The 40596-nt window shown below is 68.7% G+C and carries 37 protein-coding genes and 8 pseudogenes; 23 read left to right on the top strand and 22 right to left on the bottom strand.

The features are described from left to right. On the bottom strand, positions 1-948 hold a 948-nt coding region (locus ACFU6I_RS32705; protein WP_384373185.1), incomplete at its 3' end, for an ABC transporter substrate-binding protein. A gap of 113 nt (positions 949-1061) precedes the next feature. Here ACFU6I_RS32705 and ACFU6I_RS32700 point away from each other — a divergent pair. Together ACFU6I_RS32700 and ACFU6I_RS32695 are read left to right on the top strand one after the other, a co-directional pair. Then, positions 1062-2285, top strand: a complete 1224-nt coding sequence (locus tag ACFU6I_RS32700) for an ROK family protein (protein ID WP_384373183.1) — start codon at positions 1062-1064, stop codon at positions 2283-2285. A 33-nt stretch (positions 2286-2318) separates the two neighbouring features. Continuing rightward, positions 2319-4472 (top strand): alpha-galactosidase, encoded by a 2154-nt coding sequence (locus tag ACFU6I_RS32695; RefSeq protein WP_384373181.1) that lies wholly within the window; start codon positions 2319-2321, stop codon positions 4470-4472. A gap of 813 nt (positions 4473-5285) precedes the next feature. On the opposite strand, the gene ACFU6I_RS32690 is transcribed toward ACFU6I_RS32695, so the two are convergent. The 4 genes from ACFU6I_RS32690 to ACFU6I_RS32675 all read right to left on the bottom strand — a co-directional run bounded on the left by ACFU6I_RS32690 (position 5286) and on the right by ACFU6I_RS32675 (position 11954). Next, positions 5286-8114: a DUF1349 domain-containing protein gene (locus ACFU6I_RS32690; protein WP_384373179.1), complete on the bottom strand. Its 2829-nt coding sequence runs from the start codon at positions 8112-8114 to the stop codon at positions 5286-5288. 68 nt (positions 8115-8182) lie between these two features. Beyond that, positions 8183-9214 carry an ABC transporter permease gene (locus tag ACFU6I_RS32685; protein WP_384050576.1) on the bottom strand — a complete coding sequence of 344 codons (1032 nt, stop codon included), beginning with the start codon at positions 9212-9214 and terminating at the stop codon, positions 8183-8185. Next, positions 9211-10806, bottom strand: a complete 1596-nt coding sequence (locus ACFU6I_RS32680) for a sugar ABC transporter ATP-binding protein (protein ID WP_384373177.1) — start codon at positions 10804-10806, stop codon at positions 9211-9213. Before ACFU6I_RS32680 ends, ACFU6I_RS32685 begins: the two co-directional genes overlap by 4 nt. A gap of 104 nt (positions 10807-10910) precedes the next feature. Continuing rightward, positions 10911-11954, bottom strand: a complete 1044-nt coding sequence (locus ACFU6I_RS32675; protein WP_384373175.1) for a substrate-binding domain-containing protein — start codon at positions 11952-11954, stop codon at positions 10911-10913. 397 nt (positions 11955-12351) lie between these two features. On the opposite strand from ACFU6I_RS32675, the gene ACFU6I_RS32670 reads away from it, so the two are divergent. From ACFU6I_RS32670 to ACFU6I_RS32640, 7 genes are all read left to right on the top strand, one after another. Further along, entirely contained in the window at positions 12352-13119 is a 768-nt protein-coding gene (locus ACFU6I_RS32670; protein ID WP_384373173.1) for an SDR family NAD(P)-dependent oxidoreductase, read from the top strand. Positions 13120-13185: 66 nt separating this feature from the next. Next, entirely contained in the window at positions 13186-13902 is a 717-nt protein-coding gene (locus ACFU6I_RS32665; protein WP_384373171.1) for a FadR/GntR family transcriptional regulator, read from the top strand. Continuing rightward, positions 13899-15044 (top strand): galactonate dehydratase, encoded by a 1146-nt coding sequence (gene dgoD, locus ACFU6I_RS32660; protein WP_384373169.1) that lies wholly within the window; start codon positions 13899-13901, stop codon positions 15042-15044. Before ACFU6I_RS32665 ends, dgoD begins: the two co-directional genes overlap by 4 nt. Beyond that, positions 15038-15931, top strand: coding sequence for a hypothetical protein (locus ACFU6I_RS32655; RefSeq protein WP_384373167.1), 894 nt, complete (start codon positions 15038-15040; stop codon positions 15929-15931). The genes dgoD and ACFU6I_RS32655 overlap by 7 nt, the downstream gene beginning before the upstream one ends. Continuing rightward, positions 15931-16557, top strand: coding sequence for a bifunctional 4-hydroxy-2-oxoglutarate aldolase/2-dehydro-3-deoxy-phosphogluconate aldolase (locus tag ACFU6I_RS32650; RefSeq protein WP_384373165.1), 627 nt, complete (start codon positions 15931-15933; stop codon positions 16555-16557). The genes ACFU6I_RS32655 and ACFU6I_RS32650 overlap by 1 nt, the downstream gene beginning before the upstream one ends. Next, positions 16554-17519 (top strand): sugar kinase, encoded by a 966-nt coding sequence (locus tag ACFU6I_RS32645; protein ID WP_384373163.1) that lies wholly within the window; start codon positions 16554-16556, stop codon positions 17517-17519. The genes ACFU6I_RS32650 and ACFU6I_RS32645 overlap by 4 nt, the downstream gene beginning before the upstream one ends. A gap of 24 nt (positions 17520-17543) precedes the next feature. Further along, positions 17544-18416 carry an SMP-30/gluconolactonase/LRE family protein gene (locus tag ACFU6I_RS32640; RefSeq protein WP_384373161.1) on the top strand — a complete coding sequence of 291 codons (873 nt, stop codon included), beginning with the start codon at positions 17544-17546 and terminating at the stop codon, positions 18414-18416. A gap of 80 nt (positions 18417-18496) precedes the next feature. On the opposite strand, the pseudogene ACFU6I_RS32635 reads toward ACFU6I_RS32640, so the two are convergent. Then, positions 18497-18721 (bottom strand): annotated as a pseudogene (locus tag ACFU6I_RS32635) (XRE family transcriptional regulator); the annotation flags it as partial. Positions 18722-19254: 533 nt separating this feature from the next. Between ACFU6I_RS32635 and ACFU6I_RS32630 the strand changes: the two are divergent. Beyond that, the gene (locus ACFU6I_RS32630; protein WP_384373159.1) at positions 19255-19647 is read left to right on the top strand and encodes a hypothetical protein; all 393 of its coding nucleotides are present in this window, start codon (positions 19255-19257) and stop codon (positions 19645-19647) included. 298 nt (positions 19648-19945) lie between these two features. On the opposite strand, the gene ACFU6I_RS32625 is transcribed toward ACFU6I_RS32630, so the two are convergent. The 3 genes from ACFU6I_RS32625 to ACFU6I_RS32615 all read right to left on the bottom strand — a co-directional run bounded on the left by ACFU6I_RS32625 (position 19946) and on the right by ACFU6I_RS32615 (position 21839). Next, on the bottom strand, positions 19946-20341 hold the full coding sequence (locus tag ACFU6I_RS32625; RefSeq protein ID WP_327241265.1) for a peptidoglycan-binding domain-containing protein: 396 nt from the start codon (positions 20339-20341) through the stop codon (positions 19946-19948). A 321-nt stretch (positions 20342-20662) separates the two neighbouring features. Then, the gene (locus ACFU6I_RS32620) at positions 20663-21022 is read right to left on the bottom strand and encodes a nuclear transport factor 2 family protein (RefSeq protein WP_384373157.1); all 360 of its coding nucleotides are present in this window, start codon (positions 21020-21022) and stop codon (positions 20663-20665) included. Positions 21023-21044: 22 nt separating this feature from the next. Beyond that, positions 21045-21839: an SDR family oxidoreductase gene (locus ACFU6I_RS32615; protein ID WP_384373155.1), complete on the bottom strand. Its 795-nt coding sequence runs from the start codon at positions 21837-21839 to the stop codon at positions 21045-21047. A gap of 108 nt (positions 21840-21947) precedes the next feature. On the opposite strand from ACFU6I_RS32615, the gene ACFU6I_RS32610 reads away from it, so the two are divergent. Next, positions 21948-22469 (top strand): winged helix-turn-helix transcriptional regulator, encoded by a 522-nt coding sequence (locus ACFU6I_RS32610; protein WP_384373153.1) that lies wholly within the window; start codon positions 21948-21950, stop codon positions 22467-22469. A 62-nt stretch (positions 22470-22531) separates the two neighbouring features. Continuing rightward, positions 22532-23644, top strand: a complete 1113-nt coding sequence (locus ACFU6I_RS32605) for a DNA alkylation repair protein (protein ID WP_384373151.1) — start codon at positions 22532-22534, stop codon at positions 23642-23644. Between the two features lie 155 nt (positions 23645-23799). Here the strand turns inward: ACFU6I_RS32605 and ACFU6I_RS32600 are convergent, their stop codons facing one another. Then, positions 23800-24789, bottom strand: coding sequence for a helix-turn-helix transcriptional regulator (locus ACFU6I_RS32600; protein WP_384373149.1), 990 nt, complete (start codon positions 24787-24789; stop codon positions 23800-23802). A gap of 92 nt (positions 24790-24881) precedes the next feature. Here ACFU6I_RS32600 and ACFU6I_RS32595 point away from each other — a divergent pair, with 92 nt between their 5' ends. Further along, positions 24882-25280: a VOC family protein gene (locus ACFU6I_RS32595; RefSeq protein ID WP_384373147.1), complete on the top strand. Its 399-nt coding sequence runs from the start codon at positions 24882-24884 to the stop codon at positions 25278-25280. 454 nt (positions 25281-25734) lie between these two features. Here ACFU6I_RS32595 and ACFU6I_RS32590 read toward each other — a convergent pair. Continuing rightward, positions 25735-26097: pseudogene (locus ACFU6I_RS32590) on the bottom strand (TetR/AcrR family transcriptional regulator); the annotation flags it as partial. Positions 26098-26202: 105 nt separating this feature from the next. Here ACFU6I_RS32590 and ACFU6I_RS32585 point away from each other — a divergent pair. Both ACFU6I_RS32585 and ACFU6I_RS32580 read left to right on the top strand, forming a co-directional pair. Next, positions 26203-27312, top strand: coding sequence for a PP2C family protein-serine/threonine phosphatase (locus tag ACFU6I_RS32585; protein ID WP_384373145.1), 1110 nt, complete (start codon positions 26203-26205; stop codon positions 27310-27312). 72 nt (positions 27313-27384) lie between these two features. Further along, a pseudogene (locus tag ACFU6I_RS32580) lies at positions 27385-27465 on the top strand (MarR family transcriptional regulator); the annotation flags it as partial. Positions 27466-27712: 247 nt separating this feature from the next. Here the strand turns inward: ACFU6I_RS32580 and ACFU6I_RS32575 are convergent. From ACFU6I_RS32575 to ACFU6I_RS32550, 6 genes and pseudogenes are all read right to left on the bottom strand, one after another. Further along, positions 27713-27835: pseudogene (locus ACFU6I_RS32575) on the bottom strand (IS5/IS1182 family transposase); the annotation flags it as partial. Positions 27836-28044: 209 nt separating this feature from the next. Next, positions 28045-28512, bottom strand: a complete 468-nt coding sequence (locus ACFU6I_RS32570; protein WP_382623522.1) for a DUF4260 domain-containing protein — start codon at positions 28510-28512, stop codon at positions 28045-28047. Further along, complete coding sequence (locus tag ACFU6I_RS32565) at positions 28466-28708, bottom strand: hypothetical protein (RefSeq protein WP_384373192.1); 243 nt, start codon at positions 28706-28708, stop codon at positions 28466-28468. The genes ACFU6I_RS32570 and ACFU6I_RS32565 overlap by 47 nt, the downstream gene beginning before the upstream one ends. A 272-nt stretch (positions 28709-28980) precedes the next feature. Continuing rightward, positions 28981-29052: pseudogene (locus ACFU6I_RS32560) on the bottom strand (hypothetical protein); the annotation flags it as partial. Positions 29053-29068: 16 nt separating this feature from the next. After that, positions 29069-29602, bottom strand: a complete 534-nt coding sequence (locus tag ACFU6I_RS32555) for a TetR/AcrR family transcriptional regulator (protein ID WP_384373190.1) — start codon at positions 29600-29602, stop codon at positions 29069-29071. Between the two features lie 22 nt (positions 29603-29624). Next, a complete protein-coding gene (locus ACFU6I_RS32550; RefSeq protein ID WP_384373143.1) occupies positions 29625-30461 on the bottom strand; it encodes an alpha/beta fold hydrolase in 837 nt (278 codons plus the stop codon). A gap of 886 nt (positions 30462-31347) precedes the next feature. Between ACFU6I_RS32550 and ACFU6I_RS32545 the strand changes: the two are divergent. Continuing rightward, a pseudogene (locus ACFU6I_RS32545) lies at positions 31348-31605 on the top strand (response regulator transcription factor); the annotation flags it as partial. Positions 31606-31771: 166 nt separating this feature from the next. Further along, positions 31772-32296, top strand: coding sequence for an integrase core domain-containing protein (locus ACFU6I_RS32540; protein ID WP_384373141.1), 525 nt, complete (start codon positions 31772-31774; stop codon positions 32294-32296). Between the two features lie 316 nt (positions 32297-32612). On the opposite strand, the gene ACFU6I_RS32535 is transcribed toward ACFU6I_RS32540, so the two are convergent. After that, complete coding sequence (locus ACFU6I_RS32535; RefSeq protein ID WP_384373139.1) at positions 32613-33698, bottom strand: DUF5937 family protein; 1086 nt, start codon at positions 33696-33698, stop codon at positions 32613-32615. A gap of 99 nt (positions 33699-33797) precedes the next feature. On the opposite strand from ACFU6I_RS32535, the gene ACFU6I_RS32530 reads away from it, so the two are divergent. Next, positions 33798-35039: an MFS transporter gene (locus ACFU6I_RS32530; RefSeq protein ID WP_384373137.1), complete on the top strand. Its 1242-nt coding sequence runs from the start codon at positions 33798-33800 to the stop codon at positions 35037-35039. On the opposite strand, the pseudogene ACFU6I_RS32525 reads toward ACFU6I_RS32530, so the two are convergent. From ACFU6I_RS32525 to ACFU6I_RS32515, 3 genes and pseudogenes are all read right to left on the bottom strand, one after another. Next, a pseudogene (locus ACFU6I_RS32525) lies at positions 35002-35929 on the bottom strand (site-specific integrase). The gene ACFU6I_RS32530 and the pseudogene ACFU6I_RS32525 sit on opposite strands and share 38 nt — an antisense overlap. Then, positions 35868-36128 (bottom strand): annotated as a pseudogene (locus tag ACFU6I_RS32520) (HNH endonuclease); the annotation flags it as partial. The pseudogenes ACFU6I_RS32520 and ACFU6I_RS32525, both read right to left, overlap by 62 nt. Before the next feature lie 44 nt (positions 36129-36172). Then, positions 36173-36484, bottom strand: a complete 312-nt coding sequence (locus ACFU6I_RS32515; protein WP_384373135.1) for an SUKH-4 family immunity protein — start codon at positions 36482-36484, stop codon at positions 36173-36175. 233 nt (positions 36485-36717) lie between these two features. Here ACFU6I_RS32515 and ACFU6I_RS32510 point away from each other — a divergent pair, with 233 nt between their 5' ends. The 4 genes from ACFU6I_RS32510 to ACFU6I_RS32495 all read left to right on the top strand — a co-directional run bounded on the left by ACFU6I_RS32510 (position 36718) and on the right by ACFU6I_RS32495 (position 39617). Beyond that, complete coding sequence (locus ACFU6I_RS32510; RefSeq protein WP_384373133.1) at positions 36718-36942, top strand: hypothetical protein; 225 nt, start codon at positions 36718-36720, stop codon at positions 36940-36942. Between the two features lie 97 nt (positions 36943-37039). Then, entirely contained in the window at positions 37040-37660 is a 621-nt protein-coding gene (locus tag ACFU6I_RS32505) for a hypothetical protein (protein WP_384373131.1), read from the top strand. 172 nt (positions 37661-37832) lie between these two features. Further along, a complete protein-coding gene (locus ACFU6I_RS32500) occupies positions 37833-38375 on the top strand; it encodes a hypothetical protein (protein WP_384373129.1) in 543 nt (180 codons plus the stop codon). A 261-nt stretch (positions 38376-38636) separates the two neighbouring features. Beyond that, the gene (locus tag ACFU6I_RS32495; protein ID WP_384373187.1) at positions 38637-39617 is read left to right on the top strand and encodes a phosphotransferase family protein; all 981 of its coding nucleotides are present in this window, start codon (positions 38637-38639) and stop codon (positions 39615-39617) included. Positions 39618-39704: 87 nt separating this feature from the next. Here the strand turns inward: ACFU6I_RS32495 and ACFU6I_RS32490 are convergent, their stop codons facing one another. Beyond that, entirely contained in the window at positions 39705-39941 is a 237-nt protein-coding gene (locus ACFU6I_RS32490) for a hypothetical protein (protein ID WP_384373127.1), read from the bottom strand. 161 nt (positions 39942-40102) lie between these two features. Between ACFU6I_RS32490 and ACFU6I_RS32485 the strand changes: the two genes are divergently transcribed. Then, on the top strand, positions 40103-40534 hold the full coding sequence (locus ACFU6I_RS32485; protein WP_384373125.1) for a suppressor of fused domain protein: 432 nt from the start codon (positions 40103-40105) through the stop codon (positions 40532-40534). Positions 40535-40596 lie beyond the last annotated feature (62 nt).

Raw genomic sequence — 40596 nt, 5'->3', positions numbered from 1 at the left:
GGCACTCACCGACAGCCCGCCGCCGGTGTACACAGGCAAGACGAACGAGCCGTCCTGCGTGGGCATGGGGAAGACGCCGATCTGCTTCTGCTGCGTCTTGTTCGGGGCTGCCGGGAACCATGAGCCCATCGGGTACATGGCGCCCTTGCCGGCGAGGAACGCCTCCTGCGCCTGTGCGTAGGTGGCCGACAGGTTGTCGACGTTCTCCTTGCTCGCCAGTTCCTTCATCTTGGTCGCCGCGTTGACGAACAGCGGGTCGCTGAAGTCGGTCTTCCCCGCGACCAGCTCGTCGAGCCACTTCGGATCCTTGGCGTAGACCTCGTCGGCCATCAGCTGGGCGAAGGTCCATCGGGGGCCGAGGCCGTCCGGTGCACCGCCGCCGATGACGAACGGCTTGACCCCCGCAGCCTTCAGCTTGCCGACCGCGGCGAGCAGGTCGTCCCACTTCTTCGGAGCAGTGGCGATGCCCGCCTTCTCGAAGGCCGCCTTCCGGTAGTAGATCTGCCAGGTCTGCGAGTTGGTGGGCAGCTGGTAGATCTTTCCGTTGAAGCTGTTCGCGGTCGGGTTGGCCCAGTCCGCCAGCTCCTCTTTGCCGAACTGAGCGAGTTTGCCGCCCTCTGCCAGTCCGGCAGGGTCGATCGCGACCATGATGTCGGGGATAGCGCCGGTCGAATCGAGCTGGCGCGCGTACTCATTGCGCTGCTCGGCACTCGGCGCCACGAGTTTCTTGATCTTCACCCCCGGCACCTTGGCGCTGGTCCTGGCGATGATGTCGTCCCAGTACGCGGCGGTGAGGTTGGGGGTCTCGAAGGTGAGCAGGCTCAACGTCACGCCACCGCCCGAACTGTTCCCGTCTCCGCCTTCGCTCCCGCCGCCGACGGCACAGCCGGTCAGTGCGACCAGGCCCAATGCCGTGCCCATCGCGACCCAGTTGGCCCGCTTGCTCATGAGGCCCTCCTTGCTGGTCGAACCCATCAGGGGATGTCGCTCGACCAGAATTTAGATAAGTAAGTTTCTTGTCAATATTGCCGTCGGGGCGCCAATGTAGATAGCGTGAGGCTGTGAGTCAAGACACACGCCAAACCCAGCACAGTGCGGCCCCCTCCGGCCGCGCGGGCGATGCCCACCTGCTGCGCAAGCTCAACCTCGCAGCCACGATGCGGGCGTTCGTCGATACCGCGTCGCTGACGGTCAGCGACGTGCGTTCGACCGTCGGAGTCTCCCGCCCTACCGCCGAGGAACTGGTGGCGACGCTGCTGACCGAGGGCTTCGTCCGCGAGGTGCTTGGTCGTCCGGACGGCGAGCGCTCCGCGGGACGGCCGGCCCGGCGCTACGAGGTCGTGGCCGAGAACTACGCCGTCGCCGGAGTGGACATCGGCGCCCACAAGGTGGCCGTGGCCATCTGCGACCTGCGCGGAAACGTCGTGGCAATGCGCAGACGCAGCGTCGACTCCGGCCTCGGACCGGCCGGGCGCATCGGGGCCGCGGCACGGCTGGCGGAGACGACCGTCCGGCAGACCGGGACGAGCTGGGAACAGATCCGTTCGGTGGCCTGCGGCATCACCGGCGTGACCGCCAACGGCTCGGAGGCCAATGACATCCGCACCCTTCCTGCGGGCCGGGACCTCGACGTCTACTCCCTCCCGGGCTTCGACAAGATCGACGTGGTGTCGGAGGTGTCGGGGCGCTTCAAGCGCGACGTGCTGATCTCGAACGACATCCACCTCGCGGCGGCGGCCGAGCAGTGGCGGGGTGCCGCCGCCGAGGCACGCGACCTCGTCTACATGCACGCCGGCCGCCGACTCGGGGCCGCGATCGTCATCAACGGGCAGATCCACAACGGACGCCGCGGTCTGGCAGCGTCCGTCGGTTCCATGAAGATCCTGGGGTGGGCCGACGCGATGGCGCAGCTCGACCGCGAGAGCCGCAAGCTCGCGGGCTCGTCCGCCGAGGAGTCCACCAGCGACGACGTCCGGGCGCTCTTCGAAGCCGCCGCGAACGGGAACCGCACTGCGGTGCGCACCGTCGACCGCGTCGCCGAGGCCCTCGCGCTGGGCGCATCCACCCTGGTCCACGCCGTCGACCCCGACCTAGTCGTGCTCGGCGGCGGTCTGTCCCGCGCGGGGGACGTGCTCGCCGGTCCGTTCGAGCGGCACCTGGCCGCAACCTCACTCGACTCGCCCGAGTTCCGCGTGTCTCTGCTCGGCGACGAGTCCGTCGCCCTCGGCGCCGCCCGGCTGGCCCTCGACGATCTCAAGGCGCGCCTGCTCACCGTGCAGGCCTGATCCGCCCCCTCTCACCGAACCAGGAGTCACCGAATGATTGAGCCCGGACGCGTCGCCGTTCCCGCTCCCATCGCCCCCGTGTCCCTCTCCGGCCTCAGCGGGACCGAGACCACGACGATGGTCCTGCTGCCACGAGCGGACGGCCTGCCCGACATCGGGTGGATGGGACTTCCCCTGGCAGCCGCGGACATCCGGTCCCTGACCATCCCGGCCTCGGTCGAGACCACGGCCTGGAACTCCTGGCTGACCGGCTCACCGGTCAGCGTGTTCCCGGAGCACGCGCGCGGCTACCTGGGACGGCCTGCGCTGCTCGGCCACCGGGTCGGCCCCGAAGGCCCCGGGAGCGACTGGTCCACCGCGTTCGGTCCCGGCTCGGTGGGGTGTGCCACCGGCTCGCTCGTGGTCCAGGCCACCGACGAGGCAGCGGGACTCGGACTGTGCTTCGAGGCCGAAGCCGTCCCGGGGGGAGGGCTCCGCCTCCGGCACCTGCTGACCAACGCCGGCACCGGTCCCTACGTGGTCGACGCGCTCGACGTGGTCATCCCTGTTCCGACCGGCGCGGGCGAGATCCTCGACTTCACCGGGCGATGGGCCCGCGAGCGGCAGCCCCAGCGCCGTGCTCTTGCGGACGGGCAATGGGTCCGGGAGCACCGCCGCGGCATGCGCAGCCTCGACGGCACCGGTCTGATCGTGGTCGGTACCCCTGGCTTCGGCTACGGCGACGGTGAGGTGCTCGGCGTCCACCTCGCCTGGAGCGGCAACCACCGGTATGCCGTCGAGCAGCTCAGCTCCGGCGTCGCCGTCGTCAGGGCCGGCGAGTTGCTGCACCCGGGCGAGTTGGTGCTCGCTGAAGGCGAAACGTACGCGACGCCCTGGGTGCACGTTACCGCGTCCGCGCGCGGGCTCGACGGCCTGGCCGACGCGACCCATCAGTACGTCCGAACACTCGCGGCCCATCCGCCCCAGCCCGTACCCGTCATGTTCAACCCGTGGGAGGCGGTCTACCTCGACCAAGACCTCGACACACTGATCGCGCTGGCCGACACCTCGGCCAAGCTGGGCGCCGAGCGTTTCGTGCTCGACGACGGGTGGTTCGCGGGCCGCACCTCCCTCGACGACGGCCTGGGCGACTGGACCCCGGACCCGGCGGTGTGGCCGGACGGGCTGGCACCGCTTGTGGACCGGGTACACGAACAGGGGATGGAGTTCGGGCTCTGGTGGGAGCCGGAGGCGGTCAACCCGAACTCCGCGGTCTACCGCGACCACCCCGACTGGATCCTGCGCACGGGCGACCGGTCGCCCGTGCTGGAACGCAACTGCTACCTGCTCGACCTCAGCCGGGAGGAGGTGCGGGCACACCTGGTCGACGCATTCGGCCGCCTTGCGGCGGCGCACCGGATCGACTTCGTCAAATGGGACCACAACCGCGACCAGATCGACGGCGGTGACTCGCGAGGCTCCGGCCGGCCCGCTTCACGGCTGCAGACCCTTGCCTTCCGCGAGCTCCTCGACGAGCTGGCTCGCCGCCATCCCGGCATCTCGTGGGAGAGCTGTGCCTCGGGAGGCGGCAGGATCGACCTGGACGTGCTCCAGCGGGTCCAGAGCACTTGGACCTCAGACGTCACCGATCCGCTGTCCCGCCAGCCGATCCAGCACTGGACCGCCCAGCTCGCCCCGCTGGAGTACCTGGGCGCTCATGTCGCCGCGCCGGTCTCCCACCAGACCGGCCGGACCAGCACTCTGGACCTCCGCGCGGCCACGGCCTTCTTCGGCCAGTTCGGCGTACAGTGGGACCTCACGAAAGTGGCGGCCCCCGAACTGGACCGCCTCGCGTGCTGGATCGGCCTCTACAAGCGGCACCGCACGCTCCTGCACACGGGGCGGCTGACGCGCGTCGAACTGCCCGACGGTCTGCTCGCGCATGGAGTGGTCGCCCGGGACCGCTCAGAGGCGCTCTTCTCCTACGCCCAGCTCGACGAGATCGTGCCCGTGCCACCACGGCTCCGCATCCCGGGACTCGACCCGGACCAGACCTACCGCGCCTCGCTCGTCACTCCAACCGACCCGTCGGTGACCTGGGATGTCACGGGCATCCAGGCCTCCGGCGCCGCGCTGGGAGCACTGGGGCTGCCGGGCCCTGCGCGGGCACCCCAGAGTGCGGCGCTTGTCCACCTGCGCGCCGTCTGATCCGGCGGAGCGGGCGGCGTGCGCGCCCACGTCCTCAAGGTCCATGACGAGGTTCTTGACCGCCTGGGTCACCCAGCCCGCAGCAGGGTGCGCGGTGGTGCCCAGGACGCCGATCCGCCGGCTGACGGGATCCCTGTCCAGCCAGTACTGTTCTCGCCTCACTGCGTGACTCCTCCTGCGCCGGGATTCCGCCCGCAGGACACCAACGACACCGATACCAACCGTCCTTGAGTCGCTGCACCATAGCGACGCCCTGCTGTTGGCCGGGACCCACGCCCCCGCCACCTGGAACCGCGACTGGTTCACCTAGGCTGTCCCGTAATCCCTGGTGGATCAGCGCGCGGCGTCGGATGCGGTGCATCGCAAGGCGGAGGACCGTCCTCATACTGGGCGTATTCGGGCGTTCCGACAACGCAGCGAGGTGCCGTAGCTGTCGTCGTGCGCCCGCCAGGGACTACGGGACAGCCCTTAGGGGTCCCTCGGTCTGTCTGGTCGACCGCGCGGACGCCCCTGCCCGACCGGAGCGAACGGCGAGAGCACAGGCACAGCGACACCGCCGTCGATGCAGCCAGGGCCTGCCGACCTCGGGCTCTCTGTGAAGCGCGGTCAACGCCTCAGGCTCGAACGCTTGGGCAGGCACGTTTGACGCTACTGGTGGGGAATTACGTGACGCTCCACAGGACCGCACGGACCGGGACCTGTTCGACTTCCACAGGGCGCCGTCGCACTGACCCGGCACGGACACCGGCGGCCTTCGGATCCGAAGGCCGCCGGTGCTTCATCGTTCGGCGTCGCGCGCGGGGAGGCGACGGGTCACCATTCCGAAGCGAACCGGACCTTGACGTCCCCGGCGGTGAATCCGCTGAAGAGGAACGGCGTGTCCGCGGCAGAGCTGCTCTCGGCCTCGGCCAGTACACCGAAGCGGGCATCGCCGAGCCAGGACGCGTCGAGCGGCCCGCCGACAGCGGTGAAGGTCGTGCCGTCGAGGGAGTACGAAGCGGTCACGCTCGTGCCGGTGCGCTGCAGTCGGAGCCAGACGTCCTCCTGAGCGGGATCGGGGATACGGACCGGCTCCGCCGGGGACCCGCTGTGTTCGGTCGAGATGGTGAGGGTCGGTGCGCCCTGGTTGTGCTTGCGCTGGAGGGCGATGTAGTCGTTGTCGCCGCGGTAAAGGATGAGCCCGGCCTCCATGTAACCGCGGGTGGTACGTCCGGTCATCTTCACCATCGTGGTGCCCGTGCCGTTACCGGCACCGGTGAGGAGGACATTGCGGGCGCTGTTCTGTCCGGCCCACAGGAATCCGTGGCCGGTGGGCGTCAGCGCCAAGGTGTCCGTCGGTCGCACGGCGCGGTGGTCGGGCTGGTCCCGCACGACCGACCAGTCGTCGGTGTTCAGGGTCAGGGGCTTGGCGCAGTCGGACGAGGATGGGTCCCCTCCGATGTGCAGGGTGACCGGAACGCCGGTGACGCTCCCGAGCTGGCTGGGCGCGCTCGGGGTGAGGGTGACCGCGCCGGCCGCCTTCGCGGTGACCTTCCCGCTCCCGTCGACAGTGGCGACCTCGGTGTCGCTGCTGGCCCAGGTCGTCGACGGGAGCAGCGGGAGGATGTGGTCGGCGCCCTGGACCACCTCGTCGCTCGTGACCTGCGCAGTGTCAGTGGCGTTCAGATCGGCGCGCAGATTGAGGCCGTTGTCGAAGTTGTTGCCGTTGATCGAGGCGCCGGACGAGCCCCGGTAGCTGAACAGCGGGGTGGAGTACGTCGAGGCGGTGGCGGTGGCACGCACCTCCGTGGTGGTGCCGGGCGCCGGGCAGGGGTTCTTCGCCTGGGCGGCGAAGGTGGACTCCCGGTCGAGTCGGGAGACGTCGTTGCGCGCGAAGGTGATGCCGCTGACGCTCTTGGCGTCGAGCAGCTTCACGTCGCCGGTCTGGAAGGTGTTGTCCTCCACGCGGATGTTGTGGTGCACCGGCGTGGCGGCATCGACGACCTGGTTGGTGGGCTCGACGAGGATCACCGGGCCGGCGGGCCTCCTGAAGGTGTTGTGGCTGATCAGGACGTCATTGACGGGTCCGGATTCGTACCACTGGTAAGCGTCGGAGGAGATGAAGATGCTGGACATCTGCATGCCGTCGAAGAGGTTGTCCTTGATCACGACCGGCTTGCGGCTGGTGACCAGGACACCTCGGGTGGGGATGTTGCGGAAGATGTTGCCGCTGATGTCGACCGTGGGGGTGTACGTGGTGTTCTCGACGACAAAGTTCCCGGCCGTCACCGTGTCGGGTATCGCCTTGTCGAACGTGACCGTCATGCTGGTCAGGGATTTGTCGTGGTCGGTGCCGGAAGGGCCGTCCACCGACACGACTTTCGCGGTCACACCCGGCACCGGCGCCATGGTGCGCTTGTCCACGATCTCGACCGAGTCACGGGGGTGGAACTGGGGAAAACCGGCTGTCTGCGGGTGCTTGTAGGCGAGGGTGAGCACCTTCTTGTCGGCGGGCCGCGAGGTGACCTCGACGTAGGTGCCGTGGATGTTGATCGCGTCGTCGTGCGCGCCGTCGAAGACGTTCCCGGTGACCTTCACCTGGCCCGAGATTCCGGACATCTGTACGAAGTCCGCGAATCCGGCCGTGCTGCGCCCGGAGGCCGGATCGGTGCGGAACTCGTTGCCGTCGAGGGTGATGTTCTTGCTGAGCTGCCCGAGGAAGCCGAAGCCGTGCAGGTAACGGGCCTTGAGACCGCGCACGGTAATGTTCTTCGACTCCCAGAACACGGCCGATGCCGTGTCCCGGGTGTCTTCACGCATCTGGTAGACGAGCCCGCGATCGCCCGGTGCGGTGGCGGTGGAGTACTCGATGCGCAGCTTCTGCCCGCCGAGGTCGCTCATCGCGGACACGTTGTTGAACAACGGATTGGCGCCGCGCCAGGTGCGCTGGGCCGCCGGGTCGTAAGTCTGGCTGTAGCGCATCTTGTCGACGCCCGACCAGTACGGCAGGCCGGTGGCCGGGCTCGTCTCGCCGAGCCAGGTGACATGGTTGTTGGCCACCGAGAAGCCGTTGGTCGGCGGGACGGACAGCACGCGGTACGCGTGCCCGTTCGACACGCCGGCCTCGGTGACCTTGGCATCGACCACCTTGGGCGCGGTGACATCGAAGCTGAAGTCGGTGACGGCCACATTCCGCGAACGGATCGCCACGAACGTGCTCATCAGCCCGTGAAACTGCAGATGCGAGCCGTCGCCGTCGATGGTGACGTCATGCATGTCCTCGATCAGAATGCCGATGCGCTTGTCACGGTAGGTCTGGTTGGCGCCCACGGTGTTGGAGAGATAGAGCTCCCGGGTCTCGGCCTGCTCCGGATACAGCTGGTAAGTGCCGTGCGGGAACAGGATCCGCGTCGGGCCACTCAGGGTCTTGGCGTGCCGCATCGCTTGGGCGACGGCCGCGGCGCTGTCCTGTTTGCCGGTCGGATCGGCGCCGAAGTCGGTGACGTCGATGACCGTCTCGGCGGCGCCGTCCGACGCGGCCGCCGCGATCGGGACAGGCGCGCAGAGCAAGAGCAGGAAGGCCGCTGCCAGTACGGCAGTGCGCGGGCGACGGTGCCCACCGCGCGGTACTCTGCCCGCCGCGGCCGTGGTGGTGTCTGTCATCGAGACCTCATCTCTGGGTAGGGGCGACTGACATGCGGGGTCAGTCGTGGAGTCCGGTGATGCGGTGGTCAGTGCGGCAGTCCGACGGGGCGCTCGCCGCTGCGGCGTTGCTGAATGACGACGGCGATGACCAGGAGCGCGCCCTGGGCGACGTTCTGCCAGAAGCTGTTGATGCCCTGGACGGTGAGTCCGTTCTCGAGGCAACCGAGGAGAGCCACGGCCAGGAGGGTGCCGCCGATGCCGCCCTTGCCGCCCTTCAGCGCGGCGCCACCGAGCGCGGCGGCGGTGATCGCCTTCAGTTCCAGGCCCTCGCTGCCCGAGGTGGGCTGACCGGACCCCGTGCGGGCGGTCAGGAGGATGCCCGCGATGGCGGCGACGATGCCGATGAGGGCGTAGACGGCGATCAGGTACTTGTTGATGTTGATGCCGGCAAGGCGGGCCGCGGTGTCGTTGCCGCCGATGGCATAGACGTTGCGCCCGATGTCGGTGTACTTGAGCAGGAGGTGCACGGCCGCGGCGACGACGACGAGGATCCAAACCATGACGGGCAGGCCGGCGATCTTGCCGCGGCCGAGGAAGATGAAGACGTCGTTGTTGAACACGTACCCCTGGGCCCTGCCGTCGGACAGAAGCTGGGCGAGACCCTTGTAGGCCGCGAGCCCGGCGAGTGTGGCGATGGTGGGGTTGACCCTGCCATAGACGATGACCAGACCGTTCAGGACCCCGATGAGGAGACCGACGCCGACCGCGGCAAGCATGCCGACGAAGGCGTTGGAACCGGCCGAGGTGAAGACCATGGCACTGACCACGGACGCCACGCCTGCCTGGGAACCGACGGAGATGTCCAGCCCGCCACAGATGATCACGACGGTCTGCACGATCGCCAGCAGGCCGGTGATGGTGGCGGCCTCGGCGATCACCTGCATGTTCGACCAGCTGAGGTAGTTGCTGTTGAGGATTCCGAACAGGATCAGCACGAAGGCCAGAGCACCGATGAGGCTGATGTTCTGGCCGCCGAGGCCGGCGAACCGCTTCGGCCCGGCGGGCCGCGGGTTCTCAGGGCTTCCCTTCAGCACTGTGGAAGTCGTCGTGGTCGTCATGAGGTTGCTCCAGAGGCGCCGGCGTCGACGATGTCGTCGGCCATGGCGAGGGCGAGGATGGATTCTTCGGTAGCGTCGTGATGGTCGAGTTCCCCGGTGATCCGGCCGCCCTGCATCACGACGACCCGGTCCGCGAGACCGAGGAGTTCGGGGAGTTCGGAGGAGATCACGAGGAGGGCGACGCCCTCGGCGGCGAGGTCGGCGATGATCTGGTAGATCTCGGCCTTGGCACCAACGTCGATGCCACGCGTCGGCTCGTCGAGGATCAGCACCTTGGGCTTGCGGGCCAGCCAGCGGGCCAGGACGACCTTCTGCTGGTTGCCGCCGGACAGCTTGCGGACCTCGTGGTCGATGGAAGGGGTACGTACGCGCAACCGGTCGGTGTACTGCTGGGCGAGTTCCCGCTCCGCGGACCGCCTGACGAACCTCAGGCGCCGCAACCGGTCCAGGACCACCAGGGAGGTGTTCTCCCGGATCGACTGCTGCAGGAACAGTGCCTGCGCCTTGCGTTCCTCGGGCGCGAGCCCGAGACCGGCGCGGATGACGGCGCCGGGGTCGCCGGCGCGCAGCGCCTTGCCGTCGAGGGTGGCGGTGCCGCTGTGGATGGGCAGGTCGCCGGCGAGCGCCAGGGCCAGCTCCGAGCGGCCCGCGCCGATCAGCCCGGCCAGCCCCACCACCTCCCCCGCATGGACCCGCAACGAGATGTCTGTGACGTCGTCGGTCGTGAGGTTGTTGACGTCGAGCACGAGGCGGCCGGTGGCGGCCTTCTGCCGGACGAACATGCTCGACAGGTCCCGGCCGACCATGAGGCGCACCAGTTCGCCCTCATCGGTGGTGCTCGCCTGCTGAACGCCGACCAGGTTGCCGTCGCGCAGTACGGCGATCCGGTCGGCGAGCCGGAAGATCTCTTGCATGCGGTGCGAGACGTAGACGATGGCGATGCCCTGCCCACGCAACCGCCGGATGAGTGCGAACAGCGCCTCCACCTCGTGTTCCGACAGGGACGAGGTGGGCTCGTCGAAGGCGATCACCCGCGCCGGGACGGTGCCCGTCAGGGCCCGCATGATCTCCACCAACTGACGCTGTGCTGGCGTGAGTTGCGTACCCAGGAGGTCCGGGTCGAGCACGTCGGCGAAGCCGAGTCGCTGAAGGTCGCTCTCGATCCGGCGGTGCAGCTCCGCGCGGTCCAGAAGCCGCCCGGCCTTGCGGGGCAGGGAGCCCGCGTAGACGTTCTCCGCGACGGAGATGTGCGGGATGATCTCCGGCTCCTGCGGAATGATGCGGATCCCTGCAGCACGCGCGTCGGCCGGTGAGCCCAGCAGCACGCGTTCGCCACCGATCAGCACGTGCCCCTCGGTGGGCTGATGGTCGCCGGTGAGGATCTTCAGGAGAGTGGACTTTCCCGCCCCGTTCTCACCCATCAGCGCGGTCACCTGACCGCAGGGGAATTCGAGCGTCACACCGCCGAGCGCCTGCACAGCGCCGAAGCGCTTCGTGAGCGCCGCGACGCCGACGGAACCGTTCGGGGTCCCCGGCTCGGGTTCCTCGCCCGCCGGGCCTGTTCGAGCCGTGTTCTTGCGAGGACTGGTCATGTATGGGTTCACCTCAAAGGTGTCGTGCAGGTCGGTGTTCGGAGCGGCGGAATGCAGCGGGCCGGCTGCGGCCCTTGTCCCGCGGTAGCCGGCCAGACGCGGCTTCAGCCGCAGTTGACGCCGGACTTCTGCCAGTTGGAGGCGTCGACCATGGTCGTGGGGGCGAAGGCCTCCTGCGGAAAGTCTTTGCCGTTCTTGAGCTTGTCGTACATCGTCTGCACGGCCAGCGCACCGACGTCCTTGCCGTTGATGAACAGCGCGGCCTTCATTCCGCTGGGCTTGTCCGCCTGCCACTCCTTGCAGGCCAGGTACGCGCCCAGACCGACACCGATGACGTGGTCCGGGCCGATGCCTGCGTTCTGCAGTGCGGTGACCCCGCCCATGACGTTCTCGTCGTTGCAGCCCCACACGACCCAGTTCTTCACGCCCGCGTTGGCGGTGATCGTCGCCGCGATCTTGTCCTGGGCGCCGGTCGGGGTGTTGTCGGTGGGCACGTCGAGGGCCTTCACACCCGGCACGGCCGCGCCGAAGGCCTTCTTGGCAGCGGCGACCCGGTCGCCGCAGACCGTCACGTCCTGCTTCCACGCCGAGACGACACGGGTATCGGCGGCCTTCCAGCCCGCCTTGAGGAACTCCTCCGCCGCCCGCTTACCGACCTGTTCACCCATCTGCTGACCGCTGAAACCGATGCGCGGAACAAGGTCGCCCTTGCCGCAGGCGACCGGGTCGGGACCGGTGGTGCAGATCTGGTCGTCCGAGGTCAGCAGGGCGACCTTGCCGTCCCGCGCGGTCTGCACCACCTGGGGACCGACGGCCGGGTCCGGCACGACGATGATCACGCCGTTGGCCTTCTGCGCGACGGCTGACTGCACCTCGCTCACCGTCTTGTTGGCGTCGTTGTCCAGGTTGACGACCTTCAGGTCGATGCCCAGCACCTTCGCCTTCGCCATGGCTCCCGCCGCCTCGCCGACGAAGTACTCCTGGTCGCCCTGCTTCTGCAGGTAGGTGAGAGAGATCTTGCCCCCTGCCCTGGCCGTCGGGTCCTCTCCTCCCGCCTCCTTGCCGGAGGAACAAGCGGTGCTCAGGCCGAGGGTGAGCAGCAGGCCGGCAGCGGCGGCGATGTTCCGGCTTTGGTGTGTGGTGAACATGTCGGCTCCATTGAGGGAGAGTTCGGAACTCAGGTAAGCGGACCGGGGCACTGGGCTCCGGCCGGGGCGTTGGCCACGGTCCGTGCCGTGGGTGAGAGTGGTGCGGTGGCACGGTCGAGGCGCGCGGCCCGGGCTGGTCATGTGACTCGACACGTCGGAGCCCATGGCGGCCTCGTCGACCGCGACGGAAGCGCGGTCGTGTGCTCACGGTGTCGGTGCAGTCCTGCGCATCGTGCGCACCGCAACACCCCCACCGGAAGCCCGAGTCGGCGGCACGGGTCCGCGAGGGCCGTGCGCCGCGCCACCTTCTCCCGCGTCGTCCTGCCGAATCCTGGGCTCGGCCTGACCCCCTGTCAAGGTATTTGCATAATTAATGTCCAGAGGTACGGTGTGCCGCATGACAGAGCAGACGCGCCTCCGATTCCAGGACCGGGTGGCGGTGATCACCGGCGGGGCCGCCGGGATCGGCGCCGCGACGGCACAACGGCTGGCGGCAGAGGGTGCGGCGGTGGTCGTCGTGGACATCAACGACGCCGCGGGCCAGGAGACGGTAGCGGCGATCACCGAACAGGGCGGCCGGGCCGAGTACCGGCACGGCGACGTGACGTCGGCGGGGATGTGGGACAACCTTGCCGCGCATGTGGCGGACCGCTACAGCCGGCTGGACGTGCTGCACAGCAACGCCTACTCCGTGGTCGTCAAGGCCGCCCACGAGCTGACCGAGCCGGAGTGGGACGGCCAGCTGGCGGTCACGCTCAAGGCCGCCTGGCTCGGCGTGCGCGCCTTCGCCCCCGCGCTGCGCGACAGCCACGGCTCGGTGGTCCTCACCTCCTCCGTCCACGCGCTGATCGGTCTGCCGGGGCATCCCGCCTACGCCGCCGCCAAGGGAGCGCTGGTGGCTCTGGGGCGGCAACTGGCCGTCGAGTACGGGCCTCAGGTACGGGTCAACACCGTCCTGCCAGGCCCGATCATGACCGCAGCCTGGGACCGAGTGGATGAGGGCGGCCGGGCCGACAGCGTGGCCGAGACGGTGGCCAAACGCTTCGGCAGGCCCGAGGAGGTCGCGTCCGCGGTCGCCTTCCTGGCGTCGGCCGACGCCTCGTACGTCACCGGCACGTCCCTCGTGGTGGACGGCGGCTGGTCCGTCGTCAAAGCTTCCTCGTGACATGAACCAAGATCTGCGCACCGGACGTCCCGAGGGACGACCCCGCGCTCGTTGGGGGGATCCCACATGAACCAGCCCACACGCGGTCTGCACCAGCAGATCGTCGACATCCTCGGCGAGCGCATCGTCCGCGGCGTCCACGCACCCGGGTCGTCTCTGTACCCCGACCGGATCGAGCAGGAGCTCCAGGTCAGCAAGACCGTGCTGCGCGAGGCCTTGCGGGTCCTGGCCTCCAAGGGCCTGATCGACTCCCGCCAGAAACGCGGCACCTTCGTCCGGCCCCGCTCCGACTGGAACCTGCTCGACGGCGACCTGTTGCGCTGGCAGGGCCAGGGCATCCCGGACGCCGGCTTCCTGGACAATCTCGCCGAGGTCCGTGGCATCGTCGAACCGGCAGGGGCCCGTCTCGCGGCCCTGCGCCGCAACGACGACGACCTCGCCGCCCTGGCCGAGGCGCTGGAGCGCATGGCCACCGCCGGCAAGGACACCGACGCGATGGTCGAGGCCGATCTCGCGTTCCACCGGTCGCTGCTGGCCGCTACCCACAACGAACTGCTCACCCGCATGGAGGTCGTCCTCGAGGCCGGTCTCCGGGTGCGCAACCACCTCGTGCACGGCGCGGACCACTGGACCGACTCGATCCCCGCCCACGACGCGGTCCTCACGGCCGTGCGGTCGCAGGACCCCGACCTGGCCGAACGCGCCGTTCACGCGCTGCTCGACCAGGCCGGCGCCGACCTGCGCAACGTGATAGAGAACCGCCCCCCGGAGGAGACCGGATGAAGATCACAGCACTGGAGACGTTCCTTGTCGCCCCACGCTGGCTGTTCCTGCGCATCGCCACCGACGAGGGCATCACCGGATGGGGCGAACCGGTGATCGAGGGCCGAGCCGAGACAGTCCGCGCCGCCGTGCACGAACTCGCCGACCTGCTCGTCGGCGAGGACCCGCTGCGCATCGAGCACCACTGGCAAGTACTCACCAAGAGCGGCTTCTACCGCGGCGGCCCCGTCCTCTCCAGCGCCGTCGCCGGCATCGACCAGGCCCTGTGGGACATCGCCGGCAAGGCACACGACGTACCCGTGCACCAACTCCTCGGCGGCGCAGTCCGCGACCGGCTGCGGGTGTACGCCTGGATCGGCGGCGACAGCCCCGAACACGTCGCCGAACTCGCTCGCGAACAGGTCGAGGCCGGGTTCACCGCGGTCAAGATGAACGGCTCCGCGCAGCTACGCCCCATCGACACGCTCGCGCAGAGCCGGGCCGTCGTGGACCGGGTCACCGCCGTCCGCGAGGTACTCGGCGACGACCGCGACGTGGCCATCGACTTCCACGGCCGGATGTCCACCGCCACGGCGAAGCGGATCCTGCCACTGCTGGAGCCCCTCCACCCCCTCTTCGTCGAGGAGCCCGTCCTTCCGGAACACTCCCGCAACCTGGCTCAGCTCGTCGGCGTCACCTCGGTGCCGCTGGCACTGGGCGAACGACTGTACTCCCGCTGGGACTTCCATGACGTGCTGGCCAGCGGAATCGCCGTAGCCCAGCCGGACGTCTCGCACGCCGGCGGCATCTCGGAGGTCCGGCGCATCGCCGCACTCGCCGAGGTCCACGACGTCGCTATGGCCCCCCACTGCCCGCTCGGCCCGATCGCGCTCGCCGCGAGCATGCAACTCGGCTTCGCGATACCGAACTTCCTCATCCAGGAACAGAGCCTGGGAATCCACTACAACCGCGGTCACGACCTGCTGGACTACCTGCTCGACCCCACACCGTTCCACTTCACCGACGGACACGCCGCCCGGCCCACCGGACCGGGCCTCGGCATCCAGATCGACGAGAACGCCGTCCGACGCGCGGACGCCATCGGGCACCGCTGGCGCAACCCGGTCTGGCGACACAGCGACGGGTCCTTCGCGGAATGGTGACCGGACCCACGCTGCCCCGCCCCGCACGGCTCCCGGTCCTGGCCGAGACCGACCCCGACCACGGCGGCCGCTGGACCTCCCTGCGCACGGGCGGCCGGGAGTGGCTGTGGCACCGCCCTGATGCCGCGCGCCACACCGTCCGCCCAGGTGACGCGTTCGTCGACGCCGGCGGATTGGAGGAGTGCCTCCCAACGGTGCGCGGCACCCCCGATCACGGCGCCGCCTGGTCCCGCCCCTGGCAGCGCACCCGCGACGGCGACGTGCTGGAATGCCCGGACTTCGTCCTGCGCCGGACGATCCGGCAAGGTCCGGACGCCCTGCGGGCCAGCTACCAGCTGACCGCCGATCCGGGACACCGTCTGCTGTGGGCGGCCCACGCCCTGCTCAACGTCGGCCTCGACGCCCGGCTGGACGCGCCCCGCGGCGCGGCGACCAGGCTCTTCCCCGAGGCGGCGACGCTGCTCGACCGTGCCTGGCCCCCCGGCGCACCCCACCTCACGGACTTCTGGCCCTCCCCGTTCGGGCTGCGGCTGGACCGGCTCGGTCCCGATGACGGCACCGCCGTCGGGGCGATCATCACCGACTGCCCGAGCGTGCGGGTCATCGACGGTCCGGACACTCTCATGCTCACCGTACACACCGAAGCGGACATCCCCGTGTCCGTCGCGCTGTGGCGCAACCTCGGCGGCTGGCCCGACCACGCGCCCTACCGCAGCATCGGCGTTGAACCCATGCTCGGTGCCGTCTTCGACCTCGCCGAGGCCGGACCGCACGACGCAGCCACAGTCCCGTCCTGCGGTGAGCTGTGCTGGGAACTCGAGATATCGGCCACCCGCACCCCCCGTACACCACACACTCCTCCCCCGACACTCCCCGGAAGTCCCTGATGAAACTGACCGACCTGCCTCACCGCACCCTCGCCATCGTGCGTGGCCGCGACCGCGAGGCCGCGCTGCGCACCGTGCTCACCCTGGCCGAAGAAGGCATCACCGCAGCCGAGGTGTCCCTCACCACCGCTGACGCGCTATGGGTGATCGAGCGTGCTCGCCGTGAACTGGGCCCCGATGCCGCGCTCGGCGCGGGTACGGTCCTGACCGCGCACGACGCCGCCCGTGCCGCCGACGCGGGAGCCAGCTTCCTGGTCACACCCGGGCTCGTCCCCGACCTTGTCACGGATGGTGCGATTCAACTCCCCATACTCATGGGCGCGCTGACACCCAGTGAGGTGATCACGGCGGTCCGCTCCGGCGTCCTCGCCGTGAAGCTCTTCCCCGCGTCCCTCGGTGGACCGGCCCACCTCGAGGCACTGCGAGCACCCTTCCCCGAGGTATCGTTCGTCCCCGTCGGCGGCATCGACACCGAGCAGGCAATCGCCTTCCTTTCCGCGGGCGCCGTCGTGGTCGGTGTCGGCAGCCCCTTGATCGGTGACGCGGCCAGTGGCGGCGACCTCGCCAAACTACGTACCCGTGCGGCACGCTGGCGCGCCGCACTGGCCGGAGAGGTGACCGCATGAGCGCGCTCCGAACGTCCGACGTGGTCACCGTCGGCGAGACCATGGCCGCTCTCAGAGCCACAGGCCCGGTCAAGCTCGCCCGCCCCATGGAACTGTCCGTCGCCGGCGCGGAGTCGAACGTCGCCATCGGCCTGGCCCGTCTGGGCCACGATGTCTCCTGGGTTGGCGCCGTGGGAGACGACGAGTTCGGGGCTCTCGTCCTGCGCACTCTGCGCGCCGAACAGGTCGACGTGTCCCATGCCCGTGCCGACACCGAGGGGCGCCCGACCGGGCTGCTGGTGCGCGAGGACGGCATCGGCGACCTGGCCAAAGTCCGCTACTACCGCGCAGGTTCGGCCGGAGCGGCGCTCCGGCCCCCGGACGTCCTGGCCGCGCTGCGCCCCGGGATGCGCGTCCTGCACCTGACCGGGATCACTCCCGCCCTCGGCGCGTCCGCCGCCGAAACCGTCCTGGTCGCCGCCGAGCGGGCGCGGGAGCTGGGGGCGACAGTCTGTCTGGATGTCAACTACCGTGCCCGGCTGTGGTCGACGGAGCAGGCCAGACGGACTCTGCTGCCACTGACCCACCGCTCCGACATCCTCATCGCCTCCGCCGACGAACTGCACCTGGTGGGAAGCGACCCGTCGCTCGCCGAGGAGGAGGCCGTCGCAGCCCTGATCGCCGAGGGGAGGCGTGAGGTGGTGATCACTCGCGGCGGCGATGGCGCCTGCGTCACGACCCTCGAGGGCACGGTCGACTCCGGGGTCCGCACCGTGCCCGTCCGCGATGTGGTCGGAGCGGGCGACGCCTTCGTCGCCGGATATCTCTCCGCACTGCTCGACGACCTGGACGTCGTCGAACGCCTGCAACGGGCGACGGCCACGGGCGCCTTCGCAGTCGCCACCCGCGGCGACTGGGAAGGGCTGCCCACCCGCTCCGAACTCGCCCTGCTGGACAGTCCGGCGGGCACGACCCTGCGCTGACCCACCGTCTGGAGAAACACCTGAATGAACCGACATGAGTCACCAGCCGACATCTGGGCCGACGGCGACCACGAGCTCGGCGAGTGCGCCCGCTGGGTCGACGGACGTCTGGTCTACGTCGACATCCTCGCCGGACGACTGTTGGAGGTTGTGGAGGATGGAAGGCGCACACCACGCGAACTGCTGCGGCTCGACGTCCCCCTCGGCGCGGTCGCCCCGGTGTACGGCAGCCCCGGCCACTGGATAGCCGCCGCCGGCACCGGCATCGCCCTGCTGACGCCGGATGGCCAGCCCGAATGGCTGGCCCGCCCCGAGGAGCACTCTCCCGTTCCAACCCGCATGAACGACGGGGTGTGCGACCCGCACGGCCGGTTCTGGGCGGGCAGTATGCCTTACGACGGCACACTGGGCGCCGGCTCCCTCTACCGTACCGATCCCGACGGCTCCGTACACCGCGTCCTCGACGGCATGACCATCGTCAACGGCCCCGCCTTCGCCGCCGACGGCAGCCTGCTCTACGTTGCCGACAGCGCTGCCGGTGTCATCCACCGCTGCTCCCTCGACAGGGACGGAAATCCGACGGGCCTCGAGGAGTTCGCCCGTGTCACTGCCGGTGGCAGCCCCGACGGCATGACCGTGGACGACACCGGGCGGCTCTGGGTGGCGGTGTGGGGCCACGGGGTCGTCCAACGATACCGGCCCGACGGCACACTCGACGTGACCATCCCTCTGCCCACCCCACAACCCACCTCGGTGTGCCTGGTCCCGGAAGGCGGCCGCCTGCTCATCACCACGGCTCGGCTCGGACTGTCAGGGGCCACGAGTGTCGCCGGTGCTGTCCTCGCCGTCACGGTCGACGCGACGGCGCCAGCCGCCCGTGCCTTCGGCGCGCTGTGAGACGCCGCTTGTTCCAACGCAGCCTGGCTGCTCACGGCGCGGCGACGGTCCGGGGCTCGCGGCCTGTTCGGGTGCGTGTACAGGTCGAACTCCAGGTGCTCGATGTCCGTAAAACGGATCTCCTCGAGGGAGCCGGCGCGGCTGCCGCCGTCCTGGAAGTAGGTCTCCTTGAGGGCTTCGGCGGCGATCTCCCGGAGGCGGTCATCGCCGGCGCCCTGCTCCTGGATCCCGAAGAGGCGGGCAGGGTGACGCGGCGACAGGGCGACGGTCAGGTGCCGGATCCGGTCCTCATTCGACGGGCCTATTCGGCAGCTGAAGCCGCATGGCGCGCATCCCTGAACCACACCGTAAGCACCACGGCGCACCGTGGTCCGTTGTGAGACCGACCGGGCCGCGCTCCCGGCGATCACGCGCCGCCAGGAGCGCGGCCGGGGTCGGGGTCACCCGTCGCCGTGGCCGAGGTCGCCTAGGTCTACCGGCCGATATCCGGCGTCGTACGTCTGCTGGGATGCTCTGCAGCATCCTGATCCTGCGATCGGAGACCTTCGCAGCTGCCCGTACATGGAGCGCTGCTCCTACCTGCTGGAACTGCTCGCCGGCTTGGGGCCGCCGATCAAGGCTGTCCCGGCCACGGACGACCGAGAGGTGGCCTTGCACTGGTACGAGGCGCTCGAGGCGCAGGGCCTGGAAGGAGTGTTGCAGCCAGGGTTTGGTGTTGACCGATGGACCACCATGCTGCCGGTCCGCAGCTCCACCTGTCACGACCGCCTCTGTCCCAGAGGCGCAGGTCACGCCGAATCCTGTAGCAACGCCTGCGTTCGGTCTCTACATTCGCCGCATGGCCACCGAGGACGAGAGCCCAAGTCCGCCCGACATCACCGAGATGCTCAAAGACCAGACCAGTGCCTGCAAGGCAGCACGCGACGCCATCGCCGCCGGCGGCGAGGTACTGCTCTACGACGGACAGCCGCCAGTGTGGATGGTCCGTGGCATCGCTGCGACGAGGCTGAGAAGGTCGTTGAGAATCGGCCTGACGACCCTCGGCCTCGACGAGACCGTTGAGATCCTCCGCGCTCGGCACCGCGACGGGCAATTGCGTACCGGCAACATCGTCGCAGCAGACCGGTCTTGGTTCTTCACCCTGTACTTCGACGCCACCGGGACCGAGCTCTTGGCGTGCAGCGGCCTCAAGCGTCCCTCGCAGGAGGATGGTCAGAAGCTCCAGCTGTAGAGGCCGCCCCCCGTGTTCACCGCAGACGCCGCGAGCCGGGCAACTCCTTGCAGGACTGCCAGCAGGTCATCGTCGGTCATGTCGTCTCCGTCCTCGGACCGAAGGCGCGTGGTCCAGCGGCCTGCGAGTTCTTCCGAAAACTCACCGCGCGGTGTCTGTCAGCAACCGCACGCAGTACGCACCAAGGCCCCGGGATGTCACGGCAGATTCCCGGGGCCTTGATGGCAGCCGGCGGCACGGGGCCTCTACGGAGCCCCGTCAGTGCAGGGTCCGCCCTGAGAACTGGCTGCTGATGGCATTACGGGACGCGGGTGCAGCCTCCGCCGACCTTCTCGTGGAGCATGGCCTTGCGAGTGTTGGGTCCATACTCGCCGTCGGCCGGGGTGCCGGCCTTCTGCTGCGTCCTGATCAGCGCCGCGCGCGTCGAAGGTCCGAAGTCGCTGTCCTCAGCCAGCTTCTCGCCGTAACAGAGGTTCATGGAGTGCTGAAGCTGCCGCACGGCCGCGCTGTGGGTTCCCTGCACCAAATTGCAGGTGACCGTGTTGGTCGCCTTGTACATGGGAACCCAGGCTCCGGCGTAGGACGCCACCCAGTCGCAGGTCGGCGTCGCCGCGACGGCCGGACCCGACGGGACAACGCCCAGCAGACTACCGGCCGCCACAGCTGCACTGACCGTCAGCGTTCTCAGCTTCATGCGCAAACTGGCCTCCAGTGGTTCCAGGCGGTAGCAAGAAAGCTCCCGCTCATGAGTAGCCGACCCCACCGGTCGGCTCCGGTGAGCCTGACGTCCCCCTGACCTCACGGTCAAGAGATCCGACATCTCCAATTCCCCTTTACACAAACGGAATTGACGACTTACGCCTTGCACGACAGAGCAGCCCCCGGCCTTCAACAAACCGCCACTGGGTGGTGCGTTGATCACTTGAGGGTGCCACCGCTTGCGAGAGCCTGGGGCGGCGTCCGCGTAGACGCCGCCGTCGCCCAGTATCCCGAGGGCGGTTTCGCCGTGCGCGGGTCAGGGTTCGATGCGAAGGTCCTCGATCAGGCCGTCGCTGAGGGTGAAGCGGTAGTGCAGGTCCACGACCCCACCAGGGAAGTTGCCCTCCAGGTGGTGGGTGGCGACGTAGCGGTCCGCGTCGACCTTCTGCGCGCCGATGAGTTCGATCGTGTACGTGTACTCACTCGCGGACTGAGTCATCCAGGTCTCGATCGCCGGGACTCCCCCGTGGGTCTTGCCCTCGTCGGTCACGGTGGCGTCCGCACGGAAGGCACTGAGCGCCGTAGCGGTGTCATGGGCGCGGTGGGAGTTCAGGAAGCGGGTGATCACCTCCGGCAGTGCCTCGGGAGCGATGTTCTGGGTCTGGTCGGTGTGCATGGCGGTTCCTAGAGGTGGGGGGTCACACGGTGGGGATGGTGCCGCCGTCGATGACGTGCTCGGCTCCGACGATGGCTGAGGCGCGGTCGGAGGCGAGGAAGGCGACGAGTTCGGCGACTTCTTCGGGGCGGGCGGGGCGGCCCAGCGGAATGCCGCCGAGGGAGTCCATGAGCTGCTTCAGTGCCGTTTCGTGGGTGGTGCCGGCGTTCTCGGCGATCCGGGCGACGAGCTGGTCGGCAGCGGTGGTCTGGATAAAGCCGGGACTGACGGTGTTGACACGGACGCCGCGGGGGGCGACCTCGTTGGCCAGGCCCTTGCTGTAGGTGGTCAGCGCGGCCTTGGCGGCGGCGTAGGCGAGGGTGCCGTCCCATAGCGGCATGCGGCGCTGGATCGAGGAGACGTGGACGATGGCGCCATGGCCCGATTCGATCATGGCGGGCAATAGGCCGCGATCAAGGCGGACTGCGGCGAGGAGGTTGATGTTGAGTTCCCTGGCCCAGTCGTCCTCGCCCAGGGCCGCATACCCGCCCGCGGGGGCATCCGAGGCGCCCAGGTTGTTGACCAGGATGTCGACGCCGCCGAGGCGGCGGAGGACTTCGTCGGTCACGGTGGCGGCCCCCTCGGGGGTGGCCAGGTCCGCGGTGATGATGCCCGAGGCGGCCATGCCGTCCGGTCGGCTGCGCGCGGTGACCAGCACGGTGGCGCCGTCCTCGGTCAGGCGCCGGGCGACGGCCGCACCGACGCCTTTCGTGCCGCCGGTGACCAGGGCTCGGCGGCCCTTCAGGGAGTCGTTGGGTTCGCTGAGGGGGGCGGCCATGACGTGTTCCGTTCCCGGGTGCGGGCAGGGGGTGCCGCACCCTTAGTTACTGCTAAAATAGAAGCTAGTAACTTCGACTTTAGCACTTACTTTGCAGAGGTGGTCAACTTGGCAAGCCGGATCAGGGCGGAAGACCTCGAATGCCCGCTGTCCACGACCGTGCAGCACGTCGGAGAATGGTGGACGCTGCTGATCCTCCACGACGCCTTCGACGGCTACACCCGCTTCGACCAGTTCCAGGAGAACCTCGGCATCTCCACCAGCATGCTCACCGCACGCCTCAAGACGCTGGTAGCGGACGGCCTGCTGGAGCGCCGGCCCTACCAGGCCAACCCGGTCCGCAACGAGTACGTCCTGACCGACCTGGGCCGCTCCCTGCGCCCCGTGATCATCACGCTGGCGGCCTGGGGAAACTCCCGCCTCGCCCCCGAGCAGCGCAGCATGATTCTGATCGACACCGGAAGCGGCGAAGAAGTCGAACCTGTGGTGGTCGATGCCCGAACGGGCCGCCGCCTCGACGACAGCCATGCCTACGTGTTCGCCGCCGGCCCCGCTGCCAGCCCCGCCATGCGGGCCCGCTACCCCCTCACCGGCGCGACCACGACCGATGAAGCCGCCCGCACCACCTGACGCCCGCACCACCCGGCCCCGTGAGCTGCACCCCGCCCGACCTGCCTTCCCCTGGAGGATCCGTGCCCACCGCCGACGAACTGATCAGCCCCGATAGCATCCGCGGTCTGACGGCCGTCCTGCGCAACACGTTCCCCACCGCCTCCCGCTGGCGCACCGTGGCCGACAGCGCGACCACCCTCGGCACGCTCTCCCTCAGCCAGCGGGCCCGGGCGGTCGGCGAGGCCCTCCTCACCGACACCGGCCACGATTACGCCCACCTCGCCCATGCAGCGCGCGCGGCCCTCACCAGCGAAGACCTCACCGGCTGGATGGTCTGGCCGCTCACCGAGGCCATTGCCTCCGCAGCCACCTCATCCTTTTCCGATGCGGACTTCGACGACGGACTCGACCTCCTCACCCAGCTCACCCCTCGCCTGACCGCCGAGTTCGCCCTGCGTACCTTCCTCAACGCAGACCTGACCCGCACGCTGGCCACCGCAACAACCTGGACCGATTCCCCCGACCCCGCAGTGCGCCGGCTGGCCAGCGAGGGCACCCGCCCCAAACTCCCCTGGGCCCGCCAGGTCCCCGAGCTGACCCGCAAACCCGCAGCCACCCTCCCCCTGCTGGACCGGCTGCACACCGACTCCTCCGACACCGTGCGCCGCTCGGTCGCCAACCACCTCAACGACATCTCCCGCCTCGACCCCGAGCTCGCCACCACCCAGGCCGCCCGCTGGACGCACGGCTCCGCATCGACCACCCCCGCCCTGATCCGCCACGCCATGCGCACCCTCGTCAAACAGGGCAACCCGGCGGCGCTGGAACTGGTCGGCTTCCACGGCGACCGCACCGATCTCAAGGTGGAGGGCCCTCACCTGGAGCGAACCGACGTCCCCCTGGGCAGCACACTCGACTTCACCGCCCGCATCACGAACATCTCAAACAAGCCGGTCACCCTGGCCATCGACTACGTCGTCCACCACAAGAAGGCCAACGGCCAGCAGACCCCCAAAGTCTTCAAACTCACCAAGCGCACCCTGCCCCCCGGCGAGACGACCGAACTGGGGCGCAGCCACTCCTTCCGCCCCATCAGCACACGCCGCTACTACCCGGGCTCCCATGCAATCCAGCTCCAGGTCAACGGCCACCCCTACAACAGGGTGGCCTTCACGCTCACGCCCGCCGGATAATCCCCGCGCCAATTACGCAGGCGGCCTGCCAGCCCTCCGAGGCCTGAGCACCGACCCGAAACCCGGCCTCCGCCACGCCCCGACGCGCCGTCACAGACCCACGCACCCAACAACGTGACAGCGCCGTGCCATCTCATGACATTGGTTCCTGGCTGTCAGGCTTGGCGGGCGTAGGACGCGAGGCGATCGGCGAGCGCGATGACGAGGTCGCGCAGTTCATCGGGGCGCTCGATGACGAACGGCCGGTCGAGTGAGGCGAGTACCGGAGGCAACCAGTCGAGCCGCTCCGCCCGCAGCTCGATGCGCAGCCAGCGCTCGGTCACCCGGTCCTCGCCTGCCACAGGCTCGTGCTCCTCCAGGCTCGCGACGCCGGCGGGAAGGTGGGCGCGGATCTGTTCAACTGTCCCGTGGATCCGCAAGGTCACCTCATGCTGGTACTCGGCCGTGGCGAACCCTGACAACACGCGCTGTGCCGGACCGGGACCCGCCGGCGCTTCGAATGAGCCGGGCAGGGTCCTCGTGTGTGCGATGCGATCGAGCCGGAAGGTTCGGTCCTCGCCGATCTGGTCGTCCTTGCCCGTGACGTACCACCGGCCCGAATGGGCAACGATCCCGTACGCGTGCAGTGTGCGTTCGCTGCGCCGTCCGTCACGGTCGGTGTAGCGGATCGAGACCGGTCGGCGGTGGCGTACCGCATCGGCGATGGTGAGCAGGACCTCAGCGTCCGGGGTGTTGAACTCGCCGGGCTGATCCGTGAAGGCGAGGGATTCCAGGAGTGTGTCAAGCCGACGGGCGATGTGCTTGGGCAGCACCCGCCGGATCTTGGCTGATGCCGTCTCGCTTGCCGTGTGCTGCGTCGTCGTCAGCCCTGCTCGGCGGCCGGCGACCAGGCCGAGCAGCACGGCCAGCGCCTCGTCGTCGCTGAGCATGAGCGGAGGCAAGCGGTACCCGGGGGCGAGCCGGTACCCGCCGTAGCGGCCGCGCACCGATTCCACGGGCACGTCCAGGTCGATCAGCTGCTCCACATAGCGCCGCACGGTGCGCCCTTCGACGCCGAGCCGGTCGGCGAGTTCGGCCACAGTCCGGGTGCCGCCCGACTGCAGCAGCTCCAGGAGTGTCAGCACGCGGCCAGTGGGTCGAGACATGTTCACAGCTTATGTGAATACAGGACGGATTCTGTCCACTATTTCTCCTAGCCTGCGAAGTGCACGACTCCAGCACAGCCAAGGAGATTCCCATGGACTTCGTCTCGATCCGCATCATCACCAGCGACGTAGCGCGCCTCGTCGAGTTCTACGAGCGAGCCACAGGGATGCGGGCGATATGGGCCACCGAGGACTTCGCCGAACTCAAGACCGCGGGCGCCACCCTCGCGATCGCCGGCACCCGGACCGTCCCGCTGTTCGCCCCGGGCTCTGCCCGCCCGGCGGACAACCACAGCGTGATCACCGAGTTCCTCGTCGACGACGTGGACCGCGTTCACCAGAACCTGACCGGCTTCGTCACCGACTTCGTCAACGAGCCCACCACCATGCCCTGGGGCAACCGGTCACTGCTGTTCCGCGACCCCGACGGCAACCTCGTCAACTTCTTCACCCCCGTCACCCCGGCGGCCATCGAGAAGTTCGCACGCTGACGCCACGCACAGCCGCTCACGCGGGAGCCCTGAGATCCCGGGGCTCCCGATGAACGCGGCCGCCAAGTCCAGGAACGCCAACAGCAGGGGCACCGGAACGCACCGGGATCGGCGGGGGCCGACAACCAGTTATTGATCTTCCTCGCGCAAAGGTCTGTTTGTCAGGTAGTCGCGTACACCTCTGGCCCCTGACTCTCGCTCGGGGGAGATCGTCATGGGGCGGTCGATGGAGCCGTAGGGCGTCGCCAGAATCTACATGGTGATGATAAAAATCGACCCGTCGCGCGGGCACCGCGCCGGGCGGCGGGAATGACGAGCTGGATCGGCTGCGGCGGGAGAACGCCCAACTCGAACGGGACAACAAGGCACTCGCGATGGAGCGTGATGCCCTCGAACGCTGCATGGTCCTGTGTGTGAAGTAGCCGTGGCGGATCCGGCGTCCGGGGCCTCCCCCTGAGTGGTGGACACGCTGACACAGGGCGCGTGCCATCACTGACGCTTGTTCTGCTTCGGTGCCGGCTTGAACGCCGGCTCGTTCCAGGACAGCGGTGATGGCCGTGATGAACAAGTCGGCTGGATGACTCCGCAGCTCGCCGATCCCCGGCACGGTCAACGACAGGTCGATCGCCATGCGCATGACGAGGCCGTGCTCGTTCCACAGCTCGGCCGTGCGCTGCATGGCTGCCGCGATGGCCTGGCGCGGCTCGTCGGCCTGCGCGGTGGCCCGGGACCGCTCCCACAGGTGCTCAACAGTCCGGGCCACGAGCGCCGTGACCACTTCTTGCCTGGAGCCGAAGCAGAAGTACAGGGCGCCGCGGTCACCGGCGAGGATCAGGGCCTGCGCGGCTCGTCGATGAGCGAGCTGTGAGTCCCCGCTCGTATCGTGAAAAGAGACAGAGCTGCGGGGCAAGGCAGGGAAGTCATGAATGTGCCGGCGGTCGACTACGCGGCGGTGTTCCAGGCCCTTCCCGGGGCGGTGGCGCTGGTGACCCCGCAGCTGATCTACGCGGATGCCAACGCGGAGTTCTTGCGCCTCCGGGGCGTTGTCCGCGAGCAGGTAGTCGGTCGCTTCGTGCCCGAGGACCACCCCGAAAAGGACCCCTCCGAGCCTCTCCTGCTCAGAGTTCTGGCGTCACTGCGCCAGGCGGCGGGCACCGGTGAGCGCAGCATCATGGCGCTGCAGCGCTACGACATGGAGGACCCCGACCAGCCCGGCGTGTGGCACGAGCGGTACTTCAGCATGACCAACATCCCCGTGCTCGGATCTGATGGACGGGTGACGCTGCTGCTGCACCGGGTGGAGGACGTCACCGAACTCATCCGCGCCCGTGAAGTCGCGCTGACCTTGCAAGAAGCCATGCTGCCCGCTCCTCGCCCGGTCGGTCGGCATCCGGCGGCCGTACGCTACCGGCCCGCCGCCGAAGCACTGAACGTGGCCGGCGACTGGTACGACCTGGTCGACCTGCCCGGCGATCGCATCGCCGTTGCCGTCGGCGACGTCGTCGGCCACGGCCTGCCCGCCGCCGGTGTCATGGGACAACTGCGCAGCGCCCTCAGCGCCGCCTCCCTCGTCGCCGAAGGCCCCGCCCGCGCCCTGGAAGCCCTCGGGCTGTACGCCCGCACCGTCGACGGTGCCGAGAACACCACCGTGGCCACGGCAGTCATCGACTGGGAGACCCGCACCATCACCTACAGCAGCGCCGGCCATCCCCCACCTGGGCTCCTGCAGAGGGACGGGACCGTCGAGTTCCTGGACCAGGCCACCGACCCGCCACTGGCCGCCCGCCCTGAACACGCCCCCCGGATCCAGGCTGTCGCGGCCTTCCGCGAGGGCGCCGTTCTCGTGCTCTACACCGACGGCCTGATCGAACGCCGCGGCGAAGACATCGACACCGGCCTCGCCCGGCTCGCCGACTCCCTGGCCCGCCACCAGGCAGACGACCCCGAAGCCCTCGCCGACGCCGTGCTCAACGACCTACTTCCACCCGGTGTCGCCACCGACGACACCGCCCTGGTCATCGTGCGCCTGTGAATCCAAGCCGGAAGTGTCCAAGATTTCGAGCCCGCCCCCTGCGTTCCGGGTTGCCGTCCTTCCGCAGGGGCCGCGCCGGGCCATGTAGCCGCCGTGCGTCAGGCGCTGTTCGACCGGCTGAGCTCCGAACAGCAGAAGTCCCTGGGGGAGATCGATCCTCACCGGCGGCCGCCTGGAACACGGCACCACCGCCGACAGGGGTTTCGAGGTGCGGGCCTGGCTTCCCTGGGCGGAGTCCTGAGCTTAAAAGCTTGGCCAACCTGCCTGGAGCACAGTCGGCGTACGAGCGGGCAGTCCGATCGCTCTGCGGACATGGTCCTCCGGTGCGTTGCCGCGGTTGCGGGTCGTCCTGGTGACCAGTGACCTCGGCTCTGCTTGGAGGCCGTTTTCTCCCGGTGTTTCATCCCGCGATGCTGGCTTGGTCCGGTGATGTCGGGTCGCGCCAGGAGATGGTGCTCTCGCCGGTAAGGCAGCGGGCCATGAGGTCCGTCATAGCGAGGTGGATCACGGCTTCGGAGCGAGTGCTGAACATCCGGCCTGTCGCAAGACCGGACCAGCCGGATGAATGGGTCAACGGTTGTTGATGGGCAGCCGTCTATCGCGATGGACGCAGCGGAAGGTGACGGAGGCTCCAGAGCACTACATGTCGCTTCAGGTCAGCTTCGGGAGCACAGGGCCTGCCCGGCCAGCGCCGGGGAAGCCACGTACGGCCTCGTTCGTTGCGCTGGCCGGTCAGTGGTCACCATGCACGCCCAGGTGCGTGATGCCGAAACTGTGGTCGTACTTGAGGCCGTACTTCATGAGGCGGTCGAGACCGAGGTGGAACAGGCCGACGGCTCCGGCGACGGTGAGCGCGCTGGTGTGCCATCCGGCTCCTGCGACGAGCAGTGCCAGCGGCAGCGGCGCGGTGTGCGCGAGGTTGTAGGTCCAGGCGCCCACCCGCGGGCCGACGAGGTACGCGAGCCAGGACAGGTCGGGGACGAGGAACAGAGCCGGGATCAGCCACCAGGGCTGCCCGGTGGTGGCAAAGACGACGAGAGCGGCTCCGGCGACGGCCAGACCCTCGATTCGCAGCCAGCTCAGTGGTCGGCCGGTGACCACGCCTGGCGTTCCGACGGTCGCCTCGGGCTGTGTCAGGGCTGAGATCTTCGCGTCAGCGGGTGGCTTCGGGGTGTTCGCGGGTGAGTGGGCGGCGGTCATGCCGGTCCTCCGGGGGTGTGGAGTCATCGGGGTCGGCTTGCAGGCCAGTGATCAGGGTGTCGACGAGGAAGTGGTAGCTGCGGGCGACCTCGCGGGACAGTCCGAAGCCGTCGGCGGCCTCGAGGATGGCGAAGCCGTCAAGCGCCGGTTCGCACCATCCGGACGGCGTCGACCTGCGCGAACTTCGCGCTGGCACCGTCCCTCACCAACTCGACGCCACAAGGCTGTGACCCGACGTGCCCATCCGACCCGATAACCGCAGTCGTTGTCCGGGCAACTGCGCCCGGGATCTCCAAGAGCATCAAGGAACGCGCCAGTTGGCGGCGCGAGTGTGAAGGCGGGCGCGGACGCGGCAGTCACACCGGCCGGTGCCCCGACCGGCACGGGCAGCCCGCGTACGGCACTGGCTCGCGCGTCATCCTGACCACCGCGCAAGGTGCGGAATGCTCCCGCGTCCGCTGGGACAGTGCCCCGTGGGGCGTACATGATCACGGCCATGCCGACGAGACAGAGCAAGGCGCCGATGAGGTCGCAGCGGTCGACGGCCACAGCATTCTCAAAGAGTGCGCAGGCCCCGGTCGGCGAAGGCGATCAGCCACTCGAAGCTCTCGTCGATGTCGGCGCTCCACTGGAAGCCTCCTGCCGACTGCAACGTGGCGAAGCCGTGGCAGAGGCTGCGCAGCATGCGCAGGGCGTGGTCCACGTCGGACTCTGCGATCTCGTAGCCGCGCAGGACCGCCGTGAACGAGTCGAGCAGCCGCCGGCCCGCGGTGGCCAGCGGATCGTCCGGGCCGGACGGTTCCATGCCGATCGTCGCGGCGTACCGGCCGGGGTGCTCCAGGACGAAGGTACGGAAGGCGCGTGCCGCGGCCGCCAGGGCGTCACGGCCCGCGTACCCCTGGACCGCGACGCCGACGGCGTCGGCGGCCTCGCGCAACGCCAGGGCCGCGATGCGCCGGTTGAGGTCTTCCTGGCCGCCCACGTGCTTGTACAGGGACGGGGTACGCACACCCACCCGCTCGGCCAGCAAACCCATCGTCAGGTCGGCGAGGCCCACCTCGTCGGCGAGCGCGGCACCGGCCGCGACCACGGCCGCCGGGTCCAGGCCGGCCCTAGGCACGGGCGGCGTCCGATCGGAGGAAGGCGAGCATGAGCGAAACCACCTGGTCGGGGAACTGGTCGTGCGGGTAGTGCCCGGCGCCCTCGATCATCTCAAGGCGACCGAGGCCGGACGGCAGGGCATCAACGATCGCCGAACCCTCGGCGTGCGGGTCGGCCCAGTCGGGGTCGAGCGTGCCCATCACAACCAGGACCGGGCAGCGGACCTTGCCGAGCTGCGCGCCGGCGTCGGTCGGGGCGCTGCGGCCCATGCCCTGCAGGGCCTTCATCCGGCCCGGCTCGCTCAGCAGGGAGTCGATGCGGCCGAGCCGCTCGGCCCAGTCGGCCGGCTTCACGCCGGGGTAGGCCACATCGAGGTACGAGCGCCAGAGGGGCACGCTGCCGAACGCGCCCGCGCCGAGCAGCCGCAGCATGCCCCGCCTGAAGCGCTTCACCCGCAGGTCGGCGAGGCGGATCGACTGCTTGCGGGTGAACGGCGCCAACTCGACAACCGCGGTGATCAGCGAGGGCTCCTGCGCCGCGGCGATGGTGGCGGCGCCGCCGGAGATCGAGTGGCCGACAAGCACGGCCGGGCCACCCAGGTGGCGGATCACGGCGAGCAGGTCGCCGGCGATTGCGGTGCGGCTCCAGGCCGGCCAGCCGACGCTGGACTCGCCGCAGCCGCGCAGATCGACCGTGGCGACCCGATAGCCCGCCGCCACCAGCGGCGGGATCACAGCACGGTACGCGGCGCGACTGTCACCCATGCCGTGCGCGAGAACGATCAGCGGGCCGGACCCCGTCACCTCGTAAGCGATCGTGCCGCCGTCGACGGCGAGGTGCTCGGTCATGACATCTCCCAGGTTGGCTAACTTATCTAGCTAAAAGCTAATCTCATTAACCACACCTGTCAACGTGGCCGCCGCTACGGCTCCCAGCACCGACTCCACGCCCGTGACCAGTGACAACGCGCCATTGATCACGCCCCCCACCGCCTTGGCGGGCTGACGTATGTCCTTCGCCATCTCAGCCACGCAGTCAGGGAAGCGCGGGGTGACCGCCATGACCGCGACCACGCCTCCGGCACGGCACATCGTGCACGTTCCCTACCACGGCCTCCCCCGCAACATCCGCGTCAGTGACGACCGCACGCGAGCAACAGCTCCGGCAACGTGCTGAATGCGGATAGTGGTCGACACGGTCCGTGCCCACCCGCGAGGCCATAGCGCAGCAGCGCGCCGGGCAGGCGCGGCGTCCGGCCTCGACGTAAGACACCGCATAACGGAAGCGCCCGGCCCCTCGAATGGGCCGGGCGCTTACAGCGCCTCGGTGGCTTCCTCCGGGGTTCTTCTCCGGCCCTTGCGAAGCCCTTCGCCAGGCAGCCGCGCCCCGGGCCACGGGTTTTCCCCAGTACGGAGGAGAAGAGGGCCATACCGTCGATTGACCTGTTTCCCGGATGGTCTGGCAGGCATCGAAACAACGAGGCTGAATGCGTACGGATCCACCGGGCAAAAGGGAACCCTCGGCGTACAGCTTCAAGTCACTTAGGACGAACTGACCCGCTGAAAAATCCCCTGTCCCTGCGCCTCTCGCCCGCTCGGGCGGGAGCGCGACAGGCCGCCGACGCCGGGAACCGGCGCTCGACGGCGGGGTGCGGGAGCCCACCCTTCGCAGGGATGCATGGCACCCATACCCGCCAAGCGGAGCCTCAATCCAGAGCTCCGGAGCACAGCAAGACTGGACCCGGAGGTCGTCGCGCAACTGCTCGGCCGCAGCCGCAAGCAGGACGTGCTGGCCGGGCTCACCCCGCGGGAGCGGGAGGTGCTGGGGCTGATGGCCGAGGGGCGGACGAACTCGGCGATCGCCCGGCAGCTGGTGGTGAGCGACGGCGCCGTCGAGAAGCACGTCAGCAACATCTTCCTCAAGTTCGGACTCTCCCAAAGCGAGGGGGATCACCGGCGTGTTCTGGTCGTGCTCACCTATTTGAACTCGTGATCGTCCGTCACTGTGTCGGACCGTGTGAACCGTCTCACCGGTGCGTCCAGCATGCGAACGATGCAGGGAAGGCGACCCTCACGATCGTAGGGTTGAAGCCGGGAAGGCCTGTGGGGTGCCATAACTCTCGTACTTCGACCTGGGACTTCGAGGCCCGCCTCCGATCATGGCATGCTCGAGCGCCGTGGTGCTCCGCATGGTCCATCTCGCCTCTGTCCGCCTCCTCGGGCTGCTGCTCCTGCTCCCTCGTTCCCAACGAGCCAAGGACGTCGAACTGCTGGCGCTGCACCACGAAGTCGCCGTGCTGCGCCGCCAACTCGGTACCCGGCCATGGCTGTCCTGGCCGGACCGGGACGCGAAGTACACCGACACCTTCAACGCCATCTTCACGAGCAAGAACATATCGATCTTGAAGAGTGCGCCGCAGGCGCCGAAGATGAACGCCCACGCCGAGAGATTCATTCGCAGCGTCCGCGCCGAGTGCACCGATCGGCTCCTGATCTACAACGAGCAGCACGCCCAGCGGGTCCTCGCCGATTACGCCGAGCACTACAACTCCGGAAGGCCGCACCGGGCCCTGCAACTGCGAGCCCCTGCCGACGATCCGAACGTCATCCCCTTCCCGACGCAGCACGTCCAGCGTCACAACGCCCTCGGCGGACTCATCCACGAGTACAGCAATGCATCCTGACGGAGATCACGGGGAACTGACGAACGCCCGGATCAGAAGACATGCGGACTTATGACACCCCACAGGTCGCGCCGGTACTGCTCGGCGGCCTGCCGAGTTGGACGATGTTGCGAAGGCGGCGGTCGCCCGCGTTCTGGCAGACCGAAGCTAAAGGGCTGTCCCGTAATCCCTGGCGGGCGCACGACGCCGGCTACGGCAACTCGCCGCGTTGTCGGAACGCCCGGATACACCCAGTATGAGGACGGTCCTCCGCCTTGCGATGCACCGCATCCGACGCCCCGCGCTGATCCACCAGGGATTACGGGACAGCCCTTACTCAGCGCAGTACGGCCGCCAGCAGATCGGCCCCCAGCGCCGTCAGATCGGGCAGATTGACGGTGTAACGGACGTAACGCCCCTGCCGCCGGGCCGTGAGCAGGCCCGCGCGGCGCAGGACAGCGAGGTGGCGGGAAACCTCCGGGGGCGAAAGTTCCCAGGCGTGGGCCAGCTCACCAGTGGTGTGCGAACCGCGGGCCAGGGTGCGCAGCAGCCGCAGCCGTACCGGATGCGCGAGCGCCTCCAGCCGTAGCGTGACCGTTTCCAGCGATACCGGCTCCGATGGACTCGCCTCGGCCACGGGGTACTGCACCACCGGCTGCCACCCGGGCGCGTGGACCACCACCAGGTGCGGGCGGCCGAAGACGCTGGGGAGGAAGGTGACCCCGGTGCCGTGGGCGGCGGTCGCATTGTCCTGCAGCTTGTCCACGATGATGCAGTTGCCGTCCGGCGCCAGGGTCACGGCGCTGGAGACCGACGCGAGTGCCGCCCCGATGCCCTGGCGCTTCAGCAGGTCGTTCTTCAGGCGCAGGTCGGTGGCGAGTTGCACGGCGACGCCCGTCCAGGCGGCGTCGAAGAAGGCCTCGGCGCACTGTTCGAGGGTGTCACGCACTCGCGCCCGCACGGCGGCCGGGTCCGCGAGCAGCCGTTCAGCGAAGGCCTCTTGGAGCGCGCCGCGGGCCTGGGCCAGGTCCAGGGCCCGCTCACGCGCCGCCGCGTCGACGAGCGGCGACGGCGCGGCGAAGTGGATCCGGTTGCTGCCGCACGTGGTAATGAGCGCGGCGGTCACATAGGTTTCATCGTCGATCCGGTCTACATCGTCCAACTCCTCGGCGAGGGTCAGCCGGGGACGGGCGGGGACCAGGAAGTCGGCTCGTGAGGAACGCCAAAGGAACTCCGCCTCCCTGAGCCGCTCGGCCAGCTCCGGCCGCAGCCCGGCCCAGACGTCCCCGGCCCAGCCGGCGAGCTGCGGGTGATGTCCGGGTTCGGCCAGAACGTGCAGCATCGCGGTCAGCTCGGCCAGCGGGGACGCAGCGAACCGCAGTCGCCCGGACGGCAGGCCGCCGATGTCGATCCTCAACGTCATCCCCTCATCATCGCTGGTCGGATGGCCGATGACCGCGTCGATTGACGGTGTCCGTCAACCGACATAGTGGGTCCGGCGGCCGAACGCACCGTTGACGCCATGGCAACCACCACCAAGATCCAGCCGCGCGCCCTCGTCCGTGCCTCCGGAGGCCCCCGTTATGCCGTCGCCCTGGCCGTGGACGCGCTCGGCACCGGCTTGCTGCGGCCCTTTTTGCTGCTCTACGGGGTGACGGTGCTGAGGCTGTCCGCGTCGGCCACCGGCATCGCCATGACGGTCGGCGTCGTCGTGGGTCTGGCGTGCATGCCCGCTGTCGGCCGATGGCTGGACCGGGGCGCACGCAGCACGGTCGTGGCAGCGTCGATGCTGGTGCGGGTGCTGGGCGTGGCGCTGCTGCTGGCCACCCCGGCGGGGCACGTCTGGCTGTTCGCGACGGCGGCACTCTTCCTCGGCATCGGCAACCAGGCATGGCCGGCCGCCCATGCAGCCCTAGTGGCCGCGGTCGCCCACGGCCGCGAACGCGACGCCGCTCTCGCAGCAGGCCGCTCCCTGCGCAACGCCGGCCTGGGCGCGGGCGCCCTCCTCGCCACCGCATGCCTGGCGGGCGGCACCACCGCATTGCAGGCGCTGGCAGCCGTCACCGGGCTCGCCTATCTCGCTGCGGCAGCCTTGGCATGGTCGGTCCACCTGCACACGCATCCGGCCGCTGCTCCGGCCAAGGACAGGGCCGACGGGCCCGCACCTCGGATGCGCGCGCTGCTGGCCGCCAACGTGGTCTACGTCTTCTGCCTCAACGTCCCCGAAATCGCGCTCCCCATGGTCCTGGTGACACAGTTGCACGCATCCCCGGTGTGGTCGGCAGCCATCTTCGTGGCCAACACCGTGCTGGTGGTCACCCTGCAGGTTCCGGTCACCGTCCTGCTGTCCCGCTTTTCCCGGCGGACCGTGCTGGCTCTTGCCGGCGTGGTGCTTGCCGCGTCCTACCTCGGGTTCCTCGCGGCCACCTCACTGGGACACGGCTGGAGTGCCCCGGCCGTCGCCACGGTGTCCGTGGTCTGCACCATCGGCGAGATCATCTATGCCGGCAGCGCCACCGCGCTCGTCACCGCCCTCGCCCCGGCCCATGTCCTGGGACGCACCCTCGCCCGTTTCCAGCTCTCCACGGGCTTCGGCCTCGCCGTTTCCCCGGCGGTCATCACCGCTCTCGCCTCCCACGGCTCGGCCGCCCTCTGGGGCAGCCTTGCCGCTGCAACGCTCCTCTCCGCCACCGCCGTTGCCACCGAGAAGGATCAAGGAACGCGGCTCAGCGGTTGCTGCCGCCGGGCGCGAGCAGGCTCGTGAGCTCGGCGATCGCCTCGGGGGACGACTTGAAGTAGCGGCGGACGTTCTCCGGCTTCTTGTGCCGGGACTTCGCCATCAGCATCAACAGCGAGGCGCCCTGTTCGCCGAGATGGGTCAGGGCGGAATGGCGGTACTCGTGCAGGTCCCAGCCCGTGCCCGGTCCGCGCAGGGCGGTGTGCTCGTCGAGCAGGGCGCGGGCCTGCCCGTAGGAGAGACGGACCAGTTGATGTCCGGGCACACGTCGCGGGGACTGACGACCTTGCCCGGCCCCGGGCGGCGGTGGGTGACGAACACCGGCCCGCGGGTGCGGCCTTTCAGCAGACGGGGCAGCAACCGAGCGGTACCGGAATCCCAGTACACGGGCTCCAGTACGTAGTCCTCGCAAGCCTGGCCCCGGTGGCGGGCTTTGCTCCGGGCGCCCTTCGCCTTGACCGGGCAACGGCGCCCGGCGACAGATCCTCGATGTTGACGCCGAGGATTTCCTCCGCCCACCCGGCTGTCTCCTACAGCATCCGCCACAGCGTCTTCTCCCGCAGGTGCACCTCGCGTCGCGCGATCAGCCGGTCGATCGCCATCTTCGAGCGGGCCGGGATCTCGGAGTCCGGCGCCGCCAGCCGCTTCGCCCAGTCCGGGACCGTCGGCCCCTCGTAACCGCGCTCCCGACACCAGCCGAGCCACGACAGCACCCCCGCCCGACGGGAGTTCCACGTGTTCACCGCCGCGGTGCCCCAGAGCAGTTCCAGAGCATCGCCGATCTCGTCGTCCGCCACCGATGCCAGCGCCCGGACCTCGCCGAGCCGTTCCGCGGCCTTTCCCACGCATCCTTGCCGCTTTGCTCCAGTTGGTCTTCGCGGTGACGGCCACGAGCGACCGCTGGGCAACGACATCATTCGCGTATCGCATGCGCCGCGCTGCGTCCCACGCGAAAGCACCGCTGTCGAAGGCCTCGGCAAGCGGGACCATATGGGCGATGTCCAGCTGCTTCGCGTCGGTGACGGTGACGTCGTCGTAGTACGAGAGCCACTCGCCTCCGCTCAGAGTGCATCGCGCCCCCTGCTCCGGGGCCTTGACCGCCTCCGCGATGATTACGACGAGACACCGGGCGAGAAAACGCGAGTTTATTTCTGCGCGCTCTAACCAAAGCCCCCATTTGCGATATCCCACTTGACTTCGTACCACAGATTCCCATCGATTACATATGCCTCCGGATCGGTGTGGCGTAGAAAATCTTCCACGTCTTGCGCGGCGACGTCCCAACTGTCCCCACGTTCATCGACATCAAATGGATAGCGCTCGATAAGACCGCGCACACACAGGGAGAAACGCTCGAGAGTGGTATTGACCATCATCACATGGTCCATTTGTTTACCGGATCGCACCACGTGCCCTGTGCGCGGATCCCACAGGATAATTCCGAACAATCCGGTGGTGCCGAATTTGACCAATTCCCCATACGGCTCAATCGTTACACTTTCCAGGAAGTCTAAGGGCTGTCCCGTAATCCCTGGTGGATCAGCGCGCGGCGTCAGATGCGGTGCATCGCAAGGCGGAGGACCGTCCTCATACTGGGCGTATTCGGGCGTTCCGACAACGCAGCGAGGTGCCGTAGCTGTCGTCGTGCGCCCGCCAGGGATTACGGGACAGCCCTTAGAGACTGATACACCGCCCCGATCGCTTCATGTGGAACATTGAGGAATTCCGGCACGGACGCACCCTTTACGGGTTCACGAAAGTGCAGCTGAACCATCGAAAAGTGAGGGAATTCCTCGTCAACGCTTTCGTTACTCACTGCATTCCTTCTGTAGTGGTGCATGAGGTCGTCGCCCTCGTGCGCGACGCCGCCGCGGGAACGCTGAGCGTCGCTCGCCGCGCCCGTCAGCTGCGCGACTGGACCATCAACTGACCTGCCCACAGTGCCCATACCGGCCGGGATAGCCATGGTCCTCCACCGGTCCGCGGCCGCGCGCAGGAGTGTCAGCGGCTTCCCATAGGCTCGTCCCATGAGTTCATCTCTGAGCGTGTACCTGCTCGACGTTGCCGCTACGCGTGCCCTGGTCGGCTCCGGCGATACCCAGCTGCTGGAGGCGATACGCAGCAACTTCGGGGACGACCTGGCCCGCGACGACGACTATCACAGCCACGCGATCGGGCAGGGAGCCCCCACGGCGTACGAGGCCCTGCACGCGGTCATCCACGGCGGGCCCTTCAGCGAGAACAGTGACCATGCCTTTCAGTACGGCTACGCCTACGACCGGCTGTGCTCGCTCACCGGCGTGTTTTTGCCCAACGACTGTTTCACACCGCACAGGGGCGGCTGGCTGTCGGTCGTCGACCAGGGGCTGAACGCTCTCGGTATCACCACCGTGTCCGTGGAATCCTTCAGCCACGGCGCCCCGCCCGCTCCACTGCCGTACGCCTTCACACCGGGCTGCGGCGAATGGACGCCCGATCACATCGCCCAGGCGTTGGAGCAGTTCGAGGCCGGCAAGCGCGCGGTCGACGAGTCGGGACAGGCCCCGCCGCTGGAGCCCGAAGTCGTGGAGGCCGTGATGCAGTGCCTCGAATGGATGCGACGCGCGCAGGCACGGCCTGGTTTCGGGGTTATCGGCTTCCGCTCCTGAAGTCATGGACGGGGCGACCGGACAGCCGCCCCGCACCACAAGGCCCCGGGGCCTTTGCCACCCGAACTCGTGAGCTGGGCACTCCCCGGCCAATCAGGACGAATGCTCCACACGGTGATCGGCGGCGCTGCAACGATCGAGGACTGCGGGAGGACAGCCTATGATCCCTGATGTGCGCCAGCCCGAGTCGCTGGGCGACTACCTGCTTCAGCACATGAACCTCACCCGCGACTTCGGTGCCGGCTCGCTCAGCGTGGAGCAGATCGCCGACGTCACCCTGATCGCGACAGCGCACTCCGCCGGATACGCGGCCACCAGTCACCTGGTCTCGCTCCTGGCCGCGCTGCCAGTACCCTCGGACGAGCCCCACGACTTCTGGTTCCAGCTGTGGCAGGCCTCCGGCACACCAGTCCTCATGCCCGTCAACATCAAGCACCAGGTCCTGCGCGCTCTGGACGGCGACGGAGCGGGACTGGCCGACCAGCTGATGACCGCCGTCGCCGACATGGACCCCAAGCAGCGGACCACCGCAGCAACAGTGATCGGCCGGCACCTCGCCGACAGTGCCGGCCTTCCCCCGCTCGAAGGCCCCGGACTGGGTGAACTGTGGCTGCACGATTCCGAGATCACCGCCTGGCGCCTGCTCCACGCAGACCGCAGCCGCACCACGTGGCAGACCCAGACCGCCTTCCGCGACGGATGGAAGAGCGTCTGAACCACCCCGGCGGGCAACCGCAGCGCTGCCGGTCAGAGCAGCAGCATTTGTCCGGCACTTTGGGCAGCATCTGACGGTCGATGGGTAAGCGAATGTTCACGAGAAATGACGTCAGTGCATGGGATGGCATGCCGCCTGGCGCCTGTTCTTAAATCATGCATGACACCTTTGAAACAATTCGTTCGGCGTTGAACGATGACTCGCGTAAGGTGCCCCAGTCATCGAGGCTGAAGGCGGGTTGCGGGCGTGGCACCGAAAAAAGTGACGCTGAATCAGTTGGCGGGTGCGGCGCGGGCCGCGCTGGGCGGCGGACGACGGCTGGAGGCGGTCGAGCGACTCGCGGGCGGCACCACAAAGGGCGTCTACCGGCTGACGATGGACGACGCCATGACGGCGATCGCCTATCTGTGGGAGGACTCCGAGAACTACTGGCCGACCACCGAGCACGATGGCGACCTCGCCGACCCGTTCTCACCCGGCATCGGGCTCGACCTGTTCGAGGCCGCGCACGCGCGGCTGGGCGCGCTGGGCCTTCGGGTCCTTGAGATCCATCTGGTCGACCGTGACCGCGCCCACTACCCGGCCGACCTCGCGATCGTCGAGGACGTGCCTGGCGAGAAGCTGATGGACCTGCGCAACCGCGACCCGCGCGCCGCGGAGCCGACCATGATGCGCCTCGCCGAGAGCCTGGCGATGATGCGCGCCCACCGGGCGCCGTCCTTCGGCAAGGTGGCCCTGATCGACGCGGGCGGCACGTCGCGGTCGGCCTCGTGCGAGCAGGCAGCACTCGTATTCGCGCTGCGCTGCCTCGCCGAGGCGGCCGCGCGCGACCACAGGATCGCCGACGCCCGCGTTCAGTTGGAGGAGCGGCTGCGTCAGCTGACCACGGCAGTGCGGCCGCGCGCCGAGTATTCCGTCGTCCACGGCGAGCTGGGCCTGGACCACGTCATGGTCGACCGGGACGGCCATCCCGTCGTGATTGACATCGAGAACCTGCTGTACTTCGACGTCGAGTGGGAGCACGTGTTCCTACGCCTCCGCCATACCGGCAGCCAGTACCAGCAGCTGACGGTGGACGGCCTCGACGAGGACCGCCTCGCGCTCTACAAACTCACCCAGCATCTGTCGCTGACAGCCGGCCCGCTGCGGCTGCTCGACGGGGACTTCCCCGACCGGGAGTTCATGCGAGGGGTCGCCGAGCACCACCTGAACGAGGCGCTGGCGATGGTCCCGGCGAGTTGAAGACGCGACCTGCGTGTCCGTGTCAGGGCTGGATGATCTCCGAGATCGTCGGCCACAAGAAGTCAGACGGGACCCTCCGAAATGACGTCAGCGCATGGGACGGCCCGCCGCCCGCGAGGGCGGCGGGCCGTCGAGACGGAAGCCGCAGGAGTCAGCCGGCCGCGGCGGCAGCTTCTTCCTCGGCTCCGGCCAGACGGAGTCCACGGCCTTCTCGACCGTCCGCCACGACACGTTGTGCTTGCGCTCAAGCTCGCGCATCTTCATGCCGGCACGGTGATCACGCCGGATCGCCGCGTACAGCTCGACCTCGGACATCTGCGGCATGACCAGGTCCTTTCACCAGGAGCACCCCGATGCTGCCCCGGAAACTACCCCAGCGCTGTCAAAACTCGGGTTCTGGCTCAACTTCTGTGGACCTGTTGCGGAGCGTTACTGGTGACGCCCCCGGTGGCGTCCACGTGTGAGCGATCGTGCAGGCTGGTTACATGGCCAGTCGCGTAGAGAAGTACCTCGCCCACCTTGATCGACTCTCCGGCGGAAGAGAGCCCCGGTTCTTCCCTGTCGAGTCGACTAAACAGGGCCTGCGTGGCGTGACGGAGATTGTGTACGACGACCTGCCGGACGGGCTTCTTACGACGCTCACCTACGGCTTGTCGCTGGCAGAACATCCGGACTGGCAGCACGGCTCGCCGGAACTCTGCCTCAGCGTGAACTCGACCAACGTGATCTGGGCCCACGCGGTGGGCTTCCTCGCCGAACAGCTCCGTGGCACCTGCCCGTTCAGCTACGGCAGCACCATCAACTTCGGCGAGCGAATCGTACCCGAGTCGGAGATGACGGCATTCTGCGTGTTCGCTCCGATTGCGCTCGGCAGAGACGACTACCTAGTGTCTTGTGATTCCGTCAGCATTACTTGATCTTGTGTGGCAGGGTCTCTTGGTATGGAGCTGTCCGTGGAACAGGCCGCCGAGTTGCGGGC

The organism is Streptomyces sp. NPDC057486 (assembly GCF_042802415.1).
Lineage (GTDB): Bacteria > Actinomycetota > Actinomycetes > Streptomycetales > Streptomycetaceae > Streptomyces > Streptomyces yanii.
Note: the sequence above shows the minus strand (reverse complement) of the source record. Positions and strands in the feature narration are given on the sequence as shown.

Coding starts and splice junctions, on each gene's coding strand:
- ACFU6I_RS32630 (WP_384373159.1), top strand. CDS start 19,255: ATGGCCACCGAGGACGAGAGCCCAAGTCCGCCCGACATCACCGAGATG.
- ACFU6I_RS32615 (WP_384373155.1), bottom strand. CDS start 21,839: ATGGCCGCCCCCCTCAGCGAACCCAACGACTCCCTGAAGGGCCGCCGA.
- dgoD (WP_384373169.1), top strand. CDS start 13,899: ATGAAGATCACAGCACTGGAGACGTTCCTTGTCGCCCCACGCTGGCTG.
- ACFU6I_RS32655 (WP_384373167.1), top strand. CDS start 15,038: ATGGTGACCGGACCCACGCTGCCCCGCCCCGCACGGCTCCCGGTCCTG.
- ACFU6I_RS32685 (WP_384050576.1), bottom strand. CDS start 9,214: ATGACGACCACGACGACTTCCACAGTGCTGAAGGGAAGCCCTGAGAAC.
- ACFU6I_RS32510 (WP_384373133.1), top strand. CDS start 36,718: ATGTGGAACATTGAGGAATTCCGGCACGGACGCACCCTTTACGGGTTC.
- ACFU6I_RS32600 (WP_384373149.1), bottom strand. CDS start 24,789: ATGTCTCGACCCACTGGCCGCGTGCTGACACTCCTGGAGCTGCTGCAG.
- ACFU6I_RS32625 (WP_327241265.1), bottom strand. CDS start 20,341: ATGAAGCTGAGAACGCTGACGGTCAGTGCAGCTGTGGCGGCCGGTAGT.
- ACFU6I_RS32540 (WP_384373141.1), top strand. CDS start 31,772: ATGGCATGCTCGAGCGCCGTGGTGCTCCGCATGGTCCATCTCGCCTCT.
- ACFU6I_RS32645 (WP_384373163.1), top strand. CDS start 16,554: ATGAGCGCGCTCCGAACGTCCGACGTGGTCACCGTCGGCGAGACCATG.
- ACFU6I_RS32620 (WP_384373157.1), bottom strand. CDS start 21,022: ATGCACACCGACCAGACCCAGAACATCGCTCCCGAGGCACTGCCGGAG.
- ACFU6I_RS32505 (WP_384373131.1), top strand. CDS start 37,040: ATGAGTTCATCTCTGAGCGTGTACCTGCTCGACGTTGCCGCTACGCGT.
- ACFU6I_RS32690 (WP_384373179.1), bottom strand. CDS start 8,114: ATGACAGACACCACCACGGCCGCGGCGGGCAGAGTACCGCGCGGTGGG.
- ACFU6I_RS32650 (WP_384373165.1), top strand. CDS start 15,931: ATGAAACTGACCGACCTGCCTCACCGCACCCTCGCCATCGTGCGTGGC.
- ACFU6I_RS32675 (WP_384373175.1), bottom strand. CDS start 11,954: ATGTTCACCACACACCAAAGCCGGAACATCGCCGCCGCTGCCGGCCTG.
- ACFU6I_RS32485 (WP_384373125.1), top strand. CDS start 40,103: ATGGCCAGTCGCGTAGAGAAGTACCTCGCCCACCTTGATCGACTCTCC.
- ACFU6I_RS32695 (WP_384373181.1), top strand. CDS start 2,319: ATGATTGAGCCCGGACGCGTCGCCGTTCCCGCTCCCATCGCCCCCGTG.
- ACFU6I_RS32665 (WP_384373171.1), top strand. CDS start 13,186: ATGAACCAGCCCACACGCGGTCTGCACCAGCAGATCGTCGACATCCTC.
- ACFU6I_RS32640 (WP_384373161.1), top strand. CDS start 17,544: ATGAACCGACATGAGTCACCAGCCGACATCTGGGCCGACGGCGACCAC.
- ACFU6I_RS32570 (WP_382623522.1), bottom strand. CDS start 28,512: ATGACCGCCGCCCACTCACCCGCGAACACCCCGAAGCCACCCGCTGAC.
- ACFU6I_RS32585 (WP_384373145.1), top strand. CDS start 26,203: ATGAATGTGCCGGCGGTCGACTACGCGGCGGTGTTCCAGGCCCTTCCC.
- ACFU6I_RS32670 (WP_384373173.1), top strand. CDS start 12,352: ATGACAGAGCAGACGCGCCTCCGATTCCAGGACCGGGTGGCGGTGATC.
- ACFU6I_RS32595 (WP_384373147.1), top strand. CDS start 24,882: ATGGACTTCGTCTCGATCCGCATCATCACCAGCGACGTAGCGCGCCTC.
- ACFU6I_RS32490 (WP_384373127.1), bottom strand. CDS start 39,941: ATGCCGCAGATGTCCGAGGTCGAGCTGTACGCGGCGATCCGGCGTGAT.
- ACFU6I_RS32535 (WP_384373139.1), bottom strand. CDS start 33,698: ATGACGTTGAGGATCGACATCGGCGGCCTGCCGTCCGGGCGACTGCGG.
- ACFU6I_RS32530 (WP_384373137.1), top strand. CDS start 33,798: ATGGCAACCACCACCAAGATCCAGCCGCGCGCCCTCGTCCGTGCCTCC.
- ACFU6I_RS32550 (WP_384373143.1), bottom strand. CDS start 30,461: ATGACCGAGCACCTCGCCGTCGACGGCGGCACGATCGCTTACGAGGTG.
- ACFU6I_RS32680 (WP_384373177.1), bottom strand. CDS start 10,806: ATGACCAGTCCTCGCAAGAACACGGCTCGAACAGGCCCGGCGGGCGAG.